We start from the raw sequence: 54760 nt of genomic DNA, 5'->3' as shown, positions 1-54760 counted from the left end.
GTGGCCGCGGCCGAAGCCGCCGGCACCGAGGTGGCGCCGGCCGAGGTCGCCGGGCGCGAACGAGGCCCGTGGGGACGGTGGGTCGAGTTGCGTCACCGCATCCGCCTGTTCGGCGGCGCTCCCACCGTGGGCACCGTCCCCGAGACACCGCCGGCCGACGCCGCACTCGGCACCGCCTGACGCCCTCCGAGCGGCGGTCGGATCGCACCGATTGGTCGCCCGGGGGCGGATTCCGAGGGAGAATGCGGGCACCGCGTTCGGAGTGGGTAGTACCCCGAACGGCGACCTAGAGGAGGCGACACGTGAAGCTGAGCACAGTTGCGGCCGGCGCTGCGACAGCGGCCGCGACCGCTGCGGGTGCGGCCGTCTCCGTACTGGCCATCGAAGGGCTCCTCGCGCGCCGGCGGCGGTACCTGTCGGCCGATCTGGCCCCGCCCGGATCGGGGGTCTTCGGCACCGGCCGGCCGCTCCGGCTGGCGCTGCTGGGTGACTCCACGGCGGCCGGGCTCGGCGTGCTGGTGACCGGCGAGACCGTCGGCGGGCGCCTGGCCGAGCTGCTCTCGTCCACCGGCCGCCGGGTGCACCTGTCGTCGGCCGCGGTGGCCGGGTCCCGCACCGCCGACCTGGACGCCCAGGTCGCGCGCGTTCTGGTGCACGGCGTCCCGGACGTGGCGGTGATCCTGGTGGGCGGTGAGGACGCGATCGCGTTCACCCCGCTCGACGTCGTGGAGGCCGAGTTGACCGCGACCGTGCGGCGGCTCGTGGCCGCCGGCTCAGCGGTGGTCGTCGGCACCTGTCCCGACCTCGGCGCGGCCCGCAACTTCGGCCAGCCGCTGCGCGAGATCATGGCCTGGTCGGGTCGCCGGGTGGCGGCCGCGTCGGCCCGGGCCGCGGCGGGCGCGGAGGCCGGCGTCGTCGACCTGGCCGGGCGTACCGGCGGGGTGTTCCGCGCCGACGGCGGCACGCTCTCGGCCGACGGTTACCACCCCTCGGCCGACGGTTACCAGCTCTGGGCGCTGGCGCTGTACCCGCTGGTCTATGAGGCGTCGCGCACAACGTCCGGGCAGCACTGATTTTTAACCTACCCAGCGGTAACGTGGCGAGCAGCCACAGTCACAGAAGCCTGGGAGGACGCCGTGCCTGAGTTCGCCGACCGCGACGCCGTCATCGTCGCCACCGCTCGGTCACCGATCGGACGGGCGATGAAGGGTTCGCTGAAGGACGTCCGCCCGGACGACTTGGCGGCGACGATCGTCCGCGCCGCACTCGACAAGGTGCCATCGCTCGACCCCACGACGATCGACGACCTGATCCTCGGGTGCGGCCTGCCCGGCGGCGAGCAGGGCTACAACATGGCCCGGGTCGTCGCGATCCTGCTGGGCTACGACACGCTGCCCGGCACCACCGTCACCCGGTACTGCTCCTCGTCGGTGCAGAGCACCCGGATGGCGTTCCACGCGATCAAGGCCGGCGAGGGTGACGCGTTCATCTCGGCCGGCGTCGAGACCGTCTCGCGGTTCGTGAAGGGCAGCTCGGACGGCCTGCCCGACACCACCAACCCGCTCTTCCTGGACGCCCGCAAGCGCACCGACGACTCGGCCGGCGGCGGAACCACCTGGCACGACCCGCGGAACGACGACACGCTCCCGGACGTCTACATCGCGATGGGCCAGACCGCCGAGAACCTCGCGCAGCTGAAGGGCGTCTCGCGCCGCGAGCAGGACGAGTTCGCGGTGCGGTCGCAGAACCTGGCCGAGAAGGCGATCGCGAACGGCCACTTCGCGCGCGAGATCACGCCGGTCACGCTGCCCGACGGCACGGTCGTGAGCACTGACGACGGCCCGCGGGCCGGCACCACCTACGAGAAGGTGGCCGGGCTCAAGCCGGTGTTCCGGCCGGACGGAACGGTCACGGCGGGCAACGCGTGCCCGCTGAACGACGGTGCGGCGGCCGTGATCATCGTGTCCGGTGCTCGCGCGCGCGAGTTGGGGCTCACCCCGCTCGCCCGGATCGTGTCGACCGGTGTCACCGGCCTCTCCCCCGAGATCATGGGGTACGGGCCGGTCGAGGCGTCGAAGCAGGCGCTGTCGCGGGCCGGGCTGGCGATCTCCGACATCGACCTGGTCGAGATCAACGAGGCGTTCGCGGCCCAGGTCATCCCGTCGTACCAGGACCTCGGCATCGACCTGGACAAGCTCAACGTGAGCGGCGGCGCGATCGCGCTCGGCCACCCGTTCGGCATGACCGGCGCACGCATCACCACCACGCTGCTCAACAACCTGCAGGCCCACGACAAGCAGTTCGGCCTGGAGACGATGTGCGTCGGTGGCGGCCAGGGCATGGCCCTGGTGCTCGAGCGCCTGAGCTAGGCCTTCAGCGGCTCCCGCCGGGCCGTCACGGTCCGGCGGGAGATCCGCCAGCCCTCGTCGGTGCGCACGACGACGTCGTCGTAGGTGACGCTGCCGACCGCGCCGCTGGTCGCGATCGAGAGCCCCTTCGAGAGCGCGCGAGCCCCGTCGGCGTGCTCGGTGACCACCACGTTCGTGACGTGATGAGCCAGTGGGTTCGCGTCCCCCAGTGCCCGGCCGGTCCGGATCACCGTCTCCAGGCCGTGGAGCGCGCCGTAGCCGAGATCACTCACGTCGTACACGACGTCCTTGGTGAACAGCTCGCGGTAGGCGTCGAGGTCACCGGCATCGGTGAGGTGCCCGTGCCGATTCACCAGGTCGGCGATCGCCAACCGGTCTTCCACGGTGAGAGTCATGTCGCTCCTAATCGGGGAGTTCCCCGTTTAGAGTAAACGGGGAACTCCCCGGATCGCTGGGAGAAATATGCGGGCCGACGCGGCACGGAACATGGGTTTGCTGGTGGCGGCGGCGCGGGCGCTGGTCGAGGAGGTCGGGCCGGACGTCGCGCTCGACGAGGTCGCCCGGCGCGCCGGGGTGGGTAACGCGACGCTGTACCGGCACTTCCCGACGCGCGGGGACCTGCTCGTGGCGGTCTACGCGGATGAGCTCGCCGCGCTCTGCGACCGTGCCGACCTCGACCACGCCGCACCGGGTGACGCGCTCTTCGAGTGGCTCGAGGCGTTCGTGGGGCACGTGGCGTCCAAGGGCTCGCTGGCCGAGGCGGCACCGGCCGAGCGTCGCACCGAGCTGTTCGACGAGTGGCACCGGCGCCTGCGCGAAACCTTGACGGGGCTGCTCGAACGGGCCCAGCGCAGCAGCGAGGTGCGCGCCGATCTCACGCCGGCCGATCTGGCCGCCGCCGCCGGCGGGATCGCGCGGTCCAGCACGGACACCGCGCAGGCGCACCGACTGCTCGGGTTCCTGCGGCGCGGGATCGCCGCCGGTCCGGCCCGCGACGGCTGACCGGGCCTACGACGGCCAACCGGGCCTACCGAGCCAAAGACGGACCCGAGAACCCGTCGACCCGGGAACCCGTCGTTGGCCCGGCCGTCAGGGGGTGAGGGCCTCGATGCCGCCGGGCTGGGCGCCGGTCAGCGCGGGCGCGGCGGCCAGCAACTCCTCCGGGCGGGAGCGGAACCACTCGATCGTGCGGCGGAGGCCCTCCTCGACCGGCACCCGGGGCTCCCAGCCGAGCAGTTGCCGGGCCAGCGTGATGTCGGGCCGGCGGCGGGTGGGGTCGTCGGTGGGTAAGGGGTGGTACTCGATCTGCGACGACGAGCCGGTGAGCGCCAGCACGACCGACGCCAGCCGCGCCACCGTCCACTCCACCGGGTTGCCGATGTTGACCGGCCCGCTGACCGAGCTGTCGATCATCGCCACGATCCCGTCGATCAGATCGTCGACGTAGCAGAAGCTGCGGGTCTGCTCCCCGTCGCCGTAGATCGTCAGCGGGTCGCCCACCAGCGCCTGGGTGATGAAACTCGTGACCACGCGGCCGTCCTGCGGGCGCATCCGCGGCCCGTAGGTGTTGAAGATCCGCACGATGCCGACGTTCAGGTCGTAGCTGCGCCGGTAGGCCATCGACACCGCCTCGGCGAACCGCTTGGCCTCGTCGTAGACGCTGCGCGGGCCGACCGGGTTGACGTTGCCCCAGTACTCCTCGCGCTGCGGGTGCACCACCGGGTCCCCGTACACCTCGCTGGTGGACGCCAGGACGAACCGGGCGGAGTCCCGGGCCGCGAGCCGCAGCGCGTGCTCGGTGCCGCGGCTGCCCACCGCGAGCGTCTCCAGCGGCATCCGGTGGTAGTCCGGCGGCGACGCCGGGCTGGCCAGGTGCGCGACCGCTCCGACCGGCCCCGCGACCTCGATCCCCTCGCTGACGTCGGTCTCGATCAGCGTGAACGCCGGGTCGGCGAGGAACGGCTCGACGTTCTCCGGGCGGCCGGTGGAGAAGTTGTCCAGGCACACCACCTGGTCGCCGCGCGCGAGCAGCCTCGCCACGAGATGGGAGCCGAGAAAACCGGCACCTCCGGTCACCGCCACGCGCATGTCATCCCCCAGGGAACTGGTTCCTGCCGTTCCCGACGTTGGGACGAACGACGTCGACACTGTACAGAGCAATCTCCGAATCGCCCAACTCAACCTTTCTGCCGATGCGGCATCAGCCATTTCGAAAACCGTTAACAACCATTTTTATGAATCGCTTATGAAGCCGACGACTGCGTCACATCGGTCACGTTTCCCCAGCGTAAAGGTGTAGAGAATGACCCAAGTGCACATATTGTCCGCTTGACCATTTCCTCGCTTACGCTTACGTTAACGCCCGTCCGCGAATCCATTCGCCCATTTCCAGCGACGCAGCGCTGCGCAACGGATTCCTTCAGTTCTGGCGTCGTCATGGTGGGAGTAGTGATGGTTCCGCCCTATTCGCCACCGAGAAATGAACCGGTTTGGCAGGCCTCGGACGCCATCGCCGCGGCCGCGGGCTGGGACGGCGCCGACGCGACGATGCTGATGGACCTCGGCTGGGACGACGCCGGCTACGGCCCCTACGACACGGCTCCGATCGGCGTCGGGTTCGTCGGCCGTGACCTGAACCAGACGATCCACCAGCTCTCCGGCGGCAAGGTGCTCAGCGCACCGGCCAGCGGACCGGCGATGCGCGCCCGGCGGGTGCGGCGCCACGCGCTGCTGCCCGGCACGTTCGTGCCGGCCCTCCGCCCGGCCCGGCGGTACCTCGTTCATCTGTGCACCGCCGGCTGGCTGGTGACGATGGTGTTCTTCTGGGTGTGGTGGCTGCGCCCCGAACACCGCCACGGCTGGGCCGGGCTGCTCATCAACAGCGCCCTGCTGGGCTACCTGTCGCTCTACCCGATCCTGCCGATCCTGCGGTTCAACAAGATCACCACGGTCAACCCGCAGCTGCCCGTGCCCTATCTCCGCGTCGCGTTCTGCGTCACGAAAGCGCCGTCCGAGCCCTGGGAGACGGCCCGCACCACGCTCGAGGCGATGCTCCGGCAGGACTTCCCGTACCGGTACGACGTCTGGATCTGCGACGAGGACCCCAGCGACGAGACGCTCGACTGGTGCCGTCGCCACGGCGTCCGCGTCTCCACCCGGCGCGGGCAGTTCGAGTACCAGCGCGACACCTGGCCCCGGCGCAAGAAGTGCAAGGAGGGCAACCTCGCGTACTTCTACGACCACTACGGCTACCGCGAGTACGACGTCGTCAGCCAGCTCGACTGCGACCACGTCCCCGGGCCGACCTACCTGCGCGAGATGGTGCGGCCGTTCGCCGACGACTCGATCGGCTACGTGGCCGCGCCCAGCGTCTGCGACACGAACGCGACGGCGTCCTGGTCGGCACGCGGGCGCCTCTACCGGGAGTCGAGCTTCCACGGGCCCTACCAGGCCGGTTGCAACGGCGGGTACGCGCCGTCGTGCATCGGTTCCCACTACGCCGTGCGGACGCGGGCGCTGCGTGACATCGGCGGCGTCGGACCCGAGCTGGCCGAGGACTTCACGACCACCTACCTGCTGAGCTCGGCCGGGTGGCAGGGCGCGTTCGCGCTGGACGCCGAGGCCCACGGCGAGGGGCCGCCGACGTTCGCCGCGATGCTCACCCAGGAGTTCCAGTGGTCGCGCAGCCTCACCACGGTGGCGCTGAGCATGACCAGGCACCTGCGCCGGATGCCCTGGTCGTTACGGCTGCGGTTCCTGCACGCGCTGCTGTACTACCCGCTGCTGACGCTGACGACCGCCGCGGGGCTCTTCCTCGCGCCGTTCGCCGTCCTCACCGGCCTGCAGTGGGTCGACGTGCCCTATCTGGAGTTCCTGCTGCGCTGGGGCGCGGTGAACATCTGGTTGATCGGGGTGGTCCTCCTGCTGCGCGGCGGCGGGGTGCGACGACCGAACAGCGCGCCGATCGTCAGCTGGGAAGACTGGCTGTACATGCTCACCCGCTGGCCGCTGAACCTGCGTGGTGTGCTCGCGGCCGCCGTCCAGCGGGTCCGGCCGCGCCCGATCAACTTCCGGGTGACGCCGAAGGGCAGCGACGGCTTCGAGAAGCTGCCCACCAGCCTGATGGTGCCGTACTTCGTGATCAGCCTCGCGCTGTCGGGCACCGCGCTGGTCGGTGAGCTCGTGCTGCACACCCGCTCCGGCGGTTACCTGCTGCTGACGCTGGCGGCCGCGAACGCCTACACACTCGTGGGTCTCGCGGTGCCGTGGTTGCACGCGCGGGAAGCCGCACGCAACGCACGCGTCGGCTTCTTCGCGGCGTTCGGCAAGACCGTGCCGCTGCCGTTCACGCTGGCGCTCCTGGTCGTGATCCCGTTCGCGCTGGCCGTCGCCAACTACCCGTTCGAATTCCTCCGGACGCTGTTCCAACTCGACGACCTGATCCGCTTGAAGGACCTCCTATGACCGTCTTAGTGACCGGCGGAGCCGGTTTCATCGGCAGCCACACCTGTGTGGAGCTGCTCGAACACGGCCACGAAGTCATCGTCGTCGACGACTTCTCGAACAGCTCACCCACCGCGCTGACCCGCGTCGACGAGGCGGCCGGCCGCCCGGTGACCGCGCTCTACGAAGGCGACCTGCGGAACGAGTCGCTGCTCGAGCGGGTGTTCGCGCACCACGAGATCGACGCGGTGATCCACTTCGCCGCCAAGAAGGCGGTCGGCGAATCCGTCGACATCCCGCTGGAGTACTACGACATCAACGTCTCCGCGACGACGGTGCTGCTGCGCACGATGCTGGCGCACGGCGTCGACAAGCTGGTGTTCTCGTCGAGCTGTTCGATCTACGGGCAGACCGAGACCGTGCCGCTCGGCGAGTCCGAACCGGCCGCGCCGACGAACCCGTACGCGCGCTCCAAGTGGTTCTGCGAGAACATCATCGCCGACGCCTGCCGCCGGTACCCGCAGCTGAACGCGGTCGCGCTGCGGTACTTCAACCCGGTGGGCGCGCACTCGTCCGGCCTGCTCGGTGAGGACCCGGCCGGCGTGCCCAACAACGTGATGCCGTACATGATGCAGGTCGCGATCGGGCGCCGCGCCGAGCTGCAGGTCTTCGGCGGTGACTACGCCACCGAGGACGGCACGTGCGTCCGCGACTACATCCACGTGATGGACGTCGCCGACGGCCACCGGGTCGCGCTGGAGAAGCTCGGCACCGGCTTCGACGTCTTCAACCTCGGCACCGGCGTCGGGACGTCGGTGCTCGGGTTGGTGCGTGCGTTCGAGGAGGCCTGTGGCGTGTCGATCCCGCACCGGATCGTCGAGCGGCGGGCCGGTGACGTGCCCAAACTGATCGCCGACCCGACCAGGGTGGCCGACGCGTGGGGCTGGCGCACCACCCGCGACCTGCCCACGATGGTGCGCGACGCCTGGGGGTTCCAGCGGCTGAACCCGTACGGCTACGAGACCCTCGCGCTGGAGAGTGCCTGATGCGTCTGACCGTCATCGGCACCGGTTACCTGGGCGCCGTCCACGCCGCGTGCATGGCCGAGATCGGGCACGAGGTGCTCGGCGTCGACGTCGACGAGGCGAAGATCGCGGCGCTGGCCGAGGGGCGGGCCCCGTTCTACGAGCCCGGCTTCCCCGAGGTGCTCGCGCGGAACCTGGAGAACGGGCGGCTGCGGTTCGGCACGTCGCTGGCCGAGGCCGCCGCGTTCGGCGACGTCCACTTCGTCTGCGTGGGGACACCGCAGCGGCCGGGGTCGCACGCGGCCGATCTGCGCTACGTGGACGCCGTGGTCGGCGGCCTGGCGCCCCACCTGCGCCCGGGCGCGCTCGTCGTCGGCAAGTCGACGGTGCCGGTGGGGACGGCGGCGCGGCTGGCCGGGTCCGTTCCGGCGCTGGCCTGGAACCCGGAGTTCCTGCGCGAGGGCTTCGCGGTGGAGGACACGCTGCGACCGGACCGGCTGGTGGTGGGCGTGACCTCCGCGGCCGACGAGCAGGTGCTGCGCGACGTGTACGCGCCGATCCTGGCCACCGGCACACCGTGGGTGAGCACCGACCCGGCGACCGCCGAGCTCGTCAAGGTGGCCGCGAACTCGTTCCTGGCGACGAAGATCTCGTTCATCAACGCGATGGCGGAGATCTGCGAGGCCACCGGCGCCGACGTCACCACGCTGGCCAGCGCGATCGGGTACGACGCCCGGATCGGGAACCGGTTCCTGCGGGCCGGCGTCGGGTTCGGTGGTGGCTGCCTGCCCAAGGACATCCGGGCGTTCCGGCACCGGGCGTCCGAGCTGGGCCTCGCGGACTCCGTGCGGTTCCTGCACGAGGTCGACGAGATCAACCAGCGCCGTCGCACGCGGGCGGTCGACCTGGCGCGGGAACTGGCCGGCGGTTCGTTCGCCGGAACCTCGGTCACCGTGCTCGGGGCCACGTTCAAACCCGACAGCGACGACATCCGGGACTCGCCCGCGTTGGCCGTGGCGAACGCGATCCGGGCGGAGGGCGCGCGGGTGACCGTGCACGACCCGCAGGGCATCGACAACGCGCGGGCCGCGTACCCCGACCTGGACTACTCCCCGAAGGCCCAGAAGGCGTGCGAGGGCGCGCACGTGGTCGTGCTCGCCACCGAATGGGCCGAGTACCGGGAACTCGACCCGGCCGCGGTTCGTGAAGTGGTGGCCGCACCGGCACTCGTCGACGCCCGGAATGCACTTGATCTGCCGGTTTGGCGCGCGGCTGGCTGGGAAGTGCGGGCTCTGGGTCGCTCCCTCTGAAGACCGGGCGGGTCGTGAGTTGCCCCCACGACCCGCCCCTTTTCAGTCCACTCGCGACGACGGAACCCGGATCGTCTCCGGCGCCACCGGGCTCGGCGGCCGGCGTCGGAAGCGGGTCACCACCAGCAGCAGGCCGACCAGGGTCAGCAGCGTGAACGCGACCACCCAGAGCCACCCGCGGCCGCCGACCGGCGCGGACGGTGCCGGCACGGTGGCCGGTTGCGCCGCGCCGATGCTCACCGGCCGGTCGGAGAGGACCGCTCCGAAGTAGTCGACGGTGTCGTCCGCGAGGTCCAGGTTCTCCCCGGCACCTCCGGCCGGCGAGTCGCCGGCCAGCGCGAACTGGGCCACGTCGGTGATCCGGGCCGGGTCGGTGACCCGCGGCGACGCCGACGCGTCCTGCAGCTTCGGGTCGACGTCGATACCGGTGTCGTACTTCTCTTCGCCGGTGGCCTCCCGCCACTCGGCGAGCGAACGGTACCGGGCGTCGCCCCACTCGAACGCCGCCCCTCCCCCGTCGCGGAAGTACGCGTTGCCCCGCAGCAGCACCTGCTCGGTGGTGAAGTCGGACGCGCTGAGCGCGGCCCCGCCGCTCTGCGAGAGCAGGATGTTGTTCCGCAGCGTGACGCCGGTCAGCCCGTCCACCAGCTTGACCGCCGCCGGACGGTGCGAACCGCTGCCCCGGGTGACGATCGTGTTGTGGTAGATCGCGGTGTCGGCGACCCGGCCGGCGACGGTCAGACCGCCGTACCAGCCGTTGCCGCGCACGTCGTCGACGCTGACGTTGAACCGCACCGTGTTCCCGCGCTGGGCGGTGTTGTCCCGGGCGGTGAAGACCAGCAGGCCGGGGCCGTCGTTCTCGTACGACAGGTTGTACTGCAGTGAGGAGTTCGACGTGTTCTGGTCCAGGTCGAACCCGCCGCCGTCGGCCGTGGTGCCGGTGCGGTTGCGGTAGGCCAGGTTGCGCTGGATCGTCACACCGGTCGAGTCGTAGGCCCAGATACCGACCGGCCCCTCGCTGGTGGAGGCGCTCGAGGCCCCGTTGGCGTAGGCGGACGACTGCTCGATCACGCCCTGGTCCACCGAGCCGAGCACGATGCCGCTGCCGCTGTGCGTGGTGGTGTTCTGCGGGTTGCCGGCGTTGTCGTACGCGGCGACGCGCTGGATCCGCACGTTCCGGTGGGCGTAGGTGGGGTTCGTCGCGTCGAACTCCGGGCCGTAGGTCAGCAGGCCCTCGTCCCGGTTGCCGTGCACCCGCGTGTCGGTGACCGTGACGTCCTGGAAGCCGCGACCGGGTGCGGCGCCGGCTAACGAGATGCCGATCTGGAAGCCGCTCACGTCGACGTCGCTGATCACGATGCCGGTGGGCCGGGTCGGCACCTTGTCGTCGGCGTAGAACAGGATGCCGCTCCACGCGTCGTACGTGGTGGCGTCGCCGACGACGTCCAGGCCGCGGATCGTGATGCCGCCGGCGTCGTAGACCTTGATCGCCTCGAGGTTGCTGGCCTTGATCGTGGCGCGGCCGGTGCCGTAGGTGCCGATCGTGGCGCCCGCGTCCTCCGGCATCAGCAGCAGCTGCCCGTCGAACTGCGCGCCGCCCTGCAGGAGCAGCTGGTCGCCGGCCTGGAACCGCTCGAGGTTGGCCCGGGCGAGCGTCCGCCACGGGGTGGTCTCGGTGAGGCCGTCGGCGGCGTCGTTGCCGAGCGGGCTCAGGTAGAAGGTGCGCCCGGGCGCCGCACCGGCGGCGCCCGGGGTGGTGAGGATGGCCGCCGCGGCGGCCAGCACCACCGCGAGGCCGAGCCGTAACTTCACAGAGCGGCCCGCAGGGCGTCGAGACTTCTGGTCACGCGGTCGAGCTCCTCCGCGTCCGGATCGGCCGCGACGAGGTCGTTGCCGAGCACAGTGAGCTGGTCAACCAGTGCTCCGGGCTCGGCCGTCCGCGGCACCGCCCGGCGCGGCTGTCCCTCGGCGTCAGCGCCGAGGTCTGCCAGCACCTGTACCACGACGTGGAGCCGGTCGGCGACGGTCACGCCCTCATCCAGTGCCGATCCAGAGGTCACGCACAGCGCCGACACAGCATCCACCAGCAACGGCGACGCCGCCGCGGAGAACCGCGGCGGCGTCCAGTACGACAGCAGGGTGGTCAACCGGCCCACCGAGCGGCGGAACCGGTCGACCTGGGCCGGAATCAATCCCGGAAGTACGACAGCAGTCGCAGGATCTCCAGGTACAGCCAGATCAGCCCGACGACGATGCCGAACGCCGACAGCCAGGCGTACTTCTTGTCGGCACCGGCCGCGGCCAGCTCCTCGATCTGCTTGAAGTCGAGGGCGAACGTCAGCGCGGCGATGCAGATGCAGACCAGGCTGAAGATGATCGCGATGTTGCCACCGTCGCGGAGACCGAAGCCACCGTCGATGAACAGGCTCGCGACGAAGTTCGCCAGCATGAGCACGACGACGCCGATCAGCGCGCCGATGACCATCTTCGCGAAGAACGGGGTGACCCGGATGATCTTGAACTTGTAGAGCGCGGCCATCGTGAAGAACACGCCGAACGTGCCGATCACGGCCTGGATCACGATGCCGGGATAAAGCGACTCGAACGACTGGCTGATGACACCGAGGAACAGGCCCTCGGCCGCCGCGTAGGTGAGGATCAGGGCCGGGTTGGTGAGGCCCATGAACGAGATGACCAGGCCCAGCACGAGCCCGACCATCGCGGCGGCGATGGCGACGCCGACCGAGATGCTGTCCGGCAGGACGAACCAGCCGATACCGCCGAACACACCGACGACGGCGAGCATCGCCACGGTGCGGACGACGACGTCGTCGATGGTCATCCGGCCCGCTACCGGCGGGGCGTACTGCTGCGCGTATTCCGGTGACTGAGGGTAACCAGCCGGGGCGCCGTAGCCGCCGTAGGGCTGCTGCGCCGGTGCCCGGTGGAAGGTCGCGTGCTGGGCTGACCGGTCAGCCAGCCTGCTCAGCACGGGGTTGCTGCTCTTCACGACGCCTCCTCGGCCTGGACGGCCAACGTCATAGGCCGACCTCGCTGGTCGGGGACCTTAATCGTAGCGCGGGGCAACACGAAGGCTCAGGGTGTGCAACCCCGGTTCTCAGCCGCTTGCCAGGTTCGCCGCCGCAATCGCAAGCAGTCCGGTGACCGGCGCCTCGTGATCGTCGGAAATCGGTTGCAGGACTCCACTACTGACCGTGCCGAAATCGGGTACCGACCCCGCACCGAGCCCAAACCGGGGCGTGTGGGAGTTTCCGCGGATGGACGAGCGGGTGACGTCGTGGTCGGGGCGCGTGCTCACGGTCGCCGGGGTATGGCTCGTGCTGAGCTTCCCGCTGCGCCGGCACACCTGGGTGCAGTGGATCGACGCGGTGTTCGAGCTGCTGAACGTGCCGACCGCGCGCAACCTGTTCGTGATCGTGGCGTTGCTGCTGCTCGGCAGCGCGCTCCGGCGTCGGCTGCGGCCGGCGTTGATCGTGGTGATCGCCTACCAGCTGGCGGCGGGGCTGCTGCAGCTGCCGGTCGTCGCGATCGCGGCGGCGAACTGGTCGAACCTGGAGGCCGCCGACCTCGACCTCAACCAGCTCGAGGTGATGCTGACCGCGGTCTCGGCCGTGGTCGGCGTCGTGCTCGGCGTCGCGCTGCTGCGTGTGCGTGGCGCATTTCCGGCCCGGCTCGCTCCCGGCTCCCGGCGGGCGGCGCTCGCGGTGCTGACCGGAGGGCTGATCGCGGCCTGGGCGACCACGTTCTGGCTCACGCAGCTGTTCCCGCACACGCTGAGCGGCGTCCGCGAGCGTCTGACCTGGTCCACCCGCTCGGCGTTCGGGTTCACCGCCGCCGGTGACCAGGCCGGCCTGAACGGGCACACCGGCCACCACTGGGTGGCGGTGATCGGCGGAACGCTGTCGGCGGTGGCGCTGCTCGCCGCCGTCGCGGTGTTCCTCCGGGCCGCGCGGGCCGCCCAGTACCTCGGGGCCGACGACGAACTGGCGGTGCGGCGGCTACTGCTGGAGAGCGGCGAACGTGACTCGCTCGGCTACTTCGCGACCCGCCGCGACAAGTCGGTGGTCTTCTCCCCCGACGGCCGGGCGGCCGTCACCTACCGCGTGGTGACCTCGGTGAGCCTGGCCAGCGCCGACCCGATCGGGCACCCGGCGTCCTGGCCCGCCGCGATCGAGGCGTGGCTCGCGGACGCCCGGGGGCACGGCTGGTTCCCCGCCGTGCTCTCCGCGAGCGAGGCCGGCGCGAGCGCCTACGTCGACGCCGGGCTGAAAGCGCTGAACCTGGGCGACGAGGCGATCGTCGACGTCGAGGACTTCACGCTCGACGGCCGCACGATGCGCCCGGTCCGGCAGGCCGTCACCCGGATCCGGCGGGCCGGGTACACGCTGGTGGCCCGGCGCCACGACGCGGTCGGGCCCGACGAGTGGGCGGTGCTCGAACGGAAGGCCGAGGAGTGGCGCGGCGACGCACCCGAGCGCGGGTTCTCGATGGCGCTCGGCCGGTTCGGTGACCCCAGCGACGAACGCTGCGTGCTGGTCACCGCCCACGACGCGCAGGGCGACCTCCGCGGATTGCTGTCGTTCGTGCCGTGGGGCACCCGGGGCCTGTCGCTGGATCTGATGCGCCGGGACCGGGACGCCGAGAACGGGCTCAACGAGTTCATGGTCGCCGGGCTCGTCGAGGCGTGCCCGGGCCTGGGCGTCAGCCGGATCTCGCTGAACTTCGCGATGTTCCGCTCGGTGTTCAGCTCGGCCGACCGCGTCGGCGCGGGCCCGGTCACCCGGCTGAGTGACGCGGTGCTGTCGGTCGCGTCGCGGTTCTGGCAGCTGGAGTCGCTCTACCGGTCCAACGCGAAGTACCTGCCGGCCTGGCTGCCGCGGTTCGTCTGTTACGACTCCTCGCTGACGCTGACCCGCGCGGCCGTGGCCGCCGGCATGGCCGAGGGTTTCCTGCCCGCCCTGACGCCGACCGGGCGGCCGCTCGAGGACGGTTTCGCCGCGGCCGTGAACAGGCAGGAGCAGGACCGGCTCCGCCCCGCCCGGCCGCAGTACCGCCTCAACCAGCAGCAACGCGCCCGCCGCGCGAAAGCCGAGCTGCTCGACGACCCGTATCCGGTGCGGGTGCCGCGGACCGTGTCGCTGAGCGAGGTCAGGGCCGCACACGGCGGGCTGACCCCGGGCGCACGCACGGGCACGTCGGTGAGCGTCACCGGGCGGGTGCGTGCCCTGCGTGACCTGGGCGGCGTCAGCTTCGGCGTGATCCAGGAGGACGGCGTCACGCTGCAGGTGATGCTCACCGCGGACGGCACGCCGGAGAGCGTCCGCGGACAGTGGAAACGCGCCGTCGACCTCGGCGACCACGTCGCGGTGACCGGCGAGGTGATCACCTCCGACCGGGGCGAACTATCGGTGCTGGCGGCGGAGTGGACGATGGCCGCCAAGTGCCTGCGGCCGCTGCCCGACGCGCACGCCGGCTTCTCCGACCCGGAGGCCCGGGTGCGTCAGCGTTACCTCGACCTGCTGGTCAACGACGACGCGATGCGTGTGCTGACCCAACGCAGCACCGCGGTACGCGCGCTGCGCGACGGGTTCGCCGCCCGCGGGTTCACCGAGGTCGAGACGCCGATGCTGCAAGCCGTGCACGGCGGCGCCGCGGCCCGTCCGTTCCGCACCCACATCAACGCGTACGACACCGACCTCTACCTGCGGATCGCGCCCGAGCTCTACCTCAAGCGGCTCTGCGTCGCCGGGATGTCGAAGGTCTTCGAACTCAACCGCAACTTCCGCAACGAAGGCGCCGACGCCACCCACAACCCGGAGTTCACCGCGCTCGAGGCCTACCAGGCCCACGCCGACTACACCGACATGCGTGAACTGACCCGCGCGCTCATCCTCGACGTCGCGACCGCCGTGCACGGCTCACCGGTCGCGGTGCGCCCCGACGGGCCGGTCGACCTCACCGCGCCGTGGCCGGTGATCACGGTGCACGACGCGATCAGCCGCGCGACCGGCGCCCGGCTCACGCCGGACACCCCGGTCGACGACTACCGGCACGTCTGCGCGGACCACCACGTCAACGCTCCGGCCGACGCGACGCCGGGCGAGCTCGCGGCCGCGCTCTACGACGCGCTCGTCGAGAAGAACACGACCTACCCGACGTTCTACGTCGACTTCCCGCTCGACACCTCGCCGCTGACCCGCACCCACCGCGACGATCCGCGGCTGGCCGAACGCTGGGACCTGGTCGCGTACGGCGCCGAGCTGGGGACGGCCTACTCGGAGCTCGTCGACCCGATCGACCAGCGCGAACGTCTGACCACGCAGTCGATCAAGGCCGCCGCGGGCGACCCCGAGGCCATGCAGATCGACGAGGCGTTCCTGACCGCGCTGGAGTACGCGATGCCGCCGACGGGCGGGCTGGGGCTGGGCGTCGACCGGCTGGTGATGTTCCTGACCGGCACCAGCATCCGCGCGACGCTGGCCTTCCCGTTCCACAAGTAGCTTTCAGTGCCCGGAGCGGGACTCGAACCCGCACGCTCTCTCGAGCAGCCGTTTTTAAGACGGCCGTGTCTGCCATTCCACCATCCGGACTCGGCAATCACCGTACGGGGACGAACCCCGCCGGTGTATCGGCTTTGCCAGAAGTGGGATCGGTCAGTCAGGCCATAAGTGAACAGGTAACGTCGCCCGGCAACCGGCCGGGCGACGTTCTGCAACCATCGCGTATCTACCGGTGTTTACTAGCGGGCGACCGGGGCCTTCTCCGGCGCCTTGTCCGCCGCCTCGGCGGGCTCGGCCGGCTTGACCGCCTCGGCCGGCTTGGCGGCTTCCGCGGGCTTGGCCGGTTCGGCGTCGCCGGCCTTGCCGCCGGCGGGCGGGGCCGGGGTGGCGGTCGGCTTGGCCGCCGGGGTGGGCGTCGCGAACAGCTCGAAGCTGGCCCGCGGGTCGTGCAGCTGACCCAGCGCGACGACCTCGCGGCGCAGGAACAGCGCGAGCGTCCAGTCGGCGAGCACCCGCACCTTGCGGTTGAAGGTGGGGACCCGGCTCAGGTGGTACGAGCGGTGCATGAACCAGGCCGCGAAGCCCTTGGTCTTGATGCCGTAGACCTGCGCGACACCCTTGTACAGGCCGAGGCTCGCCACCGAACCGACGTGCTTGTGCCGGTAGTCCTCCGGCTGGCCGCCGTTGAGCAGGATGCCGAGGTTGGCACCGAGCCGCTTGGCCTGACGGACCGCGTGCTGCGCGCTCGGCGAGCAGGTCGCGCCCGGCGTCTCGGAGCTCAGGTCGGGCACCGCGGCGCAGTCACCGGCACTCCACGCGCCTTCGATGACCTTGCCGTCGGGGTCGACGACCTGCAGCGTCGGCAGGCAGGTCACCCGGCCGCGCTCGTCCAGCGGTAGGTCGGTGTTGGCCAGCATCGGGTGCGCCTTGACGCCGGCGGTCCAGACGATCGTCCGCGACGGGAACTCGTCGCCGTCGGAGAGCTTGACGATGCCGTCCTCGCAGGACTGCAGGAACGTGTTGAGCCGGATGTCGATGCCCCGGTCGAGCAGCCGCTGCACGGTGTAGGCGCCCATCTCGGGGCCCACCTCGGGCAGGATCCGCTGGCTCGCCTCGACCAGCACGAACCGGATGTCGGACTGACTGAGCGTCTCGTAGTACTTGACCGCGTCGCGGACCATGTCCTCGAGCTCGGCCAGCGCCTCGATGCCGGCGTAACCACCGCCGACGAACGTGAACGTGGTGGCGGCCTTGCGCAGCTCCGGGTCGTCGGTGCTGTCGGCGGCGTCGAGCTCACCGAGCACCTGGTTACGGAGGTAGATGGCCTCACCGATGGTCTTGAAGCCGACCGCGTGCTCTTTCAGGCCCGGGATGGGCAGCGTCCGGGACACCGAGCCCGGCGCGAGAATGATGTGGTCGTACGTCAGCTCGTACGAGTTGCCCACCACCGGCGTGATGTGGGCCGTCTTGCGGGAGTGGTCCACGCTGTCGACGTAACCGGTGATGATGTGGGCGTGCCGCAGCGTCTTGCGGAGCGGTGCCACCACGTGGCGGGGCTCCAGGTTGCCGGCGGCGGCCTCGGGGAGGAACGGCTGATAGGTCATGTGAGGCTGTGGATCGACGACGGTGATCCGCGCCTTCTTCGCCTTCTTCTGCAGCTCCAACGCCGTGTACATACCGACGTACCCACCACCGACGACGAGGATGTGCGGTCGATCCGCGCTCATGCCTCTCTACCTTCCGCGCTTGCGGCGGCGCCGGTTCTGGCGCCGTCAGGCTTGCTCCGGACCCGCTCTGGTCCCGACTCGTAAAAAGCGTAACCACGGGCTCTTGAACGATTCGTTGCGCGGTCGCGCGATGCGACCGCCGACACATTTCCCCGGCTACCCGTGACTGAGCGCTCGACACCTCAGCGGCCTCGAACGATGTCCCCGTTCACAGTTTTGACCGCCGGTCACCCGTCCAAACCGATCCGGATTCTCACATCTGTGTCAATGCTTTGGCCTGGGCGAATATTCCATCGAGCATAGGCTCGGTCAGCACGCCCGTGAAGGTGTTCTGCTGGCTCACGTGGTAGCAGCCGAGCATCGTGACGCCGGTTCCCGGCACCGCCACGGCAGCCCCGTGGCCGAACTTGGGGCGCGGCCGCGGCGCGGTTCCGCCGAGCGCGCCGACCACCGGCCAGAACGACGTCCAGGCGAACGCACCGAGCGCGACGATCACCCGGAGCGTCGGTTTCAGTAGTTCGAGTTCGCGAACCAGCCAGGGAGCGCAGGTGTCCCGCTCCGGCGGGGTCGGCTTGTTGGCCGGCGGCGCGCACCGGACCGCGGCGACGATCCGGACGTCGTCGAGTTCGAGGCCGTCGTCGACCGAGACGCTCGTGGGTTGGTTGGCCAGCCCGGCGCGGTGAAGTGCCGCGTAGAGCCAGTCGCCCGACCGGTCGCCGGTGAACACGCGCCCGGTGCGGTTCGCGCCGTGAGCGGCCGGCGCCAGGCCCAGGACGAGTATTCGGGCGTCCGGCGGGCCGAATCCCGGTGCCGGGCGGCCCCAGTAGGTCTGGTCGGCGAAGGCGGCCCGCTTCTCGACCGCGACCCGCTCGCGCCACTCCACCAGGCGCTCACAGGCGCGGCAGTGGGCGACGCAGGCGTCCAGCGCGTCCAGGTCGGACGCATGAGCGGCCAGCGTCCGCACCCGGTCGGCATCCCCGGCCACCGGCGCGTCCGCCGCCAGGTACGAAGGTCGTCCCACGCCCCAAACCTATGCCGGGCAGCAAACGGGGGCGTGGAGGGCACCGGCCCTCCACGCCCCCTTCTTCTCGCGTCAGGACGTGCGGCGGAGGACTTCCAAGGTGCGGGCCCAGGCGGTGGCGGCCGCGTGGGGGTCGTAGCTGTCCGGGCGGTCGTCGTTGTAGAAACCGCGCTTGGTGCCGGGGTACTCGTGGACCGTCAGGTCACCACCGGCGGCCTCGACCGCCTTCTTGGCCAGCTCCAGCTCCGGGCCGGTGGTGGCCGCGTCCTCGTCGGCGGCGTGCACGATCGCGGTCGTGCCGCTGAACGCGGACCAGTTCGGGGGGGTCGGCTGCCACGGCACGAGGGGGTAGAACGCGCCGGCGGCCACCACGTCGTCGGTCAGGCCCGCGGCGAACAGGGCCAGCGAACCGCCGAGGCCGAAGCCGACCGCGCCGATTCTGGTCTGCACGGTGTCGGCCAGGAAGCGGGTGGCTCCGATCAGGTCGGCCGCGACCCGGTCGGCGGAGAGGTCCTCGGCCAGTCTCTGCGCCTCGTCGGCGTCGCTCACCACCGTGCCGCCGTAGACGTCCGGCGCCAAGGCCACGAAGCCTTCGCCGGCTAAACGGTCGGCTACCGACTTGATCTGCCCGCCCAGACCCCACCAGGCGGGAAGCACCAGGATGCCCGGCCCGCTCTCGCTGTCCGGCCGCGCTAGGTAGCCGTCCGCCGTACCGCCATCAGTTCGAAAACTTACGTTCTCACCCACGGCAGACTCCCTTCGATTGGCGTCACCCAATCACGCGAGTGGACCCCACGGAAGGAGATCCGGCGCTACGTCACAATCGACATCAACACCCCTGAATCGATGCGGAAGGGGCGTCGGTCCCCGTTCTCGGCCCCTGGAGGCGACCGGATAACGTGCGCGCATGAGCACACTGCTGGCCGAACTGCTCGCCGCCCCGGGGCTGTACCGCGGGCGCGGCGACGGCGCCGAGTCCGGGCCGTTCCTGGCCCGACTGGTGGTGACGCCGGTGGTGTCGGCTCGCGGAGTGGTCATCGACTACGAGGCCACGTCGGACCGCCGCGGCCTGCACCACGTCGAACATTCCGTGCTGACGACGAGCGAGGACGGCCGGCAGGCACTGCACGTGTGCTGCACGGAGCTGCCGGGCGTGGTGACGTTCAACGAGAGCAAGCCGGGGATCTTCACCGCGTACGACGGGGGCCTCACCGCACGCATCGTGATCACCGCGCCGCAGCCCGGTTCGCTCACCTACTCCTGGTGGTGGACCCGCGACGAGGGCGAACCGAAAGAACAGTTCCGAGCCGACGTCCGTCGCACCGGCTAGCGGTCCCGTTCAGGCGCGCCCGGGCGCGCCAGATCGGGACCGGTCCCCGTGTGGCGCGCCCTCGCCCGCCCGAACGGGACCGCTTCAGTCGGCCAGCGACCAGGCGATGCCGTCCAAGATGTCGTGTTCGCTGGCCACCACGGACTCAGCGCCGACCTCGTCCATGAGCACGCGCAGCACCAGCGCGCCCGCACCGATCACGTCCACCCGGCCCGGGTGCATGACCGGGTAGGCCGCGCGCTCTTCGCGGGTCTGGGCCAGCAACCGCTCGGTGACCTCGGCGACCTGATCGCGGGTGATCCGGGCGTGATGGATCTTCCCCGGGTCGTAGGCGTCGAGGCCCAACGCCAGCGCGGTCACCGTCGTCACCGACCCGGCCAGCCCGACCAGCGTCCGGGCCTTCTCCACCGGCACGGCCGCGCGCGCGAGGTCGACCGCCGACACGATGTCGCGCTCGGTGGCTGCGGTCTCGGCCGGGGTGGGCGGGTCGCCGTGGAGGTGGCGCTCGGTGAGCCGCACACAACCGATGTCGACGGACCGAGCCGCGTCCACCCCTGCGGTGCCGAGCACGAATTCGGTGGAACCCCCGCCGATGTCCACGACGAGATACGGCGGCTCGCCACCGCTGAGCCCACGCACCGCACCGGAGAACGACAGCCGCGCCTCTTCGTCGCCGGAGATGACCTCGGGCGCCGTGCCCAAAGTCGACTGCACCATCGCGCGGAAATCGTCGGCATTGGACGCGTCGCGGCTCGCGCTGGTGGCGACCATGCGCACCCGCTCGGCGCCGAGCTCACGGATCTGCGCGGCATAGCCGGCCAGCGCTACCCGGGTGCGCTCGATCGCTTCCGGAGCCAGCCGGCCCGTCTGGTCCACGCCCTGCCCGAGCCGCACGATCGTCATCTCGCGTACGACGTCGACCAGAGCGTTCTCGGAGAGGTCAGCCACCAGGAGACGGATCGAGTTCGTCCCGCAGTCGATCGCGGCGACCCTCATCGTTCGCGGCACGGGTTGCGCTCCCACCACTGGCCGACCGCTTCGATCGCCTCGTCGCCGAACGGGTTGACGCCCGGCCCGGCGGCCAGCGCGTGGCCGGCCAGCGCGTGCAGGCACTTCACGCGGGTGGGCATGCCACCGGCGGTCACCCCGTCGATCTCCGGCACCTCGCCGAGCTCACGGCGCCGCGCCAAGTAGTCCTCGTGTGCGGCGACGTAGTGCTCGGCCAGCTCGGGATCGGACTCGAGCCGCGCGGACATGTCACGCATCAGCCCACCGGATTCCTCGGTGGACAACAGCCCGGCCAGGCGCGGGCAGGTCAGGTAGAACGTCGTCGGGAACGGCGTGCCGTCGGGCAGCCGCGGCGCGGTCTCGACGACGTCCGGCGCGCCGCACGGGCAGCGGTGCGCGACACCGATCGCGCCGCGCGGGACACGTCCCAGCTGAGCCGCCACCGTCTCGTGATCGGCTTCCGACAGACCGGTCACTCTTGATCGGCCGCCTCGACGCTGTCCCAGAGCCGCCCGTACCAGGAGCGCGGGTCGTTGACCGGCGAACCGGACGGCTCGGTGGAGCTGGAGCTTCCGCTGCTGCGTGACGGGTCCTGCACGACGTACCGCTTCTCCCCTGGTTCGGTCAGTTGCAGACGCGACCGGGCCTGACCCTTGACGTACTCGGGGTCGTTCCAGGCGTCCAGCTCCGAGCGTAGCGCCGCGATCCGCTCGTTCTGGCGGGCCTGCGCGCGCTCGGCCTCGGCGATCTGCGACCGCTGGGCGAGGTACTGCTGCACCGGGTAGGCGAGCGTGAGCACGAGCACCGCGAACAGGATCGCGAGCACGGCCGCGCGACCGGTGAACCGGCCTTCGCCGCGCCGGACGAAGCGGCGCCCGTCGAGCGCGGCGGTCGCGGAAGCGGCAGTGCGGCGGACGCCGGGGCGGCGCCCTTCGCGGCTACCGGCGCCCGGGCTGCGTCCCGCGCCCCGGCGCTGGGCCGGGAGGGACGAGACCGGGTAGTCACGCTGCTTGCCCGGCACCCGGCCGGTGACGCGCCCGCCGTGCGGGGTGGTGCCCCGCTGGGTGGGCTTCGGCGCCGCGGACCGGGAGGACCGCGCCGCACTCCTGGCCGCCGACGACGTCGACGGGCGGCGGTTACCACCGGCCCGGGACGGACGCTGGCCGCTGGGAGTACGGCGCGGACCGGCCATCAGGAGGCCGGGGTGTACCGGGGGAAGGCGGTCGCGCCGGCGTAGGTCGCCGCGTCGTCCAGCTCCTCCTCGATGCGGAGCAGCTGGTTGTACTTGGCGATGCGCTCGGAGCGGGCCGGGGCACCGGTCTTGATCTGACCGGCGTCGGTGGCCACCGCGAGGTCGGCGATCGTGGTGTCCTCGGTCTCACCGGAGCGGTGGCTCAGCATGCACTTGAAGCCGGCCCGGTGGGCGAGCGAGACCGCGTCGAACGTTTCGGTGAGCGTGCCGATCTGGTTGACCTTCACCAGGAGGGCGTTACCGGCCTTCTCGGCGATGCCGCGGGCCAGCCGCTCCGGGTTGGTGACGTACAGGTCGTCGCCGACGAGCTGGACCCGCTGGCCCAGACCGGCGGTGAGCGCCTTCCATCCGTCCCAGTCGTCCTCGGACAGGCCGTCCTCGATCGAGACGATCGGGTAGTTGTTGACGAGCTCGGTGTAGTAGTCGGCGAGCTCGGCGCTCGTCTTCTTGGCCCCCTCGAACTCGTACGCGCCGTCCTGGTAGAACTCGGTCGCGGCGACGTCGAGCGCGAGCACGATGTCGGTGCCCAGCGTGTAACCGGCCTTGTCGATCGCGGTGGCGATCAGGTCGAGCGCGGCCCGGTTGCTGGACAGGCTCGGCGCGAAGCCGCCCTCGTCACCGAGGCCGGTGGCCAGCCCCTGCGACTTCAGGACGCTCTTCAGCGCGTGGTAGGTCTCGGCACCCCAGCGCAGCGCCTCCTTGAAGGAGCCGGCGCCGATCGGCGCGATCATGAACTCCTGGATGTCGACGTTCGAGTCGGCGTGGGCGCCACCGTTGAGGATGTTCAGCATCGGCACCGGCAGCGTGTGCGCGTTCGGGCCACCGAGGTAGCGGAACAGCGGCAGCTGCGCCGAGTCGGCGGCGGCCTTCGCGACGGCGAGCGAGACGCCGAGAATCGCGTTGGCGCCGAGGCGGCCCTTGTTGTCGGTGCCGTCCAGGTCGATCATCGCCTGGTCGATCAGCCGCTGCTCGGCGGCGTCGTACCCGAGCAGCTCGGGGCCGATCTCGTCGTCGACGGCCTGGACGGCCTTCTCGACACCCTTGCCCAGGTATCGCGTGCCGCCGTCGCGCAGTTCGACGGCCTCGTAGGCGCCGGTGGATGCGCCGCTCGGGACGGCCGCGCGGGCGACGGTGTCGTCGTCGAGGATGACCTCGACCTCGACGGTCGGGTTACCGCGCGAGTCGAGAATTTCACGGGCGGCGACGGCCTCGATCGTGGCCACGTGCATCGCTCCTCAGGTCGGGGCGTTCGGCGTTCGGGCGGTGGCCCGCGCTCTTCCCTCGCAGCGTAGTCGCGGCCCGTAACCGACACGCGCACTGGTGCCCTAGAACGGTTCAGACGTCGAGGAGCGTCTTCAGGTGACGCGGGGACGGAGAGCCGTGGGCCAGCATCCGATCGTGCCAGGCTTTCACTCCGACGTCCGACGGGCGCGCCGCGGCGATCGCGCTCACCTCGGTGTAACCGACGAAGTACGTGGAGAGCTGACCCGAGGTGAGCAGCGCTCGCCGCCACTTACCGGCCGCTTCGCGCTCCTCCTGGAAACCCTTGTCGACCATGAGCGCCATGGCCTCGTCCTCGGAGAGGTCCTCCGCGTGCACGAGCTGGTCGAGCAGCGCGTTGATCGTCATGCGGAGCTGCATCTTGAGCTGTTGCATCCGCACCTGCGGGCCGCCGAAGCCGGCGTCGACCATCATCTCCTCGGCGTAGACCGCCCAGCCCTCGACGAACGAGCCCGACATGCACAGCGCCCTGGCGCGGGTGCTCGCCCGGAACCGCCGGGCGTGCGAGAGCTGCAGGAAGTGGCCGGGCACGGCCTCGTGCACGGTCAGGTTACGCAGCATGTGGTCGTTGTACTCGCGGTAGAACGAGTCGCGGCGGTCGTCGGACCAGTCGGCCGGGGTCGGGGCGATCGCGTAGAACGTCGGCAGCGGCGCGGTCTCCAGCGGGCCGGGCGCGTCGCAGTAGGCGATCGCCACGCCCCGCGCGAACTCCGGCATCTCGATGACGCGGCACTCGTCGTCGGTGAGCGACACCAGGTCGTGGTCCCGGACGAAGTCGAGAGTCGAACGGAGGCCGTCCTGGGCGCGGCCGAGCACGGTCGTGTCGTCCGGGCGGTCGGCGGCAAGCGCGTCGAGGGCAGCGCGCACGTCGTCGGTACCGGTCAGTTCCTTCGCCGCTTCGCGGATCTTTTCGCCGACGTCGGTCAAGCGCTCCTCGGCGGCGGCGAGCAACGCGCCCGCGGTGAGTTCGGAGTCGAGCTCGTGCCAGAGCTTGGCCTCCCAGCGGCGGCGGCCGAGGCGGGGGTCGCCGACCGCGGTCTCCAGCTGGTCGGTGAGCCAGGCGCGGTGCCGGTCGAGCGCGGCCAGCGCGGCGGTGCGCGGTGCCGTGACGTCGAGGCCGGGCACCTGGGCGGCGAGGCGGGGCACACCGTCGGTGATCAGCGCGGCGGTGCCGTCGAGCTGGCCGAGCGCGGTCTCGACGTGGACACGCGGGCAGTCCCGCAGGACGTTCTCGGCCGTGGCCAGCGCGTCCGGGATCGTGCGGAGCCGGTCGACCAGGGCTTCCAGACGTTCGGCCGGCGGGGCGAACTCGCGGGTGATCAGCCCGTCGAGCAGCGCGCCCGGGTTGTGCACGAGCGGGTTCCACTCGTGTTCGCGCAGCTCGGTGAGGGCGAACAGCCGCTCGTCGACGGCGGACGCGAGCTGCTGCACGTCGACGGCGTCCTCGGGGCCGAGGTCGTCGGGGTCGATCTCGACGAGCGCGTCGGCGTCCTCGCGGAGGCGCCGCACCCGTTCGGCGACCGCGTCGGCCGAGTAGTCGGGGAGCTCGTGATCGGTGCGGTGGTCGCCGACGTAGTACGCCGTGACCGGGTCGCCCCCGAGCAGATCGTCGACGACGGCCTCCGCCGTCTTGCGGAACTCACGCGTCATGACGCGCAACCCTATGCCGCCGCTCGCGCACGCGCCGACTAACCGTCCCCCTCCGGTCCGAAGTCGCGCAGAGCTTCGGCGGCCACATCGGGGAATCGCCGAATTGCCGCGCGTAGCTGGCGCCGTTGGAAGTCGGCCCTGGACGCCTCGACGACGTCCTGCCAGCCGTCTGACGCCTCGACTAGCTTCTCGACCACCAGAAACTCGATGACATCCTCGACGGTGGGCCGGAAACGCCGTCCGCCGACCGGAAAGTGCAGCTTCGGGAGGTCACGCTTGCGCCCCAGGAGCGCGGTGTACTCCAGGAGGTCCGCCGACTGACCGTCGACCTGCAAGTGAGCCTCGGGATATCCGTCCGCCTTGCCGCGCTCGTAGTCGACATGGAAGAGCTACCGACCACCACCAGCGTCCCGAGCCACCGCGCAGACAGACGACTGGACCATGAGGTAGCGGCCCTCGTGGTCCAGGCTGAGTCGCCCGGAGATGAGCATGTGCAGTGGCGGCACTCCCGGGCGGTGCCGTAAAGGGAAGTAGTTCCGCGACAGCAGGCTGCGGTCCGACAGGCGGTTTCCGACGAACACCACACCCGGAACAGGACTGGCCTTCGCGGTGATCTTGACCGGATGCTTGGCGATCGTGCGGTTGAGCACGTCGGTCAGGAGATCGGCGAAGCCTCCGGCTAACTTCTTGAGGTCAGGCGACGGCATCGTCCCGGATCATCTGCCATGCCATGAAGGCCAGTGGATCGGGGAAGTCCCTGGTCGCCGCCCACCCACGTAGCTCTTCACGGGTGTAACCCAGCTCGTGCAGAGTGTGCTCGACGGCCTCGAGGTACTCGCGCTCGTCGAGCATCACGACCGTCGGACCCTCGTCGGGTACTTCAATGGCGTTGCTCTGGTGCACGGGCATGAGCACCTCCCCTCACCACTTCGACGATAACCGCTACGTGTGACTAAACAACAGAGAGCGATCAAGCGCATCCCCTTGGTGATCGATGCACACCAAACCGAGGTCAAAAGCCTGACTCGTACCTACGAGCCTATCAGGATCAGGCCGGGGGGCGGTAGCGGTAGCCGACTCCTCTCACGGACTCGATGGGGCTGTCGGACGGGTCGGACCAGCCGAGGCGGCGGCGTAGGCGCAGCACGGCGAACTTGACGCGTTCGGCGCCGATGCCGGTCGGGTCGTCCCACACCTGCGACAGCAGCTGCGACGGCGAGAGCACCGCGCCCTTGTGTCGCGCCAGCGTGTTCAGCAGCCGGAACTCGATCGGCGTCAGGTGCACCGACTCCCCGTCCACGGTCACCGACCGGCGGACCGGGTCCAACTGCAGCCGGCCGTCGTCGTAGATCTCCTCGGACCAGTCCGGCGCCGACGAGCGACGCAGCAGCGCGGTCACCCGGGCCAGCAGCTCGCCGTTGGTGAACGGCTTGGTCAGGTAGTCGTCCGCCCCACCGTGCAGGCCGCGCACCTTGTCGCGCTCCTGCCCGTGCGCGGTCAGCAGCAGCACCGGGACATCGGAGATGTCACGCACCCGCTCGAGCACCTGCCAGCCGTCCATGATCGGCAGCCCGATGTCCAGCACGACCAGGTCGGGCCGGACCTTGTGCACCAGCCGCAGGCCCTCCCGCCCGTCCTGGGCGTGCTCGACGTTGTGTCCGGCCCGCTCGAACAACAGCTTGAGCCCGAGTGCAATATCCGGATTGTCCTCGACAACCAGTAGTTTGCTCACCGGTCCCCCTCCCGGTCACCGACCCGGCGTTGCGGCAACCAAACGGTCACCGTCGTCCCCCTGCCGAGCTCGCTCGTGATCTCCATCAACCCACCGTGGCGCTCAACGATCGCCTTGCTGATCACCAGGCCGAGGCCGGTGCCGGGATGGCTGTGCTTCTCCACGTTGGATGCGCGATGGAACGCCTCGAAGATCCGGTCCAGATCCTCGGACGGAATACCGATGCCACTGTCGGTCACCGACAGCCGCCAGCCGTCGGCCGCGGGATGGCACCGCACGGTCACCTGTCCACCGGCGGGCGTGAACTTCAACGCGTTGCCGATCAGGTTCCCGAGCACCTGGTTGACTCGGAGTTCGTCGCAGGACATCACCGTGTCGCCGGACACTTCGGCCTTCAGCGTGACGTCGGCGGCCTGCGCGATCGGAGCGCGTTCGGCGACGGCCGAACGCACGAGGTCGGGAAGGATGACGCGGCTGGGCACGAACTGCAGCGTCCGCGCCTCCAGCCGGGAGAGCAGGAGCAGGTCCTCGATCAGCCGCAGGAGCCGGTCGGCGTTGCGCTGGATCACCTCGATGAACTGACGCTGCTCGTCGTCGAGTTCACCCCAGTCGGGCTGGGCCAGCAGGTTGCTGAACGTGACCACCGAGGTCAGTGGGCTGCGTAGTTCGTGGGAGACGCTCGCGACGAACTCGTTCTTCGCCGCGACCAGGGCCGAGAGCGCCTCGTTGCGCTCCTCGAGGCTGCGTTGGGTGTTGGCCCGCGCGGTGACGTCCCAGGCGTGCAGCAGCGCGCCGCCGCCGGCCCCGACCGGCACGACGTCGATCTCCACCACCCGGCCGCCGACGAGCATCAGGTCGGTGTCGAGCGCGGTCCACGGCTCGGCGAGGAGCCGGTCGAGCCGGTCGGCGACCCGGTCGGGCGCACGCATCGCACCGGCCATCCGTCGGAGCAGCGCTCGCGCGTCGGTGCCGTGGTAGCGCTGCGGCGGGCCCGGCACGTCGAAGAGCTCGATCAGCGCGCGGTTGGTCACCGCGACCCGCCCGCCGCCGTCGACCAGGAGGATTCCGACGGCGAGCGTCTCGATCAGCCGTTCCAGGCCGTCGTGCGTCTCGGTGAGCGCCCGCTCGGCGTCGCGCGCCCGGCCCACTTCGACGCCGTAGTAGACGACACCGCCGACGTCGGGATCGTGGACGCGGCCGCGGACCGTCGTGGCCAGCTCGAGCCAGGAACCCTGCGCGGTCCGTACCCGCACCGGGATCGACCGGTCCGGCTCCCGGCCGTCGCGGGCGGCCCGGAACGCTTCGAGCACGCTCCGGCGGTCGGCCGGGTGGACGAGCGAGAGGAGCCGCGTGCGGGCCGGCAGGTCCGCCGAGTGGCCCAACCCGCGGGTGAACGTGTCGCCGAGCGCGGTCCAGGAGCCGTCGGGGTAGACGATCGCCACCGCGGCGCGCGCGGCTTCGACGACCGCCCGGAACAGTTCCGGGCGTTCCGAGCCGCGGACGAGCCGCGGTTCCGGGCGCGCCGAAGGGGCGGCTGCTCGAGCCGCCCCGACTGTCACGGCACTACCGGCCGCGACGCCCCCGTCCGTGACCTCGGCCACGCCCCTCCTCAGCCGGCGGGCGATCAACCGCCGCACGCGACACGAAACTCACTTATCACTAGTTTTGCGTATCTTTCTCATAGTAGAGACTATCTGCACAGATTGACACACGTAACGCCCGAGAGGAGTGCGGATGGAACCGGCGACGCCGGTGCCGACGATCCCTCTCGCCGCGGTCACGGTCGACGCCGACGGCCGCGTCCTGACGTTCCCCCGCAGTGCCGAGCTGCTGCTGGGGCACGTGCGGGCGGACGTACTCGGCCGGACGCTGGGTGAGCTGATCGTGCCGACGCGCCTGCGTAACGGCGCCGCCGACCCGCTCCGCCCGCTCTACGACGCGTGCGCGGGCCCGGACGGGGAGGGCCACCGCGAGCTGCCGGCCCGGCACGCCGACGGCAGCGAGATCCCCGCCGACCTCCTGGTGACGCCGCTGGCCGGCGGGGGCTACACGGTGGTGGTCGCCGCGCTGGCGCCGCGGGCCGACGTGCGCCGCCAGTCGGAGTGGTTCCACCGTGCGCTCGTCGGGCGGTCACCGGTCGTCATGCTGGTGTTCGACCCCGACGGCCGGTGGCGCTGGTCGTCCCCGTCCGCGGTCCGGCTCCTCGGTCCGGGCGCGCCGACCTCGGAAGCGGCCGCGTCGCTCGTGCACCCGGAGGACTTCACCACGATCCAGGCGCTGTTCGCCGCCGCGGTGGACGCGCCGTTGCCCGGCGGTGGCCGGCTGACCGACACCGAGCCGGAGACCGTCGAGGTGCGGTTGCGCGGCCCGAGCGGCACCGACTGGCGCTGCTACGCGCTGACCATTCAGAACCTCGCCGACGAACCCGCCGTCGAGGGCATCGTCGTCTACGCGATCGACGTCACCCGCGCGGTCGACGCCGAGCGCCGCGAACAGTTGCACAGCGCACGTATCGACACGCTCATCGAGTCGCTCCGGGTCGGGATCCTGGTCGAGGACTCCGACCGGCGCGCCGTGATGGCCAACGCCGCGCTCCCCACGGTCATCGGCTCGTCGGTACCGGCCGGGCAGCTGATCGGCGAGCACACCGCCGAGCTGCTCCCACCGGCCGAGCTCTTCGCCGACCCGGCGGCGCTGCGCGAGGAGACCCTCCGGTTCCTGGAGCAGGGCCGGCCCGCCAGCGGGGTCGAGTTCACGCTCACCAACGGCCGGGTGATCGCCCGCGACTACGCCCCCATCCACGTCGAGGGCTCGGTCGCCGGGCACCTCTGGGTCGTCCGCGACGTCACCGATCAGGCGACGATCCGGCGCGGCCTGGAGGAACGCAACCGGGCGCTGGCCGAGGTGGCCACGCTCAAGACCGAGTTCGTCTCGGCCGCGTCCCACGAGCTACGCACGCCGCTGACGTCGATCGCCACGTTCAGCCAGATGCTGGCCGAGGAGCCGGACTCCCCCGGCGACCAGCGTCAGATCGCGCTCGAGGCGATCGCCCGCAACGCCAACCGGACCCTGCGCATCGTCGACGACCTCCTCACGCTCGCCGGCCTGGAGGGCGGCACGCTGCCGCTGACCCTGCGCGGCGTGCACCTGCCCGACGTCGTCGGTGAGGCGGTGGAGGCGTTCGCCGAGCGCTCCGAGGTCACCGTCGAGGTGACCGGCAACTCCACCGGCCCGATGCTGCGCGTCGACCCGGCCCGTTTCCGGCAGGCCGTCGAGGCGCTGCTGACGATCGTCGCCACGGCGCACGCCGGCACCCGGATCGACGTCCGGGTGACGTTCGCGGCCGCGCACTGGACCGTGCGGGTGGGCGCCCCGGCGGCGCTCGCGGCCGGCGACCACCTGTTCACCACCGGCGACCGGGGCGCGGGCAACGCGCTCTCGTTCCTGATCGCCAGGGCGATCGTGTCCCGTCACGGCGGTCAGCTGGCGACACCGCGCGGCGGCCAGACCGACGCCTTCGCGATCAGCCTCCCGGTCCGCCCGAACCTGCCGGAGGCCGACGCCTGAGGTTGCAGCGCCGGTGACGCGGATCCGCGCTCCCGATCGGAAACTTTTCCGCACCGTCCGGCGCACTGGAGGCTCCCGACGTAGAGGGCATGCGTAACCTGCTGACTCTCCGGTCCTCCGCCCCGACGATCTCGATCGCCGCGCTGGTCGCTACCGCCGCGGTCACCGCAGGCATTGCCACCGCCCCCGCCGCCCTCACCGCCACCGCCCCGGCCGGCCCGAAGCTCGTCGCCGCCGACACCGAGACCGACCTCGCGACCGTCGCCGCCGACGGCGACACCATCCGCTACCAGGGCCTCACGGTCCGCGTCCCGGCGGCGGGCGAAGGCGTCCAGGCCGCCGCGCAGAGCACGTCCGGCGACATCTCGATCACCGTCAGCCGCGCCACCGACGGTTCGGTCGTCGTCAAGACCGAGGCCCACGGCGAGGGCGAGTCCCACGACGAGGAGCACGGCGAGGCGCAGGCCGTCAACGCCACCGCGATCCGCCCCGCCGCCGCCAAGACCTGCAAGGACGCCGCCTACGCGCTGTCGGGCTGGAAGCTCGGAAGCTTCAAGTGGTACTACAACCCGGCCGGCGCGCCGGCGTCGGTCCGCAGCTCCGCGGTCGCCGCGATCGCCGCCGGCACCACCGGCCTGACCAAGGCCTGCGGCCAGAAGAGCCTGAAGCTGGTGCCCTCCTACGGCGGTTCGACCTCGGCCGGCGTCCAGGTGGGCGCGGCCGGCAACTGCACCGGCAACGACGGCCGCAACGTCATCGGCTGGCGCGCCGGCACCGGCAAGTGGCTCGGGATGACCTGCACCTACTTCAAGACCATCAAGGGCAAGAAGACGGTCACCGGCACCGACACCGCGCTCAACACCCAGTACAAGTTCTTCACCGCGACGAAGAACTGCAGCAACGCCTACGACCTGCAGTCGGTCGTCCTGCACGAGCGGGGCCACTCGCTGGGCCTCAACCACGTCAGCCAGGCGGCGCACGCCAGCGCGGTCATGACCCCGGCGCTCTCGGCCTGCTCGGTCGGCAAGCGCACGCTGGGCCTCGGCGACTACAAGGGCCTCGCGGCGATGTACGGCACGCGCTGATAGCAACTCGTATGCACCCCGGGAGCACCCTCCGTGCTCCCGGGGTTGCTCATTGTTAGAGGTGTCAGCGCCCCGGGTGCCTCCCAGCAACGCCGGTCCGCCAACCGGCCGGGGCCGCTGACGACCCCGGGCAGCGTCGCCCGGGCCCACGCGCCGTCCCCCGCGTCATCGTCGCCGCGGCTCCGGGACGCGAACCACCGAGAATCGGCCGTTCACGAACAGGAGCGGCAGGCCGCGGTGGTACGGCTGGGGTCGGTCCTCAGGAGGGGGTTGACCGGCCCCGGCCAGCGCGTTCTTCCTCCTGGACCGCGTCGGCGAAACGACGGGCCGCAGCGCGCAGCGCCGCTTCGGCGTCCAGCCCCGCTTCGTCGCCCGCGGCGACCAGCGCGAACAACAGGTCGCCCAGGGCGTCGTCATCAGCCGGAGCGGTAACCGACGGCGGGAGCGCCGGTGGCGACACGGTCACCCCCGCGCGCCGGGCCCGCGACAGGTACTTCGCGGCCAGCGACAGCGCCGGCTGGGACTGCGCCACCCCGTCCAGCGCCGAGTCGCGCTTCTTCTCCGCCTTCTTTATCGCTTCCCAGTTCGAGTGGACCTCGTCGGCACCGGACACCGAGCGGTCGGCGAACACGTGCGGATGCCTGCGGACGAGTTTCGCCACCAGGTCACCGGCGACGTCGTCGATGTCGAAGCCGTCCTCGGCGTTCTCCGACGCCACCCGGGCGTGGAACGCGACCTGGAGCAGCACGTCGCCGAGTTCCTCGCGCAGCGCCTCGAGATCACCGTCGAGCAGCGCGTCGTAGGCCTCGTACGCCTCTTCGAGCAGGTACGGGCGGAGCGACTCGTGGGTCTGCTCGGCGTCCCACGGGCAGCCGCCCGGTGAGCGCAGCCGGTCCATCACCGACGCGACGTCGAGCAGCCGCGCCCCGGGCGGATCCCACGACCCGTAGAGCACCTCGACCTGGTAGTCGAGGGCCGGGTCGGCCGCCAGCCGCTCGGCGAGCACGCCGGGAAGCGGGTCGTTCGCACCGGCCAGCCACACCGAGGCACCGTTCTGCGCGGCGTTCTCCGCGGCGCGACGGAGGGCGGTGAGCGCGGTCCCCGGATCGTCGCCGATCTCGGTGACGACGACGCCGGCCGCGCGGACCGCGTCGGAGAGCGGGGACGGACCGGCGGCGAACACCGGGTGCGAGCGCACCGCGTCCCACCCGTCCGCGGTCAGCAGCCCGGCCGGCAACCGCGGCGAGGTGACCAGGACGACGAGGCGAGCGACCACGTCGGCTACGACGCGTCCGGCGACGCGGGCTTCACCGCGGAGTCGGAGCTACCGAGCTGCGGCACCTTCTCGAGGTCGAACTTCCCGTACCGCGGGTTCACGGTGACCGGATTGTCGCCTTCGGCCGCGCGCACGACGTCCGAGTACTTCTTCTCGGCCGCCGCCTGCGAGGCGCTGCCCGACGAGGCCCACTGGCTCAGCTTGAGCCGGTGCGCCTGGAACTCGGCCATCTGGTCGAGCGGCAGCAACGCCAGGTCACCGGTGATCATCTGGCGCTGCGGCTCGATCTGGGCCTTGACCTGGGCGACCTCGCCGGCGGTGACCGGCACGCCCGCGTCGTCGGCCGCCTCGCGCAGCAGCTTGATGAAGACCAGCATGCTCACCAGCCGCGGCTTCACCTCGGCGCGGTTCTGCGCGACCAGTTCCGACGACAGCGGATCCGTGGCCGCTTTGTCGAAGTAACTGTCGATCTGGTCGACGGTGATCTGGTCGCTGCCCACATAGGCCGCGACGGTGGGGTCGGACTGGCACGAGGACAGCCCGATCAGCAGAAGGGGGACGGCAGCGACGGCCAGCAGACGACGGAACACCACACGCTCTCAACGCTCAGCGCGCGGACGGAGCGATTACCGTCCGTGCTCTTGGGTCAGGGCGGAACGTCGGCCACTGTACGGGTATCCCCCCAGAACCTCACGCAAGGCCTACGGGTTACGGGTGTGTTCGCCGAGACGAGCCATCACGTGACAACCTTGAGGCGTGCTCAGCCCAGGATCCCGTCTCGCGACCTACGAGGTGCGCAAGCGCCTCGCGGTCGGTGGCATGGGAGAGGTGTACCTGTGCCGGCACCGGCTGCTCGATCGTGACGACGCGGTCAAGGTGCTCCGCCCCCACCTGGTCGCCGACCAGGCTTTCCGGCGGCGCTTCCTCCGGGAAGCGCTGTCCGCGGCGCGGCTGCGCCACCCCCACATCGTGACGGTGTACACCGCCGACGAGGTCGACAACCAGCTCTACCTGGCGATGGAGTACATCCCCGGCGCTGACCTCGCGGCCATCCTCGACCACGAGCAGGTGCTCGAGCCGCGCCGCGCCGTCCGCCTGCTCGACCAGGTCGCCGACGCGCTGGACGCCGCCCACCGCCTCCAGATGACCCACCGGGACGTCAAGCCGAGCAACGTCCTGGTCGAGCGTCCCGGCTCCCCCGACCTGCAGCCGGGCGGCCCGCACGGCGGCCCGGAACACGCGTACCTGGTGGACTTCGGGCTGAGCAAGAGCGCCCAGCAGATGGACCAGGACATCACGATGACCGGCCAGGTCCTCGGCACGGTGGCCTACATCGCCCCGGAGCAGTTGCAGGGCGCGACCACCGACGGGCGCACCGACCAGTACTCGCTCGGCTGCATGACGTTCGAGATCCTCACCGGTCAGCTGCCGTTCGCGCGTGACAACCAGGTCGCGACGATCACCGCGCACCTCACCACGCCTCCCCCGCCGCTCACCGCGCTCCAGCCCGACCTGCCGACGGCCGTCGACCGGGTCGTGGCCCGCGCGATGGCCAAGTCGCCCGAGGAGCGGTTCGCCACCTGCAAGGAGTTCGTCGACGCGCTGCGTTCGGCGGTCGAGACCGGCGAGACCACTGTGGTGCAGAAGCCACCGCCGCGGCTCGACCGGCGCACCCCGAGCGGTGCCGAGGCACGCCAGGAACAAGCCTGGGCGAACCCGGCTAACCAGGGCGCGGCGGTCGTCGCGGACTCGCTCGGCGACCAGGCGCCGCTGCGCATCGCCGCGCGGCGTCCGGTCGACCGCACGCCGCCGCCACCGCCGTCGGGCCCGGTCGCGGCGGCCGAGACGCCGCCGGTCGCCGAGCCCGAGGCACCGGCCGTCCCCGGCGACCCCGCCGCGCCGCCCGGCTTCACGCTGCCCGACGACACCCCGTTCGGGCTGCCGCCGCTGCACGACCTGCCGCCGGAGCGGGGCGGCGCAAACCCGTACACCCGGCCGGGCGCGCCGCCGTCCGGCATCGTCGGCCGCACGCCGGCGCCGTCCTCCGGCGTGCCGCTGTCCGGCCCGGCGCCCACATCCGGCGGTGGTTACCGCTCCTACCCGGCCGGCGCTCCGCTGCCCTCGGGCCCGACCCCGGCCGGACGCGTGCCGGACAGCCGGCTGTACCTGGCGGTGATCGGCGGCCCCGACGCCGGCCGGCTGGTGCCGCTGCCCGACGGCGAGCGCAAGGTGCCGATCGGGCGGGTGACGCTCGGCTTCACCGTCAGCGGGTGGACCGTGCAGGTGGCGGGCGAGACCGATTCGCAGGTCAACGGCGAACCGCTGCACGGTGTGCGGCAGTTGACACCCGGTGACCTGCTCACGGCGGGGACGGCGCTGATGGAGGTGCGCTCGGCCCGGCACCTCGCCCGGCTGGCCCCCAACTCACCGCCGCCCGACCCGGTGACGCTCGACCGGGTCGCGCGTGACCGGCTCGCCGGCGCGGTGCGCGGCCCGCAGCACCCGCAGGCGCTGGTCACCCGCATCGGCTGGCTGGCCCGGCGTCCTCCGGTGCCGATCGCGGTGCCGGTGGGCAACGCGGGTGGCATCGCGATCCGCGGCCCGCTGCCGGCCGCCGTTCCGCTGGCGCGGTGGCTGATCACCCAGGCCGCGGTGCTGCACGACGCCCGTGACCTGTGCATCGCGGTCGCGGCGGGGGCCACCGACGACGAGCGGTGGGCGTGGGTGCAGTCGCTGCCGCACGCGCGCCCGGCGACACCGCCGCTGACCGGCCCGCACGTGGCGCCGACCCGCGACGGCGCGCTGGATCTGACCAGCCGGCTGCGTCAGCTGGTGGAGGTGCGGCGGGCCGCCGCGGCCGACCCGCGGGCACGGCAGCTGCTGTCGTTGCCGCGCGTGCTGGCGGTGCTCGACGACCGCCTCGGCGGGCCGGACGCCGAGTTCGTCACCGCGGTCGGCGGCAACCTGGGCGTGCACGTCGTGCGCCTGCTGCCGCCGGAGGCGCGGCCCCCGGCGAGCTGCCGGCTCTGCATCGACCTCGACCCCAGTGGACAGACGCTCACGGTGTGGGTGGCCGGCCGCAACGGCGCCCAGAAGGGCGTCCCCGACGGCGTGAGCGCGCAGTACGCCCACGAGATCTCCGATTTGCTAGGCGGTAACGAGGGCCTCTAGCCGTTCCGCGAAGGCGAGGGCGGTGGCGGGGCGTTCGGTGCGGTCGGGCGCGATCGTCCAGGACACGATCTCGGCGAGCGAGTCGTCGAGGCCGGGATCGATCGACGGCGGCGACGAGAGCACCTTGCGCAGCGCGAGCACCGGGTCGTGGTCGGGCAGTTCGCCGTGCAGGCCCTGCTGCGTCAGCGCGTAGTGCAGCGTCACGCCGAGCGAGTACACGTCGCTGGCGCGCGACGGCGGCTCGCCGTGCAGCACGTCCGGGTCGACGAACTCGATCGAACCGAGCGAGCCCATGCCGGTCAGCGTCATGCCCGGCGCCAGCACCTGGGAGAGCCCCAGGTCGGACAGCTTGCCGCCCTCCGAGTGCAGCAGCACGTTGCCGGGCTTGATGTCCCGGTGGACGATGCCGGCCTCGTGCAGCGCGTGGGCGGCCCGGGCGGCGTGCGCGACGGCACGCAGCGTGGCCGACTCGTCGAGCAGGTACGCGGGCTCGGCGAGCGACCCGTCGGGCAGGTACTCCATCGAGTAGTAGAAGACCCCGCCCTGCTGACCGGCGTCGTACAGCGTCACGAGGTATTCCGACCGCACCGCGGCGAAGGCCGACAGCTCGCGGGTGGCGCGCCGGAACACCTCCTGGGTGGTGGAGCCGGACAACACCTTCACCGCCACCAGCTCCGCCTCGACCGGCAGCCGGGCCGGCCGCTTGGCGAGGAAGAACTCGCCGTGGTTGCCGTCGCCCAGTGACCGGACGAACTCGTAGTCGGCGATGCCCTCCACGTGCCTCTCCTTCAGAGTCTGCTTCCCGACGGACTCGGAACACGGCCCCTCGGCGATGTGAAACTACCGGCCGGAGCCCGGTCACAAGGTCGGCTACCGGACACGGAATAAGGAGCTTCCCGCGGTGACTGCGCACGATGTCGGCTTGCTGATGCTCGATCTGGCACTGATTCTCGTGCTCGCACGGGTCGGTGGCTGGTTGGCCCAGAAGGTCGGCCAGCCCCCGGTCGTGGGCGAAATCATCGCCGGGATCGCGCTCGGCCCGACGATCATCGGGCCGCACCTGTCGACGTTACTCGTCCCCACCGACATTCGGATCCCGCTCTCCGCTCTGGCCAACGTGGGACTCGTGCTGTTCATGTTCATCGTCGGCTACGAGCTCGACATGCTGCTCATCCGCGGCAAGGAGCGGATCGCGGTCAGCGTGTCGGTGGGCTCGATCATCCTGCCGTGCGCGCTCGGCGTCACGCTGGCGTACTGGCTGGCGACGCGTCACGACGTCGCCGGCGACGACCGGCTGCCGTTCGTATTGTTCATCGGCGCCGCGATGTCGATCACCGCGTTCCCGGTGCTGGCCCGCATCCTCACCGACCGCGGCATGCACCGCACCCGCCTCGGCGGTCTGGCGCTGGCGAGCGCGGCGGTCGACGACGTGATCGCGTGGTCACTGCTCGCCGTCGTCGTGACCGTGGCCGGTTCCTCGGCGGAGGCCCAGTGGCACGTGCTGCTGACGCTGCCCTACGTCGCTCTGATGTTCTTCGTCGTGCGTCCGTTCCTGCGCCGGCTGCTGCCGCTGCACACCAAGGCCGGCCGGCTGACGCCCACCCTGCTGGCCGTCGTCCTGGTGGGACTGTTCGTGTCGGCCTACGCCGCCGAGTGGCTCGGCGTGCACGTGATCTTCGGCGCGTTCCTGTTCGGCGCGGTGATGCCGCGGGAGGGCGGCGAAGCGCTCCGCCAGGACATCATGGAGAAGCTCGAGCAGGTCAGCGTGCTGTTGCTGCTGCCGGTCTTCTTCTTCACCTCCGGCATCAAGGTCGACCTGCGCAACCTCGGGCTCGACGGGCTGGTCGAGCTGGCTCTCATCCTGCTGGTGGCCATCGGCGGCAAGTTCGTCGGCGCCTACCTCGGCGCCAAGCTGCAGCGTGTCCCCGACCGGCAGGCGTTCGCGCTGGCCACGCTGATGAACACGCGCGGGCTGACCGAGATCGTGATCCTCACCGTCGGGCTGCAGCTGGGCATCCTCAACCAGGACCTGTTCTCGCTGATGGTCGTGATGGCGATCGTGACGACCGTGATGGCGGGCCCGCTGCTCACCCGGTTCTACCCGAAGCGGCGGATCGAGCGCGACATCGCCGAGGCCGAGCGGCTGTCGCTGGGCGAGGCACCGGCGACGCGGGTGTTCGTCGTGGTCGACGAGCCGTCGACCCAGGGCGACGACGTGGAGGTGGCCGGTGCGCTGGTCGGGGCCCGGCGCCCGGCCGAGGTCGTGCTCTCCCGGATGCTGCCGTACCGGGCACCGGCGCTGGAGGTCGGCACCGGGCTCTCCGGTGAGCTGCTGGAGATGACCCGCTCGCTGGCGGAGCTCGAGGAGCTGGCCGCGCGGGTCCGGCGGGACGACCTGCCCGCTCCGGTGCTCAGCCGCTTCTCGCACGACGTCGAGCACGAGCTCGGGCTGCAGATCGAGGCGTCCGAGCCGGACGTCGTCGTGGTGCGTGCCGGTGCCCACGCGTTGACCGAACGGGTCCGCGGGCAGCTGGTCACCGTCGGGACGCTGCCGTCGGAGCCGTCGGCGGTGGCGGTGCGCTGGAGCGCGGACGCCGACGGCAGCGCCGCGCTGCGGTCCGCGGCACTGCTCGCGGCCTCCCGCGGGCTGCCGCTGGTGATCGACGACGGCGAGCGCTCCGGCCGGCGGGCGACCGCGTCGGCGGCCGACCTGGCGCGACGAGGGCTGGTCGCCTCGGCCGGCCCGGCACCGGCGGACGCGCTGGTGATCGTCGGCGGAGCCGGGCTGATCGACGGTGCGCACGTGGCCGTGCGCGCGGCCCGCGACACCGACGTCGTCGAGGTCAGCGACTGGGCCGCCGACCTCCCGGCCCCCTCGCCCGCGCTGACCTAGGCTCTATCGTTCGAGGTATGGCGGATACGAACGAGTCCCCTCCGGACGGTGGTACGCGGGCGCCGCTGGGTGCGCTGCTCCGGCCGGGTGAACGGCTCGGCTGGGTCTTCCGTGACCGGCACCTGTTCCGCCGCCCGTTCGGGCCGCCGCCGCCGACGATGGGCGAGGTGCCGGCCGACGTGCTGGCCTCCGCCCGCGCCGCCAACCCGCATCTCGTCCGGAACATCGCGATCGCCCTGCCGGCGGCGCTGATCGTCAGCTTCGTCATGGTGTGTGGCCTGAGCCTGCTGGTCTTCCGGGGCGAGGGCGGCGGCTGGGGCTTCCTGGTGATGATCGTGCTCGTGCTCGCGGTGTTCGGCGTCGCGGGAGGGCTGGTCTGGTGGGGCGCGCACAACGCCGGCGCGGCCGCCCGCCGGCCGAACGCCGTCGCGGCCGAGCAGCGCGCCCGCTACGACCGCGAGCTGGCCGACTGGCACACCCGCAAAGCCCAGTTCGACGTCGCCGAGCAGCAACGGGCCGAGCAGCTGCCGGAGTGGGCGCCGGTCGTGCCGCCCCCGCACACGCGCCGCATCGACGTGGTCGGCGGCACGCTCTGGGGCTGGGAGGGGCTGCTCACCGTCTTCGGGTCGTCGACGCTGGCCAGCGGCGGGCGGCTCACCGTGCTCGACCTGACCGGCGAGGGCGTCTGCCGTGAGCTGGCCGAGGTCGCCGCCGACGCCGATCTGAGCACCGACGTCCAACTGTTCCCCGACGACCTGGCCACCGCCGACATCCTGTCCGGACTGGACCAGCGCCAGTTCGTCGACGTGCTGGTCGAGGCCGTGCACGGCGGCGACGGCGAGGGCGGCAGCGACCGGTACGGGCGCGCGGCCGACGACCGGGTGCTCGGCGCGATCTGCGCGGCGCTGGCGCCCGGCGGCCTGAGCGTCGCCCGGGTGCTGGCGGCGCTGCGCGTGCTGCTGGGCGAGCCGGCCGGCACCGACGGGCTCGCGGACACCGAACGCCGGACGATCGCCGACGAGCTGTTCTCGCCCGACTACCGCCGTGAGGTCGGGCCGCGGCTGCGCCAGCTCGAATCGCTGCTGCACCCGCTGGCACCGCTGGGCAGCGACGCCCAACCCCGTCCGGACGCGCAGCTGAGCTGTATCGCGACGCTGAGCACGGGCAGCACCGCGCGCGACGAGGTGCTCGGTGACCTCGTCGTGCAGCGGCTCACCCGGGGGGTGGCCACGGGCGGGCCGTCCACCGGGCCGCGCACGATCGTGGTGGTGGGTGCCGACGACATCGCCCGGCGGCACCTCGAGCGGCTCTCGGACGTCTGCGAGCGGCGTGGAGTCCGGCTGGTGTACCTGTTCCGGCACCTGCGTGGCACGTCGTTGCAGGTGCTCGGCGCGGGTGCGGTCGGGGTGATGCGGCTGGGCAACCACCAGGAGGCCGCCGAGGCCGCGGAGTTCATCGGGCGCCAGCACCGGTTCGTGCTCACGCAGCTCACCCACCAGCTGGGTGGCGCGGAGACGCACAGCACGGCCGAGTCGGAGAGCAGGTCGACGAGCAGCGTGCGGAACCTGTCGCTGCGCCGGCCGTGGCAGTCGATCTCCGGGATGGTCGGGAGCAGTTCGCGGTCGTGGCGGAGCACGGCCGGGCACGCCGAGGGCACGAACTGGAACAACAGCGAGACGTACCAGCGCGCCACCGAGTACACGGTGGAGCCGCGGACGCTCCAGGGGCTGCCCGACTACGCGATGCTGCTGGTCACCGCGGGCCAGCACGGGCCCACCGTGACCGCGGTCGAGTGCAATCCCGACATCGTGTCGCTGCCCCGGGTGAGCGTGGATCCGCTGCCCCCGGCCACGCAGCCGGCGGCGCTTCCCCGGCCCGACACGGCGCGTCCGGGGACGCCGGTGCCGCCGCCGTCCGGGCCGACGGGGTGGTCGCAGCAGCCGCCGGGGCGGTGAGCCTGGGGACAACGGTCGGGGCGAAGTTCGGCCTGTGGACGACGGGCCCCGCGGCCGCGCTCGGCCGCACGCTGGGGGCATGGCACGCACACCGCACCGCCCGGCCGAGCTCGTCGGGCAGATCTTCCGGGGTTCCGACGTCGTCCGCCGTGGGCTGCTCACGCGCTCCCAGCTCAACGGAGCGGCCTGGCGGCGGGTGCTCCGTGACGTCTACGTGGATGCCGAGCTCCCCGACTCGCACCGGCTCCGCTGCGAGGCCGTCGGCCTGATCCTGCCCGCCGGAGCCGCGCTGACCGGTCGCTCCGCCGCGTGCGTCGAGGGCCTGCCGATCGGCGAACCCGAGGATCCGGTGTCGGTGATCGTGCCGCCGCCCAACCGGCTGCAGATGCGCGGTGTCCGCGCCCGCCACGCCGCCCTCCCGGCCACGGAGATCCGACGGCATCCGACGTCCGATCCGCCGAACGGGCCGCCCGGCCCCGGGCTGCCGGTGACCGTGCCGGTCCGGACGGCCTGGGAGCTGGCTCGGGAGCCCGACGTCCCGGCCGCCGTGGCCGGGCTCGATCTGCTGCTCGGCCACGGCTACGTCACCGAGTCGGAGCTCCGGTCGCTGGTGGAGGCCCGGCCCCGCACCCGCACCGCGGCCACCCTCCGGCTGGCCGATGGCCGCGCCGGAGCGCCGGAGGAGAGCGTGCTGCGCGTCAAGGTGGTCCGGGCGGGCTTCCCGCACCCGGTGCCGCACCATCCGATCCGGGTGCACGACCACCGCACCTCCGTGGACCTCGGCTGGCCGGCCCTCCGCGTCGGCGCCAACTTCTACCGCGACAGCGAGCACTACCGCGGCGACCAGTCGCGCCGCAGCGCGCTGGCCGACGCGCGTTGGACCGTGATCCTCGCCGGTCGCGACGAGCTCCACGACCCCGATCGTTTCGCGAAATTCTGCGGATTCCTCGACGATGCGCTGCGGCGACGACGCGACGAGACACTGTGACGCGGGCCGTGAGTCGCATACGCGTCAGAGGTCGCGGGCTCTCGTCGGCTGTCCCCTAGCCTCACCCGTGCGCGGCGGGAGGACTCCGTCGCGGAAACGTCGCTGCAAAGAGATGGTGAGGGACATGAGCAGTCCGTACCCCGGCCGGACGCCGAACCAAGCCGGTGGTGTCAGCCCTGGGTATGCGGGTGCTCCTCCCGCTGACGCACAGCGCCGCCTGCCCCCGACGTCGGTGATCCCGGCGGCGCCGGCGTACCCGGCTCCCGGGCCGCAGACCGCGGTGCCCCAGCAGCAGAGCTACCCGGCCGCTCCCGGCGCCGGCGGCGACCTGACGCCCGAGCTGCTCGACACCAGCGTGTGGTCCGATCAGATGATCGCCGCGGCCGGCATCCCGATCGTCGACATACCGTTCGTCACCATCGGTGGCGGTATCGGGTCGTTCGTCACGGTGGACTACCTGCGTATCGCGGGCGTCCCGACGCAGAACATCCGGATCCTGTCCAACATCGACACTCCCTGGCAGACCTACGAGTACCTCACCCGGGTCTCGCAGATCCCCCGCTCCGAGCGCATCCGGTCCGACTCCGCGTCGCGCCCCGACAACATCTGGGGCTTCCCGTCGTACGCGATGGAAGAGACGATCAAGGACAAGTCGCTCAAAGCGGCCTGGCAAGTGCTCGTCGAGCCGATGTTCGCCGACTTCTACACCCCGCGCGCCGGCATGGTCTTCGAGAACCTGGAGCGGGAGGCCAAGCGCATCCGCTGGTGGGAGATGCTCGTCAAGGGCCAGGTGCGGATGGTGCGCCGCCGCCACGGTGGCGGGTACTTCACGATCCTGACGCCGCCCGACGGCGCCGCCCCGACGAAGCGGGTCGCGTACCGCTCGCAGTACGTCCACGTGGGCATCGGTTACCCGGGCCTGAAGTTCCTGCCCGAGCTGCAGGAGTTCCGCACCAAGCACCAGGACTTCCACCACGTGGTCAACGCCTACGAGGACCACGAGCACGTCTACACGTTCCTCAAGTCGCGGCCGGGCACCGTGCTGGTCCGCGGCGGCGGCATCGTGGCGTCCCGCGTGCTCCAGCGCCTGATGGACGACCGGGAGAAGTTCGGCCTGCAGACGCAGATCGTCCACCTGTTCCGCACGTACGTGAGCGGTCCGCACGGCAAGAACGCCTGGCTGCGTCGCCAGGGTGGCAACGGGTTCGCCTACCAGGGCTTCAACTACCCGAAGTCGGTCTGGGGCGGCCAGCTCAAGGCGAAGATCCGGAAGCTCGAGGGCGCCGATCGGGCCCAGGCGTACAAGGACATGGGTGGCACCAACACCCCGTGGCGGCGGCGCTGGCAGGCCCAGATGAACGCCGGCCGCGCGGGCAACTGGTACCACACGCTGGAGGGCGTCGCCGAGGACGTGACGATCGGCGCCGACGGCCGCACCGTCAGCCGGGTGAAGTTCGCCAACGGCCAGATCAGCGAGATCCCGGCCGACTTCATCATCGACTGCACCGGGCTCGAGGCCGACATCCGCGAGCACCGCCTGCTGGCCGACCTGATGGACCACAGCAACGTCGGGCGCAACCCGGTGGGCCGGCTCGACGTCGAGCGGTCGTTCGAGCTGAAGGGCACCGCGAACGGTGAGGGCCGGGTGTACGCGTCCGGCTCACCGACGCTCGGCGGGTACTTCCCCGGCGTCGACACGTTCCTCGGCCTGCAGGTGGCCGCGCAGGAGATCGCCGACGACCTGGCCCGGCGGGGTTTCGCCAAGCGCATCGGCCCGGGCCGGTCTGTGAGTCAGTGGCTCAAGTGGGCACGCAACCAACAAATCTGATCTGATCCCCACGTACAGAGACAGGAGTAAAGATGCTGCCCACGTTGTGGGGACGGATCCAGAGCCGGATCGTATTCACGCTGGTCATCGGTGGTTTGGTGGCGCTGTTCCTGACGCCGCTGCTGCCCCTGCAGGTCGGGATCGGTAGCAAGTACCGCATCGCCTACACCGTGCTCGTCACGGTGACGGTGGTCGGGGTGCTGTGGGAGCTGCTCTACCACCTCATCATGCAGTGGCGGTGGGAGAAGGACTGGCCCACGCTCTTCGGGCTCCTCACGTTCGTCAACGAGGGCCTGTTGATCTGGGCGCTGCTGCTCGCCGGGGTCGTCCCGGGTATCGACGGTCTCAGCGGATTGCAGTCACTTTCGTACTGGATTCTCTTCCTCTTCGTCTGGATGGCAGTCTGGATCTTCGCGAACGGCCCGATGCGGGTGTTCTCGATCCACTGGCGGTTCCGGGGTGGGAGGTTCGTGTGACGACAGGTAATACCGACGAGAAACCCGACGACCGCGCGCTCGCGCCGGTCGCCGGCTCGGGTCTGCTCGCCCGCTACGGCGACCTGGTCCTGCTCTACGCGGCGCCGGAGGGCGACGACGAGCGGACGGCCGAGGTGCTGGACGCGATCGCGTCGGCCGCGGGCGGCGACGGACGGCGCCTCGGGCGACGTCTGGCCAGCCTGCTGCTCACCGCGGGCAACCAGGACGACTTCCCGCCGCTCGCCGCGTTCGGGCCGGTCGGCGACGGGGTCGCGGTGATCGTGCACGGCGCGGCCCAGGTGTCGATCGTCACCGACGACGGCGAGATCGTGCTCGACGGCCGGGATGCTCTGACCTGGGTCGACCGGATGATTCCGGCGCCGGCGCGGGTGATCCGCGGTGCGCTCGACACGCTCGGCGGCGACTCGCACGACCCGTGGGCGCGCCTCGACGCCGGTGTGGTGCGTGCGGGTGGGTTCGTGTTCGGGGTTCCGTCCGCGATCGCGGCCGCACCCTCGCCCGCGGGTCCACCGGCCGCGCCGCAGGCTCCGGTCCGCCCGCTCAGCGCCGTGCCGTCCCGCCCCGAGCCGGACGCGCTCCACGCGCCGACCGATTCCCCCGCACCGGCCACGCCACCGGCCGACGCCCACCGCGTCTCACCGCCCGACGCTTTCGCCGGGACACCGGCCGGTGCGCACGGCGGGACCCCGTCCGGCGCCTTCGGCGGTACCCCGGCCCACGCTTCCGGGAGTACACCGTCCGACGGCGTCGGGGGGACGTCCTCCGACGCTTTCGGCGGGACATCGGCCGGTGCGCACGGTGGGTCGTCGCCGTTGACCGATCCTTACCGTGACGACGCGCCGGCACCGGACGACAGCCCGGGGTCGAACCCGTCCGTCGAGGCCACGCGCGAGTCGTTCCGCGCCGAGCCCGCCCCGGACTCGTACCAGCCGGACGCGTTCGGCGGCGAGCAGCGGGCCGTTCCGCCGCCCACCGAGGTGGTCCGGCGGGTTCCCACGTCACCCTCGATCACCTCGGTGCCGTCCGAGGTCGAGGACGACGACGTCCCGCAGAGCACCGAGGCGTACAACCCGTTCGCCGACGACTCGGCCGCGCGCCCGCTGCCGACCGCACCGGTCCAGCTGCCGGCGGCACCGGCCGACGAGGCCGGCCCGCGTGGAGCGGCCTCCGTCCAGCGCGGTGGCCAGGACGCTCCGGCCGCGTTCTCGGCTCCGGCCGCTCCGTCGTTCGACGAGCCATCCCGGGTGCCGACGTTCGACGAGCCGCCACGCGTGCCGACGTTCGACGACCCGGCGTCGTTCGACAGTCCGGTGCCCCCGGTGCCGCCGACCCCGTTCGGCGACTCGGCGCCACCGCCACCGCCGCCGTTCGGCGAGCCGTCTCCCCTGCCCCCGCCGCCACCGGGCGGATACGGCGCCCCGGTCTCCGCGCCACCCGCCGGGTTCGACGGGCCGCCTGCCGGGTTCGACGGGCCGGCACCGGGCGGCCCCGTGCACACCCCCACCGGGCCCTCGCCGGTACTGCCCGACCAGCCCCTGGCGGACCAGGCCGTGCAGCCGTCGTCGGCCCCGCCGGCGGCGAACCAGGGCGGCGGCTACGACCCGGCCGCCCCGTTCGAGGCCGTGCTGCTCATCGGCGACCAGGCGGAGGTGGAGGACCGGACGCAGACGTCCGGGCCGCTGCCCCCGGCCGACGTGCAGCCCCCGCCGGGGCCGGTCCCCGCGGACGGCGCCGAGGAGGCCGACGCCCGCCCGATCGTGCTCGGCATCTACTGCAAGAACGATCACTTCAACGACCCGCGGGTGCCGTACTGCGCGGTCTGCGGCATCTCGATGGCGCAGCTCACGCACGTGTCACGCACCGGCCCCCGGCCTCCGCTGGGGCTGCTCGTGCTCGACGACGGCGCGACGTTCCGGCTCGACACCGACTACGTGGTCGGGCGCGAACCGGAACGTGACGAGGCCGTGCTGCAGGGCCGGGCCCGTGCGCTGCGCATCGACGACCCCAAGGGCGTCGTCTCGCGCATCCACGCCCGGATCGAGCTGGACGGGTGGGACGTGAACGTGGTCGACCTCGCATCGGCGAACGGCACGCACATCGCCCCGCCGAACAGCGAGTCCTGGACGCGCCTGGAGGCCCACCGCAAGGTGACGCTCACCCCCGGCACCCGAGTGGTCTTCGGCCGCCGCGGGTTCCGCTACGAATCACACCGGAACCCTTAGGTGGGCGGCCCGCTCGGAACGACGCCGCCAGGCGAGCGCGAACCCTTGAGTATCAGCTATACGCGGCGGGTTCGCGCTCGACTGGCGGCGTGGCCCTGAGCGGGCTCCAGGTTCAGAGCAACGCCTACACCGGCGTGGGCTCCGGCACCATCGCGTCCAGGAAGCCGGCGGCCCAGTCGAGCAGCGCGGTGTCGCGTAGTGGCTGGCCGCCCACCCGGGCGGTGGACGGGCGTGGGACGAGCACGACGTCGACGGCCTGCTTGTACATGGCGCCGGGGTACAGGCGCTGCAAGCGCATCACCTTCGACTCCGGCAGGCGTAGCGGCGCGAACCGCACCTGACGGCCCTGCAGCGACACCTCGGTGATCGACGCGGCCCGCGCCTTCACCCGGAACGCGGCGACCGCGAACAGGTTCTCCACCGGCTCCGGCGGGTTGCCGTACCGGTCGCGGATCTCCTCGCGCACCTGCGCGAGCTCCTCGCTGGTGGTGACACCGGCCAGCTTGCGGTACGCCTCGAGCCGCAGCCGCTCCCCCGGGATGTAGTCGTGCGGAAGGTGCGCGTCGACCGGCAGATCGACCTTCACCTCCGACTCGATCTCCGACCTCTCGCCCTTGTACTCGGCGACCGCCTCACCCACGAGCCGGACGTACAGGTCGAACCCGACGTTCGCGATGTGCCCGGACTGCTCGCCGCCGAGCAGGTTGCCCGACCCGCGGATCTCCAGGTCCTTCATCGCGACCGCCATGCCGGCGCCCAGGTCGGAGTTCTGCGCGATCGTGGCCAGCCGGTCGTGCGCGGTCTCGGTGAGCGGCCGCTCCGGCGGGTACAGGAAGTACGCGTACGCACGCTCGCGCCCGCGGCCGACCCGCCCGCGGATCTGGTGCAGCTGCGAGAGCCCCAGCACGTCGGCCCGCTCGACGATCAGCGTGTTCGCGTTCGGGATGTCCAGACCGGACTCGACGATCGTGGTCGAGACCAGGACGTCGTACTCCTTCTCGTCGAAGCCGAGCATGACCCGCTCGAGCGCGTCCTCGTTCATCTGGCCGTGCGCCACCGCGACCCGCGCCTCGGGCACCAGCGAGCGCAGCCGCGCCGCCGCACGCTCGATCGACTCGACCCGGTTGTGCAGGTAGAACACCTGCCCCTCGCGGAGCAGCTCGCGGCGGATCGCCGCCCCGATCTGCTTCTCCTCGTACGGGCCGACGAACGTGAGCACCGGGTGGCGCTCCTCCGGCGGCGTGAGGATCGTCGACATCTCGCGGATGCCGGTCAGCGACATCTCCAGCGTCCGCGGGATCGGCGTCGCCGACATCGTCAGCACGTCGACGGCCGTGCGCATCTGCTTGAGCTGCTCTTTGTGCTCGACGCCGAAGCGCTGCTCCTCGTCGACGATGACCAGGCCGAGGTCCTTGAACCGGGTGGAGGCCTGGAGCAGCCGGTGCGTGCCGACCACGATGTCGACCTCGCCGGTGGCCAGCTTCGCGACCGTCTCGGCCGCCTCACCGTCGGTCTGGAAGCGGGAGAGCTGCGCGATCTTGACCGGGAACTGCGCCATCCGCTCGGAGAACGTCAGGAAGTGCTGCTTGGCCAGGATCGTCGTCGGCACGAGCACGGCGACCTGCTTGCCGTCCTGCACGGCCTTGAACGCCGCCCGCACCGCGATCTCGGTCTTGCCGTAACCGACGTCGCCGCAGATCACCCGGTCCATCGGGTACGGCTTCTCCATGTCGGCCTTGACCTCGTTGATCGCCACCAACTGGTCGGGCGTCTCGATGTACGGGAACGCGTCCTCCAGCTCGCGCTGCCACGGGGTGTCGGAGGAGAACGTGTAGCCCTTCGTGCTGGTGCGCGCCGCGTAGAGGCGGATCAGCTCACCGGCGATCTCCTTCACGGCCTTGCGGGCGCGGCCCTTGGCCTTCTGCCAGTCGGCGCCGCCCATCTTGTGCAGCGCGGGCGACTCGCCGCCGACATAGCGGGTGAGCTGCTCCAGCGAGTCGGTGGGCACGAACAACCGGTCGCCCGGCTGGCCACGCTTGCTCGGCGCGTACTCGAGCACCAGGTACTCGCGCTCCCCGCCGTTGATCGTCCGCTTGATCATCTCGATGTACTTGCCGACGCCGTGCTGCTCGTGCACCACGAAGTCACCCGGCTGGAGCTGCAGCGGGTCGACCGCGTTGCGCCGCCGGGACGGCATCCGCCCCCGCTCCCGGCCGGAACCGGCCCGCGCCCCGGTGAGGTCGGACTCGGTGAACACGACCAGCTGCGCGCTCTCCAGCAGGAAACCGCCGGCGAGCTGACCGGTGGTGACCAGCACCGCCCGGGGTTCCGGCGCGGACGGCACGTCGGCCACCAGCACCGCGCCCAGATCGGCCTCGCGCAGCGTCTCGGTGGCCCGCTGCGCGGAGCCCGGCCCCTCGAACACGAGGACGGCACGCCAGCCCTCGGCCACGCGTGCGCGGAGCTCCTCGACCGCACGGGCGGGTTCGCCGCGGAACCCGTCGACCGACTTCGCGTCGATGGTCAACGACTCCCGGGTGACGCCCGGGTCGGCCACGGACGGGATCGGTACGTCGAGCGCGTCGTCCTCGATGTCGGAGGACGCCGACGCCGCGGCCGAGACGCCGAACGGCGCCACCGTCCACCACGGCAGCCCGCGCCCGGTGCCGGCCGAGCGCACGTCGGCGAGGCTGCGGAACGCGGCGGCGCCCAGATCGATCGGCGCCTCACCCCCACCGGCGGCCGCGGCCCAGGACGCCGCCAGGAACTCGGCGCTGGTGGCGACCAGGTCACGCGCACGCGCCCGGATGCGTTCCGGGTCGCAGAGCAGCACGTGGGTGCCGGCGGGCATCGCCTCGACCAGCAGCTCGAGCTGGCCCGAACCCTCCAGCAGCGCCGGGGTGAGCGACTCCATGCCCTCGACCGGGATGCCGTCGGCGACCTTGTCGAGCATTTCGGCCAGCGCCGGGTGGTCCTTGGCCAGCTGAGCGGCCCGGTTCCGCACCTCGGGCGTGAGCAGCAGCTCCCGGCAGGGCGGCGCCCACAGGCCGTGGGCGGCGATCTCCAGTGACCGCTGGTCGGCGACCGCGAAGTAGCGGACCTCCTCGACCTCGTCGCCCCAGAACTCGACCCGGACCGGGTGCTCCTCGGTGGGCGGGAACACGTCGAGGATGCCGCCGCGGACCGCGAACTCGCCGCGCTTCTCGACCAGGTCGACCCGCGCGTACGCGATGTTGACCAGGCGTTCGACGACGTCGTCGAGCGGGGCGGTGTCGCCGGCCTGCAGCCCGACCGGCTCCAGCTCGCCCAGGCCGGCCAGCTGCGGCTGCAGGACGCTGCGCACCGGCGCGATGACGACGTCGAGCGGGCCGGTGGTGGGATCGTCGGTGGACGGGTGCGCGAGCCGGCGGAGCACGGCCAGCCGGCGGCCGATCGTGTCGGCGCGCGGCGAGAGCTTCTCGTGCGGCAGCGTCTCCCAGGCCGGGTACACCGCGACGCGGTCGGGCGGCAGCAGGCACGTCAGCGCCGCCGCGAGGTCGTCGGCCTCCCGGCCGGTCGCGGTGACCGCCAGCACCGGCGCCGAGGACCCGGCGCGGGCGGCGGCCAGCGCCGCGACCACGAACGGACGCAGCGATTCGGGGGCGGTGAGGTCGAGCTCGCCGGCCGCGTCACCGGCGGCACGCCGGGCGATCTGGCCGAGAGCCGGATCGGTGAGGCTCGCGTCGAGCAGACCACTCAGGCTCATCAGATGCCTTCCTAGAAATTCAGCGCGCACGTCGAACAGGCCCCGTCCGCGCGTGAGCGGGAGGGAGCCGGAGGCCACGCAAGAACCAGCCTACGCCGGGGCGCCGACAGAAACTTCCGCCAGACTCAAGCGCGGGGGCCCCGCCGATGTTCCCCCGGCTGACGTCCCACTACTTGATCGATGCGGCCTGCGCCACTGCTCCGGCCCGGGCCAGCCTTTAGGCTGGTGAGCGCGGGACACCGTAGTCCCTGGAGCCGAACTTCATCCCCGGGGAGTCGCCATGCCCGACGCCGTGCCCTCCGACCTGTGGGGCCTGGGCAACGTCGCGTCCGACGACGCGAACCAGGCCGACCGTGAGCTGCGTGCCGACATCCGGCGCATGGGCAACCTGCTGGGCGAGACGCTCGTCCGACAAGAGGGCCCGGAGCTGCTGGAGCTGGTCGAGAAGGTGCGGGCGGCCGCCCGCACCGACGCCGCCGCGGCGGCCGACGCGCTCGCCGGCACCGACATCCCCACCGCGATCCGCCTGGTCCGCGCGTTCGCCACGTACTTCCACCTGGCGAACATCACCGAGCAGGCCCACCGCGGTCGTGATCTGCGCCGCCGCCGGGCCAACCAGGGCGGTTGGCTGGAGGGCGCCGCGCAGCGCATCAAGGCCCGCGGGTTGACGTCGGAGGAGATCGCCAGCGGCGCCGAGCAGCTGGCCGTGCGGCCGGTGTTCACCGCGCACCCCACCGAGGCGGCCCGGCGTTCCACGCTGGCGAAGCTGCGCCGGGTGGCCGACCTCTTGGAGGCCGAGGCCACCGAGGCCGCGGTGTCGGGCACCCCGGCCGCGTACGTGAGCCGCCGCACCAACCGCGAGCTCGCCGAGGTCGTCGACCTGCTGTGGCAGACCGACGAGCTGCGGATGGAGAAGCCGGAGCCCACCGACGAGGCCCGCAACGCGATCTACTACCTCAACGACCTGCACGCCGACGCCGCGCCCGCGGTGCTCACCGAGCTGGCCGACATCCTGGCCGACCTGGGCGTCGAGGTGCCGTCCACGGCCAAGCCGCTGACGTTCGGCAGCTGGATCGGCGGCGACCGGGACGGCAACCCGTTCGTGAACGCGCAGGTCACCCGCGACGTGCTGAAGATGCAGTACGAGTACGGCATCCGCGACACCGACGCCGACCTGGCCGCGCTGGTCGAGGAGCTGTCGGTCTCCGACCGGGTCGTCGGGGTGTCGGCGGAGCTCGAGGAGAGCGTCGCGGCCGACCTGGCGAACCTCCCCGAGCTGGAGACGCGCTACCGCCGGGTCAACGCGGCCGAGCCGTACCGGCTGAAGATCCGCTGCATGCGCGCCAAGCTGGCCAACACGCGCATCCGGCTCGCCCGCAACGCCGCGCACCAGCCGGGGCGCGACTACCTGGGCTCCACCGACCTGGTCGCCGATCTCGAGGTCATGCGCCGGTCGTTGCGCGAGAACCGCGGCACGCTGATCGCCGACGGCACGCTGACGAAGCTGATCCGCACGGTGTCGGCGTTCGGCCTGCACCTGGCGACGCTGGACATCCGCGAGCACTCCGGCGCGCACCACCAGGCGCTGGCGCAGTTCGTCGACCGGGTGGGTGAGCTCTACGAGCCGTACACGGCGCTCAGCCGGGAGGCCCGCACCGAGTACCTGGCCCGCGAACTGGCCGGACGACGCCCGCTGGGTGGGCCGGACGTGCAGCTCGACGAGGCCGGCGCGAAGACGTTCGGCGTGTTCGGCGCGATCCGCGACATCCTCGACCAGTTCGGGCCCGAGGTGATCGAGTCCTACATCATCTCGATGACCGAGGGTGTCGACGACGTGCTGGCCGCCGCCGTGCTGGCGCGCGAGGCCGGCCTGGTCGACGTCAACGCCGGCGTGGCCAGGGTGGGCTTCGTGCCGCTGCTCGAGCAGGTCGCCGAGCTCAACGTGGCCGGGGAGATCCTCGACCGGATGCTCTCGATCCCGGCCTACCGGGCGATCGTCACCGCGCGCGGCGACGTCCAGGAGGTCATGCTCGGGTACTCCGACTCGAACAAGGACGCCGGCATCACGTCCAGCCAGTGGCAGATCCACCGGGCGCAGCGCGCGCTGCGTGACGTCGCCCAGCGGCACGGCGTCCGGCTGCGGCTGTTCCACGGCCGCGGCGGCACCGTCGGCCGCGGTGGTGGCCCGACGCACGAGGCGATCCTGGCCCAGCCGTACGGCACGCTCGACGGCGCGATCAAGGTCACCGAGCAGGGCGAGGTCATCTCGGACAAGTACGCGGTGCCGTCGCTGGCCCGCGAGAACCTCGAGCTCACGGTGGCCGCGGTGCTGCAGGCGACGCTGCTGCACACCCAGCCCCGGCAGCCCCAGGAGGACCTCGACCGCTGGTCGGACCTGATGGACAAGGTGGCGGCGCCGGCGCAGCAGGCCTACCGCGACCTGATCCACGACCCGGACCTGCCCCGGTACTTCTGGGCGTCGACGCCGGCCGAGCTGCTCGGCGCGCTGAACATCGGCTCACGGCCGTCGAAGCGCCCCGACACCGGTTCCGGCCTGGCCGGCCTGCGGGCGATCCCGTGGGTGTTCGGGTGGACGCAGTCGCGCCAGATCGTGCCGGGCTGGTACGGCGTCGGCACCGGGTTCGCGGCGGCCCGCGAGGCCGGGCTCGGTGACCTGCTCGCCGACGCGTACGCACGCTGGCACTTCTTCCGCACGTTCGTGTCGAACGTCGAGATGACGCTGGTCAAGACCGACCTCTCGATCGCGCGGCGGTACGTGGAGCGGCTGGTCGACCCGGGCCTGCGGCACATCTTCGACAAGATCGTCGCCGAGCACGAGCGCACGGTGGCCGAGATCCTGGAGATCACCGGCGAGCCGGCGCTGCTCGACGCGCAGCCGGTGCTGCAGCGCACGCTCGCGGTCCGCGACACGTACCTGCAGCCGCTGCACCATCTGCAGATCGAGCTGCTGGCGCGGTACCGGGCCGATGAGAGCGACCCGCAGCTGCAGCGCGCGCTGCTGCTCACGATCAACGGCGTCGCCGCCGGCATGCGCAACACCGGCTGATGTAAACGCCTAGTTAACAGTCCGGTCATGAGCCCGCGCGGGAGCGCGGGCTCATCCGTGCGTGCCTACTATCGGATTCCCCGCATACATCAACGTCGATAGTGCGGTCCCCGTCCTGCTCGACGGAGGACACGTCATGAGAACGAGACAACTCGGCAAAGGTGGCCCGCACGTCAGCGCGGTGGGCCTCGGCTGCATGGCACTGTCCTGGTCGCGGGACGACGACGTCACCCGCGCGGTGATCCACTCCGCGCTCGACCACGGCGTGACGTTCTTCGACACCGCCGACGTCTACGACCGGGGCCACAACGAGGAGCTCGTCGGGCGGGCGTTACGCGGGCACCGCGACGAGGTGACGCTCGCCAGCAAGGTGGGCCTGGTGGGCGACGGCGTCGACGGTTCGCCCGGCCACATCGAGACCGCGATCGACGCGAGCCTCTACCGGCTCGGCGACGACGTCGTCGACCTCTACTACCTGCACCGCGTCGACGAGGCGGTGCCGCTCGCCGAGAGCTGGGGCGCGCTGGCCGCGCTGGTCGAGAAAGGCAAAGTGCGTCACATCGGGTTGTCCGAGGTGACGCCGGAGCAGGCGGCCGAAGCCCACGCGATCCACCCGGTGACGGCCGTCCAGTCCGAGTTCTCGCTGTGGCACCGGGCGCCGCTGGAGGCGGGCGTGATCGAGTGGTGCCGGGCGAACGGCGCGGCGTTCGTCCCGTTCGCGCCGCTCGGGCGGGGGTCGGTGAACGCGCTGCAGCCGCTGCGCGAGGTGGCGGAGCGGCACCGGGCCACCCCGGTGCAGGCCGCGCTCGCCTGGTTGCTGGCCCAGGGTGAGCACGTGATCCCGATCCCGGGCACGAACAAGCGGCGCTACCTGCAGGACAACGTCGCCGCGACGCGGATGTCGTTAACCGACTCCGACCTCGTCGACCTCTCCGGGGGCACGCTGGCGGGCGTAGCCGAGCGCTAGCAGCGCGAGCACGGCCAGGCACAGCACACCGGCCCCGCTCACCAGGTAGAGCAGGGTGCGCGGCGGTCCGCTGGGCGCGGACGGCACGACCGCCGGAACGATCAGGTCGACGACGACCTGCCCGTCGTCGACGCTCTGGCGAACGCCCGCACGGGCCAGCGCGTTCGCGATCTCGGCGCCGTCGCGGGCATCCGGCCCGGTGACGCCGATCCGCAGGTTCACGGTGCCCGGCTGCTGGACTACCGTGGTGCTCTTCGCGATCGTCCCGGCCCGGATCCCGAGCGTGACGGCGAGCGCGTCGAGCGTCGCCGGAGCCGACAGGTAGGCCACGTACCGGCTGGTGGCCAGCGTCAGGTCGTCCGAGCCGACCTCGCCGGGGTCGCGCGGCGACAGGCTGAGCACGGCCGTGCTGGTGTACGCGTCGGGCTGGGCGTGGACGTACCCCACCGTGGTCGCGCCCAGGCAGAGCACGAGCGCGACCACGAGGGCGAGCGGTGAGCCGCGGTTCATCGGGCCATCGCCGGTTCGCGCTCCTCGACGACGACCGGTTCGGGCCCCGGTGCGGCGGTCCGCCGACGCCAGGCCAGCACGCCGAGCCCGACGACGAGCAGGGCGCTGGCCCCGGCACCGGCCAGCACGACCGGCGGGAAGACCGGCCCGAACGCACGCGCCGGGCCGGGCGTCCTGGTGATCGTCACCCGCCCGATCGGGGCCGGCAGCTGCTCGCCGCCGGTCAGCAGCGCGGACCCGTCGTCGGTGTACGTGATGGCCTCACCCTGGGCGGCCTTCGGCAACGTGACGTGGCGCGGGACGCCGCTGCTCAGCGCGCC

At 71.8% G+C, this 54760-nt stretch carries 43 protein-coding genes, 1 tRNA gene and 1 pseudogene (1 of these 45 only partly in view); 20 read left to right on the top strand and 25 right to left on the bottom strand.

The genetic code is table 11. The features are described 5' to 3' along the window. The 3 genes and pseudogenes from ABD437_RS25060 to ABD437_RS25050 all read left to right on the top strand — a co-directional run. Positions 1-180, top strand: a pseudogene (locus ABD437_RS25060) (SGNH/GDSL hydrolase family protein); the annotation flags it as partial. Between the two features lie 122 nt (positions 181-302). Then, positions 303-1073 (top strand): SGNH/GDSL hydrolase family protein, encoded by a 771-nt coding sequence (locus tag ABD437_RS25055; protein WP_344651354.1) that lies wholly within the window; start codon positions 303-305, stop codon positions 1071-1073. Positions 1074-1136: 63 nt separating this feature from the next. Continuing rightward, positions 1137-2369: an acetyl-CoA C-acetyltransferase gene (locus ABD437_RS25050; RefSeq protein ID WP_344651353.1), complete on the top strand. Its 1233-nt coding sequence runs from the start codon at positions 1137-1139 to the stop codon at positions 2367-2369. Here the strand turns inward: ABD437_RS25050 and ABD437_RS25045 are convergent. Then, positions 2366-2764 carry a nuclear transport factor 2 family protein gene (locus ABD437_RS25045; protein ID WP_344651352.1) on the bottom strand — a complete coding sequence of 133 codons (399 nt, stop codon included), beginning with the start codon at positions 2762-2764 and terminating at the stop codon, positions 2366-2368. The two genes, ABD437_RS25050 and ABD437_RS25045, sit on opposite strands and share 4 nt — an antisense overlap. Positions 2765-2855: 91 nt before the next feature. Between ABD437_RS25045 and ABD437_RS25040 the strand changes: the two genes are divergently transcribed. Then, entirely contained in the window at positions 2856-3371 is a 516-nt protein-coding gene (locus ABD437_RS25040; RefSeq protein WP_344651351.1) for a TetR/AcrR family transcriptional regulator, read from the top strand. A gap of 87 nt (positions 3372-3458) precedes the next feature. Here the strand turns inward: ABD437_RS25040 and ABD437_RS25035 are convergent, their stop codons facing one another. Further along, positions 3459-4457 carry a UDP-glucuronic acid decarboxylase family protein gene (locus ABD437_RS25035; protein WP_344651350.1) on the bottom strand — a complete coding sequence of 333 codons (999 nt, stop codon included), beginning with the start codon at positions 4455-4457 and terminating at the stop codon, positions 3459-3461. A gap of 363 nt (positions 4458-4820) precedes the next feature. On the opposite strand from ABD437_RS25035, the gene ABD437_RS25030 reads away from it, so the two are divergent. The 3 genes from ABD437_RS25030 to ABD437_RS25020 are packed head-to-tail and all read left to right on the top strand — an operon-like array spanning position 4821 to position 9147. Further along, a complete protein-coding gene (locus ABD437_RS25030) occupies positions 4821-6833 on the top strand; it encodes a glycosyltransferase family 2 protein (RefSeq protein WP_344651349.1) in 2013 nt (670 codons plus the stop codon). After that, the gene (gene galE / locus ABD437_RS25025; RefSeq protein WP_344651348.1) at positions 6830-7858 is read left to right on the top strand and encodes a UDP-glucose 4-epimerase GalE; all 1029 of its coding nucleotides are present in this window, start codon (positions 6830-6832) and stop codon (positions 7856-7858) included. Before ABD437_RS25030 ends, galE begins: the two co-directional genes overlap by 4 nt. Next, positions 7858-9147, top strand: a complete 1290-nt coding sequence (locus tag ABD437_RS25020; protein ID WP_344651347.1) for a UDP-glucose dehydrogenase family protein — start codon at positions 7858-7860, stop codon at positions 9145-9147. The genes galE and ABD437_RS25020 overlap by 1 nt, the downstream gene beginning before the upstream one ends. Before the next feature lie 42 nt (positions 9148-9189). Here the strand turns inward: ABD437_RS25020 and ABD437_RS25015 are convergent, their stop codons facing one another. The 3 genes from ABD437_RS25015 to ABD437_RS25005 are packed head-to-tail and all read right to left on the bottom strand — an operon-like array spanning position 9190 to position 12157. Next, entirely contained in the window at positions 9190-10959 is a 1770-nt protein-coding gene (locus ABD437_RS25015; RefSeq protein ID WP_344651346.1) for a right-handed parallel beta-helix repeat-containing protein, read from the bottom strand. Further along, complete coding sequence (locus ABD437_RS25010) at positions 10956-11294, bottom strand: hypothetical protein (RefSeq protein WP_344651345.1); 339 nt, start codon at positions 11292-11294, stop codon at positions 10956-10958. Before ABD437_RS25010 ends, ABD437_RS25015 begins: the two co-directional genes overlap by 4 nt. 41 nt (positions 11295-11335) lie before the next feature. Continuing rightward, complete coding sequence (locus tag ABD437_RS25005; protein WP_344651344.1) at positions 11336-12157, bottom strand: Bax inhibitor-1/YccA family protein; 822 nt, start codon at positions 12155-12157, stop codon at positions 11336-11338. A 268-nt stretch (positions 12158-12425) separates the two neighbouring features. Between ABD437_RS25005 and lysX the strand changes: the two genes are divergently transcribed. After that, positions 12426-15668, top strand: a complete 3243-nt coding sequence (gene lysX, locus ABD437_RS25000) for a bifunctional lysylphosphatidylglycerol synthetase/lysine--tRNA ligase LysX (RefSeq protein ID WP_344651343.1) — start codon at positions 12426-12428, stop codon at positions 15666-15668. Between the two features lie 7 nt (positions 15669-15675). Here the strand turns inward: lysX and ABD437_RS24995 are convergent. The 4 genes from ABD437_RS24995 to ABD437_RS24980 form a co-directional block, all read right to left on the bottom strand. Then, positions 15676-15758, bottom strand: a tRNA-Leu gene (locus ABD437_RS24995). A 149-nt stretch (positions 15759-15907) separates the two neighbouring features. Beyond that, positions 15908-17395 (bottom strand): NAD(P)/FAD-dependent oxidoreductase, encoded by a 1488-nt coding sequence (locus ABD437_RS24990; protein ID WP_344651342.1) that lies wholly within the window; start codon positions 17393-17395, stop codon positions 15908-15910. Between the two features lie 253 nt (positions 17396-17648). Continuing rightward, positions 17649-18398: a uracil-DNA glycosylase gene (locus ABD437_RS24985; RefSeq protein ID WP_425558228.1), complete on the bottom strand. Its 750-nt coding sequence runs from the start codon at positions 18396-18398 to the stop codon at positions 17649-17651. Between the two features lie 90 nt (positions 18399-18488). Continuing rightward, positions 18489-19163 carry a dienelactone hydrolase family protein gene (locus ABD437_RS24980; protein ID WP_344651341.1) on the bottom strand — a complete coding sequence of 225 codons (675 nt, stop codon included), beginning with the start codon at positions 19161-19163 and terminating at the stop codon, positions 18489-18491. 160 nt (positions 19164-19323) lie between these two features. Here ABD437_RS24980 and ABD437_RS24975 point away from each other — a divergent pair, with 160 nt between their 5' ends. Then, on the top strand, positions 19324-19746 hold the full coding sequence (locus ABD437_RS24975) for a hypothetical protein (protein WP_344651340.1): 423 nt from the start codon (positions 19324-19326) through the stop codon (positions 19744-19746). An 84-nt stretch (positions 19747-19830) separates the two neighbouring features. Here the strand turns inward: ABD437_RS24975 and ABD437_RS24970 are convergent, their stop codons facing one another. The 10 genes from ABD437_RS24970 to ABD437_RS24925 form a co-directional block, all read right to left on the bottom strand. Next, positions 19831-20742: a Ppx/GppA phosphatase family protein gene (locus tag ABD437_RS24970; RefSeq protein ID WP_344651380.1), complete on the bottom strand. Its 912-nt coding sequence runs from the start codon at positions 20740-20742 to the stop codon at positions 19831-19833. Beyond that, positions 20739-21230, bottom strand: coding sequence for a DUF501 domain-containing protein (locus tag ABD437_RS24965; protein ID WP_344651339.1), 492 nt, complete (start codon positions 21228-21230; stop codon positions 20739-20741). The genes ABD437_RS24970 and ABD437_RS24965 overlap by 4 nt, the downstream gene beginning before the upstream one ends. Next, positions 21227-21946 carry an FtsB family cell division protein gene (locus ABD437_RS24960; RefSeq protein WP_344651338.1) on the bottom strand — a complete coding sequence of 240 codons (720 nt, stop codon included), beginning with the start codon at positions 21944-21946 and terminating at the stop codon, positions 21227-21229. The genes ABD437_RS24965 and ABD437_RS24960 overlap by 4 nt, the downstream gene beginning before the upstream one ends. Beyond that, a complete protein-coding gene (gene eno / locus ABD437_RS24955) occupies positions 21946-23229 on the bottom strand; it encodes a phosphopyruvate hydratase (RefSeq protein WP_344651337.1) in 1284 nt (427 codons plus the stop codon). The genes ABD437_RS24960 and eno overlap by 1 nt, the downstream gene beginning before the upstream one ends. Positions 23230-23341: 112 nt before the next feature. Next, positions 23342-24937 (bottom strand): DUF885 domain-containing protein, encoded by a 1596-nt coding sequence (locus tag ABD437_RS24950; RefSeq protein WP_344651336.1) that lies wholly within the window; start codon positions 24935-24937, stop codon positions 23342-23344. 38 nt (positions 24938-24975) lie between these two features. Further along, positions 24976-25272: a hypothetical protein gene (locus tag ABD437_RS24945; RefSeq protein ID WP_344651335.1), complete on the bottom strand. Its 297-nt coding sequence runs from the start codon at positions 25270-25272 to the stop codon at positions 24976-24978. A 54-nt stretch (positions 25273-25326) separates the two neighbouring features. After that, a complete protein-coding gene (locus ABD437_RS24940; protein ID WP_344651334.1) occupies positions 25327-25644 on the bottom strand; it encodes a hypothetical protein in 318 nt (105 codons plus the stop codon). Further along, positions 25631-25846 (bottom strand): hypothetical protein, encoded by a 216-nt coding sequence (locus tag ABD437_RS24935; protein WP_344651333.1) that lies wholly within the window; start codon positions 25844-25846, stop codon positions 25631-25633. Before ABD437_RS24935 ends, ABD437_RS24940 begins: the two co-directional genes overlap by 14 nt. Before the next feature lie 139 nt (positions 25847-25985). Then, a complete protein-coding gene (locus ABD437_RS24930; protein ID WP_035848720.1) occupies positions 25986-26669 on the bottom strand; it encodes a response regulator transcription factor in 684 nt (227 codons plus the stop codon). Beyond that, on the bottom strand, positions 26666-28270 hold the full coding sequence (locus tag ABD437_RS24925; protein WP_344651332.1) for a sensor histidine kinase: 1605 nt from the start codon (positions 28268-28270) through the stop codon (positions 26666-26668). Before ABD437_RS24925 ends, ABD437_RS24930 begins: the two co-directional genes overlap by 4 nt. A 133-nt stretch (positions 28271-28403) precedes the next feature. On the opposite strand from ABD437_RS24925, the gene ABD437_RS24920 reads away from it, so the two are divergent. Together ABD437_RS24920 and ABD437_RS24915 are read left to right on the top strand one after the other, a co-directional pair. Beyond that, positions 28404-30236 (top strand): PAS domain-containing protein, encoded by a 1833-nt coding sequence (locus tag ABD437_RS24920; protein ID WP_344651331.1) that lies wholly within the window; start codon positions 28404-28406, stop codon positions 30234-30236. Positions 30237-30325: 89 nt separating this feature from the next. Beyond that, entirely contained in the window at positions 30326-31321 is a 996-nt protein-coding gene (locus tag ABD437_RS24915; RefSeq protein ID WP_344651330.1) for a matrixin family metalloprotease, read from the top strand. A gap of 259 nt (positions 31322-31580) precedes the next feature. Here the strand turns inward: ABD437_RS24915 and ABD437_RS24910 are convergent, their stop codons facing one another. Together ABD437_RS24910 and ABD437_RS24905 are read right to left on the bottom strand one after the other, a co-directional pair. Further along, positions 31581-32597, bottom strand: a complete 1017-nt coding sequence (locus ABD437_RS24910) for a nucleoside triphosphate pyrophosphohydrolase (protein ID WP_344651329.1) — start codon at positions 32595-32597, stop codon at positions 31581-31583. A 5-nt stretch (positions 32598-32602) separates the two neighbouring features. Further along, positions 32603-33187: a SurA N-terminal domain-containing protein gene (locus ABD437_RS24905; RefSeq protein ID WP_344651328.1), complete on the bottom strand. Its 585-nt coding sequence runs from the start codon at positions 33185-33187 to the stop codon at positions 32603-32605. 166 nt (positions 33188-33353) lie between these two features. Between ABD437_RS24905 and ABD437_RS24900 the strand changes: the two genes are divergently transcribed. Continuing rightward, a complete protein-coding gene (locus ABD437_RS24900; protein WP_344651327.1) occupies positions 33354-35768 on the top strand; it encodes a protein kinase domain-containing protein in 2415 nt (804 codons plus the stop codon). On the opposite strand, the gene ABD437_RS24895 is transcribed toward ABD437_RS24900, so the two are convergent. Next, on the bottom strand, positions 35745-36545 hold the full coding sequence (locus ABD437_RS24895) for a serine/threonine-protein kinase (protein ID WP_344651326.1): 801 nt from the start codon (positions 36543-36545) through the stop codon (positions 35745-35747). The two genes, ABD437_RS24900 and ABD437_RS24895, sit on opposite strands and share 24 nt — an antisense overlap. A 124-nt stretch (positions 36546-36669) precedes the next feature. Here ABD437_RS24895 and ABD437_RS24890 point away from each other — a divergent pair, with 124 nt between their 5' ends. From ABD437_RS24890 to ABD437_RS24865, 6 genes are all read left to right on the top strand, one after another. Next, positions 36670-38661 carry a cation:proton antiporter domain-containing protein gene (locus tag ABD437_RS24890; protein ID WP_344651325.1) on the top strand — a complete coding sequence of 664 codons (1992 nt, stop codon included), beginning with the start codon at positions 36670-36672 and terminating at the stop codon, positions 38659-38661. 17 nt (positions 38662-38678) lie between these two features. Next, a complete protein-coding gene (locus ABD437_RS24885) occupies positions 38679-40616 on the top strand; it encodes a hypothetical protein (protein ID WP_344651324.1) in 1938 nt (645 codons plus the stop codon). A 79-nt stretch (positions 40617-40695) separates the two neighbouring features. Continuing rightward, complete coding sequence (locus ABD437_RS24880) at positions 40696-41604, top strand: hypothetical protein (protein ID WP_344651323.1); 909 nt, start codon at positions 40696-40698, stop codon at positions 41602-41604. Between the two features lie 124 nt (positions 41605-41728). Next, complete coding sequence (locus tag ABD437_RS24875) at positions 41729-43432, top strand: hypothetical protein (protein ID WP_425558224.1); 1704 nt, start codon at positions 41729-41731, stop codon at positions 43430-43432. Positions 43433-43464: 32 nt separating this feature from the next. Next, positions 43465-43908, top strand: coding sequence for a hypothetical protein (locus ABD437_RS24870; RefSeq protein WP_344651322.1), 444 nt, complete (start codon positions 43465-43467; stop codon positions 43906-43908). Continuing rightward, the gene (locus ABD437_RS24865; protein ID WP_344651321.1) at positions 43905-46151 is read left to right on the top strand and encodes an FHA domain-containing protein; all 2247 of its coding nucleotides are present in this window, start codon (positions 43905-43907) and stop codon (positions 46149-46151) included. Before ABD437_RS24870 ends, ABD437_RS24865 begins: the two co-directional genes overlap by 4 nt. 124 nt (positions 46152-46275) lie before the next feature. On the opposite strand, the gene mfd is transcribed toward ABD437_RS24865, so the two are convergent. After that, positions 46276-49896 (bottom strand): transcription-repair coupling factor, encoded by a 3621-nt coding sequence (gene mfd / locus ABD437_RS24860; RefSeq protein ID WP_344651320.1) that lies wholly within the window; start codon positions 49894-49896, stop codon positions 46276-46278. Between the two features lie 280 nt (positions 49897-50176). On the opposite strand from mfd, the gene ppc reads away from it, so the two are divergent. Both ppc and ABD437_RS24850 read left to right on the top strand, forming a co-directional pair. Further along, positions 50177-52963 (top strand): phosphoenolpyruvate carboxylase, encoded by a 2787-nt coding sequence (gene ppc / locus ABD437_RS24855; RefSeq protein ID WP_344651319.1) that lies wholly within the window; start codon positions 50177-50179, stop codon positions 52961-52963. A gap of 136 nt (positions 52964-53099) precedes the next feature. Beyond that, positions 53100-53930, top strand: a complete 831-nt coding sequence (locus ABD437_RS24850; RefSeq protein ID WP_344651318.1) for an aldo/keto reductase — start codon at positions 53100-53102, stop codon at positions 53928-53930. Here ABD437_RS24850 and ABD437_RS24845 read toward each other — a convergent pair. Both ABD437_RS24845 and ABD437_RS24840 read right to left on the bottom strand, forming a co-directional pair. Beyond that, a complete protein-coding gene (locus ABD437_RS24845) occupies positions 53868-54440 on the bottom strand; it encodes a YveK family protein (RefSeq protein ID WP_344651317.1) in 573 nt (190 codons plus the stop codon). The genes ABD437_RS24850 and ABD437_RS24845 overlap by 63 nt on opposite strands. Further along, positions 54437-54760 carry the final stretch of a hypothetical protein gene (locus ABD437_RS24840; protein WP_344651316.1) on the bottom strand. Its footprint extends 798 nt past the window's final position, so only the last 324 of its 1122 coding nucleotides appear in the window; the start codon falls outside the window, past its right edge; its stop codon occupies positions 54437-54439. The genes ABD437_RS24845 and ABD437_RS24840 overlap by 4 nt, the downstream gene beginning before the upstream one ends.

Origin of the sequence: Cryptosporangium japonicum (assembly GCF_039524755.1) — a bacterium.
GTDB lineage: Bacteria > Actinomycetota > Actinomycetes > Mycobacteriales > Cryptosporangiaceae > Cryptosporangium > Cryptosporangium japonicum.
The sequence above is the reverse complement of the archived record's forward strand: the minus strand, read 5'-3'. Positions and strand labels throughout refer to the sequence as shown.

What these genes read in the sequence shown, in the direction of transcription:
- ABD437_RS25045 (WP_344651352.1), bottom strand. Translation starts at nt 2,764, where the DNA reads ATGACTCTCACCGTGGAAGACCGGTTGGCGATCGCCGACCTGGTGAAT.
- ABD437_RS25040 (WP_344651351.1), top strand. Translation starts at nt 2,856, where the DNA reads ATGGGTTTGCTGGTGGCGGCGGCGCGGGCGCTGGTCGAGGAGGTCGGG.
- ABD437_RS25035 (WP_344651350.1), bottom strand. Translation starts at nt 4,457, where the DNA reads ATGCGCGTGGCGGTGACCGGAGGTGCCGGTTTTCTCGGCTCCCATCTC.
- ABD437_RS25030 (WP_344651349.1), top strand. Translation starts at nt 4,821, where the DNA reads ATGGTTCCGCCCTATTCGCCACCGAGAAATGAACCGGTTTGGCAGGCC.
- galE (WP_344651348.1), top strand. Translation starts at nt 6,830, where the DNA reads ATGACCGTCTTAGTGACCGGCGGAGCCGGTTTCATCGGCAGCCACACC.
- ABD437_RS25020 (WP_344651347.1), top strand. Translation starts at nt 7,858, where the DNA reads ATGCGTCTGACCGTCATCGGCACCGGTTACCTGGGCGCCGTCCACGCC.
- lysX (WP_344651343.1), top strand. Translation starts at nt 12,426, where the DNA reads ATGGACGAGCGGGTGACGTCGTGGTCGGGGCGCGTGCTCACGGTCGCC.
- ABD437_RS24990 (WP_344651342.1), bottom strand. Translation starts at nt 17,395, where the DNA reads ATGAGCGCGGATCGACCGCACATCCTCGTCGTCGGTGGTGGGTACGTC.
- ABD437_RS24975 (WP_344651340.1), top strand. Translation starts at nt 19,324, where the DNA reads ATGAGCACACTGCTGGCCGAACTGCTCGCCGCCCCGGGGCTGTACCGC.
- ABD437_RS24970 (WP_344651380.1), bottom strand. Translation starts at nt 20,742, where the DNA reads ATGAGGGTCGCCGCGATCGACTGCGGGACGAACTCGATCCGTCTCCTG.
- ABD437_RS24960 (WP_344651338.1), bottom strand. Translation starts at nt 21,946, where the DNA reads ATGGCCGGTCCGCGCCGTACTCCCAGCGGCCAGCGTCCGTCCCGGGCC.
- ABD437_RS24950 (WP_344651336.1), bottom strand. Translation starts at nt 24,937, where the DNA reads ATGACGCGTGAGTTCCGCAAGACGGCGGAGGCCGTCGTCGACGATCTG.
- ABD437_RS24940 (WP_344651334.1), bottom strand. Translation starts at nt 25,644, where the DNA reads ATGCCGTCGCCTGACCTCAAGAAGTTAGCCGGAGGCTTCGCCGATCTC.
- ABD437_RS24935 (WP_344651333.1), bottom strand. Translation starts at nt 25,846, where the DNA reads ATGCCCGTGCACCAGAGCAACGCCATTGAAGTACCCGACGAGGGTCCG.
- ABD437_RS24920 (WP_344651331.1), top strand. Translation starts at nt 28,404, where the DNA reads ATGGAACCGGCGACGCCGGTGCCGACGATCCCTCTCGCCGCGGTCACG.
- ABD437_RS24915 (WP_344651330.1), top strand. Translation starts at nt 30,326, where the DNA reads ATGCGTAACCTGCTGACTCTCCGGTCCTCCGCCCCGACGATCTCGATC.
- ABD437_RS24885 (WP_344651324.1), top strand. Translation starts at nt 38,679, where the DNA reads ATGGCGGATACGAACGAGTCCCCTCCGGACGGTGGTACGCGGGCGCCG.
- ABD437_RS24880 (WP_344651323.1), top strand. Translation starts at nt 40,696, where the DNA reads ATGGCACGCACACCGCACCGCCCGGCCGAGCTCGTCGGGCAGATCTTC.
- ABD437_RS24875 (WP_425558224.1), top strand. Translation starts at nt 41,729, where the DNA reads ATGAGCAGTCCGTACCCCGGCCGGACGCCGAACCAAGCCGGTGGTGTC.
- ABD437_RS24870 (WP_344651322.1), top strand. Translation starts at nt 43,465, where the DNA reads ATGCTGCCCACGTTGTGGGGACGGATCCAGAGCCGGATCGTATTCACG.
- mfd (WP_344651320.1), bottom strand. Translation starts at nt 49,896, where the DNA reads ATGAGCCTGAGTGGTCTGCTCGACGCGAGCCTCACCGATCCGGCTCTC.
- ppc (WP_344651319.1), top strand. Translation starts at nt 50,177, where the DNA reads ATGCCCGACGCCGTGCCCTCCGACCTGTGGGGCCTGGGCAACGTCGCG.
- ABD437_RS24850 (WP_344651318.1), top strand. Translation starts at nt 53,100, where the DNA reads ATGAGAACGAGACAACTCGGCAAAGGTGGCCCGCACGTCAGCGCGGTG.
- ABD437_RS24845 (WP_344651317.1), bottom strand. Translation starts at nt 54,440, where the DNA reads ATGAACCGCGGCTCACCGCTCGCCCTCGTGGTCGCGCTCGTGCTCTGC.